Source organism: Mesorhizobium sp. B2-1-3A (assembly GCF_006442655.1).
Taxonomy (GTDB): domain Bacteria; phylum Pseudomonadota; class Alphaproteobacteria; order Rhizobiales; family Rhizobiaceae; genus Mesorhizobium.
In genome coordinates this window covers 620,952-676,416 of sequence record NZ_VFWK01000004.1, presented here as the reverse complement: position 1 = coordinate 676,416, position 55,465 = coordinate 620,952, and the positions used below count along the sequence as shown (strand labels likewise).

The window sequence follows — 55,465 nt, the reverse complement described above, 5'->3', positions numbered from 1 at the left end:
GTCGCCAACGCAGCCCCACTCCGCGGTGTCTTTCCGGCCTAGGCCTTTAACCGGAGCGGACATGTGGGGCGCTACCCTCATAGATCAGCTCTACTGCCGCATCCGCTTTCGTCAGCTCAGGTATGACGGGGTATTTACGCCGCCATCCACGCAGGGCAGCATCGTATATCCAGGAAATTTCGGCGTCTTCAATTGGGGCGCGATCGCGGTTGATCCGCAACGAGATCTTGCCTTTGCCATGCCGGTCTATCTGGCGTTCACATCCCAGCTTCTAACCAGGCCGGACAACACAGCGCGTGTGGTGAGCAAGAAGGATGCGCCAGTGTTCAATGAAAATTTCGGCGCCCCCTATGCGGCCAAGATGGGCCCGTTCTACTCGTTCCTGAATCTGCCATGCCAGCAGCCACCTTGGGGATATGTCGCGGGCGTGGATCTGCGGACAGGCAGAACGGTATACCGCCATGTCAACGGCACCGTTCGTGACCTTTCGCCGATCCCGCTTCCCTTTAGGATGGGGGTGCCAGGAATTGGTGGACCGATCATCACAGGGGGCGGCCTCGCTTTCCTGAGCGGAACAATGGATAACTATGTTCGCGGTTACGATCTTCGTACTGGACGCGAGATCTGGCGTGAACGGCTGCCGGCGGGCGGGCAAGCAACACCCTCCACCTACCAGGGTGCTGACGGCCGGCAGTATCTCGTCGTCGTTGCCGGCGGCCATGGATCAACCGGCACCAAGGCCGGCGATTCAATAATCGCTTTCGCGCTACCTCGTTAGAGGTTCATTCGCATTGCGCAAGCGGAACGACAGGTTCTCCAAAAGCTCTGCCGACGCTGTGGCTAGGCGTCGGCGGAACGAATTCGGGAGGCGCCTGTTAGGGCGTTCGTTCGGCCGTGGACGGCACCTAGCGAACTGCCTCGGATTTCGGCGAAGGGAGACTGTCATATGGAAAACGCGAAGGACCCGCGACCCTGCGATAGGCTCTCTCCAATTCGCATGGCGGAGTTGGCATTTCCGCAGCCGAGCACCAGCTTGACCCGCCCGCTGCTGTGCATACCGGCCACCGCATTCATGCCCGGTTGCGCAGGTGGCGTGCTCGACCCGCAAGGTCCAATAGGCGCCGGCAATCGCACGATCCTTCTGAACTCACTGGCGGTGATGCTGGTGATCGTTGTTCCAACGCTTGTTGCGCTCCTGGCCTTCGCATGGAAATTCCGCGCGTCGAACAGCAACGCCCGGTATGACCCGGAATTCACCTATTCGGGGCGCATCGAGTTGATCGTCTGGTCGATCCCGACGCTCACCATCCTCTTCCTTGGCGGACTGATCTATTACGGATCGTACCAGCTCGACCCGCGCAAACCGATCCCTTCCGCTCAGCCGCCACTCGACATCCAGGTGGTGGCGCTCGACTGGAAATGGCTATTCCTCTACCCCGAGCAGGGCGTGGGTGCGGTCAATCAACTGGTCATCCCCGCCGGCGTTCCAGTGCATTTCAGGCTGACCTCCGCCAGCGTGATGAACACGTTCTTCGTGCCCCAGCTTGGCAGCATGGTCTACGTCATGAACGGCATGCAGACCGAGTTGCATCTGCAGGCCGACCGTGAGGGCAGCTTTTTCGGTCAATCGGCGCACTTCAGCGGCGACGGCTTCTCGGATATGAACTTCAGCGTGAACGCGGTTTCAGCCGACGCCTTCGCCCGCTGGGCATCGTCGCTGCGGGGCGGCGGCGGCGTGCTCAACGCCACTGCCTATCGCGAGCTCGCCCGGCAAAGCACAAAGGTGCCGCCGTCCACGTTCGGCCATGTACAGCCTGGGCTGTTCGATGCCGTTGTTCAGCAGACATTGCCGCCGGGTCCGGGGCCCGCTGAAAGTGCCGCCGGCGGCGAGCCACAGGTGAGCCCAAAGGCATTGCCCGCGGCGGCATCGCCGACGGGGCATCATCCACAGGCACAAGGGGCGCAATGACGATGCTGGGCAAGCTCGACTGGTCGGCCATTCCCTTCGATCAACCCATCCCGCTCGTCGCGGCTCTCGGCGTCTTTCTGGCAGCCGCCGCCGTGCTTGGATGGATAACGGTGAAAGGCTACTGGCCCTACCTGTGGAACGAGTGGATAAGCTCGGTCGATCACAAGCGCATCGGCGTGATGTACATTGTGCTGGCGATGCTCATGCTTCTGCGTGGCTTCATCGATGCCATCATGATGCGCACGCAACAGGTGCTGGCGATCCACGGACCGGGCTACCTGCCGCCGGAGCATTACGATCAGATCTTTTCCGCGCACGGCACGATCATGATCTTCTTCGCGGCGATGCCTTTCATGATCGGCCTGATGAATTTCGTCGTGCCGCTGCAGCTTGGCATACGCGATGTCGCTTTCCCGACGCTGAATTCCGTCAGCTTCTGGCTTACGGCTTCCGGAGCCCTGCTGGTCAACATCTCGCTCGTGATCGGTGAGTTCGCCCGCACCGGCTGGCTGCCCTATGCCCCTTTGTCCGAAACCACCTACTCCCCGGGTGTGGGGGTCGATTATTATCTTTGGTCGATCCAGATCTCCGGCGTCGGCACGCTGCTCACCGGCGTCAACCTGGTGACGACCATCCTCAAGATGCGGGCACCGGGAATGGGCTATCTGCGGATGCCTATGTTCTGCTGGACCGCTCTCGCGGCCAACCTGCTTATTGTCGCGGCATTCCCAATCCTGACCGCCACGCTCGCGATGCTGACACTGGACCGCTATCTGGGCTTTCATTTCTTCACCAACGAAGCCGGCGGAAATCAGATGATGTTCGTCAACCTGATCTGGGCGTGGGGCCATCCCGAGGTCTACATTCTGGTGCTTCCCGCCTTCGGTATCTTTTCCGAAATCTTCTCGACTTTCTCGTCAAAGCCGCTGTTCGGATACCGTTCGATGGTCGCGGCCACGATGTTCATCTGCATCGTATCCTTCATGGTCTGGCTGCACCATTTCTTCACCATGGGCGCCGGAGCGGACGTCAATGCAGCCTTCGGCATCGCCACGTCGGTCATCGCCGTCGGCACCGGCGTAAAGATCTACAATTGGCTGTTCACCATGTATGGCGGGCGGGTTCGCTTCAACACGCCGATGCTTTGGGCGTTGGCTTTCGTGACCACCTTCACAATTGGCGGCATGACCGGCGTTCTGCTTGCCGTCCCACCGGCCGACTTCGTGCTGCACAACTCGCTTTTCCTCGTGGCGCATTTCCACAACGTCATCATCTCGGGCGTGCTGTTTGGTGCCTTCGCCGGCTTCACTTACTGGTTTCCCAAGGCGTTCGGCTTCCGCTTGCACGAAGGCTGGGGAAAAGCGGCATTTTGGGTCACCTTGGCCGGCTACATTCTGGTCTTCGTCCCGCTCTACATCGCCGGTCTGCTAGGGATGACACGGCGCCTGCAACATATCGACATGGATCTTTGGACGCCGTGGCTAACGATGGCCGCGTTAGGCGTTCTGGTGATGATCGCCGGCGCCGCACTGCAGATCACACAGCTTCTCGTTTCGATTCGGCATCGCGACCAGCTTCGCGATGAGACAGGCGACCCGTGGGATGGGCGTTCGCTGGAATGGTCAACGTCATCCCCTCCCCCCGCCTTCAACTATGCGCGGCTGCCTCACGTCGAGGACGAAGAGCCCTACTGGCGGATCAAGCAACGGGGCAGGGAGGAGAAGAGGCCCGATACTGAAGGATACGATCCTATCGAGATGCCGCGCAATACTCCGACAGGCTTCGTCACCGCCTTCTTCGGCACGCTGATCGGCTTCGCGCTGATTTGGCACATATGGTGGCTGGCGATCGTCGGCTTCATCGGCGCCTACATCACCTTCGTCGTCTTCGCCTGGCGCGATCATGGCGACTACGAGATTCCAGCCGATGAGGTCGCCCGAATAGACCGAAACGGCAGAGCCGCGCAGCTTGCCTTCCTGCGCAGCTGGGAGCGTCCGGTATGAGCGATCACGCCTTCACCAGCGACATCAGCGCCGGCACGCAGACACGAGACCCCTATCAGCTCCGTCAAGGCGGTCGGGATGCCATGCACTCTGCGACCGGCCACGGAGAAGGCGGCCCGGCCTCAAAGTTCGTCACCGTGGCCTACGGGTTCTGGATCTTTCTCCTGTCGGACATCATCATCTTCTCAGCCTTTTTCGCCGCCTTTGCCGTGCTTGCCAAGGCGACCGCCGGCGGACCCACCGGCAAGGAATTGTTCGAGCCGACCCGCGTTGCGGTGCAGACGGGCCTCCTGCTTACATCGAGCTTCACCGGTGGCCTGGCAACGCTGGCGACCCACCGCAGGTCGATGGCTGCCACGCAGGCCTGGCTTCTCGTCACGGGCTTGCTCGGTGCAGCCTTCCTGTTTCTGGAGGTGCAGGAATTCGCGGCGATGATCGGCGAGCAGGCAGGGCCCTCGCGCAGCGCATTTCTATCAGCCTTCTTTGCGCTCGTTGGCTGCCACGGCGCCCACGTCGGGCTCGGCCTGGTCTGGCTGGGCACCATGATGGCGCAGCTGTGGGTCAAGGGTTTTCGGTCCGATATTCTGCGGCGGCTCCACTGCTTCGGGCTCTTTTGGCACGCACTCGACATCATCTGGGTCGCCATCTTCACCCTGGTCTATCTGTTGGGAGCATCACCATGACCGACATCGAGAGCAAGCCTGGCGAGATGCAGGACCTCCGCGATTCAGCGCCGGGCGAGGAACGCATAACCGAGCACGAAATGGCTGGGGGGCTGTCGGGATATCTGATCGGCTATGGCCTGGCCATCCTGCTTACGATCGCGTCATTCCTGGCGGCTCAAACCGATCTGATTTACCGACCCGCGGTGATCTCGGCCCTGGTGGTGCTCGCTATTGCGCAGATGGGTGTTCATCTCGTTTTTTTTCTGCACCTGACTACCGGACCGGATAACACCAATAACATACTGGCTCTGGCCTTCGGTGTGCTGATCGTGGCGCTGGTGGTTCTGGGCTCGGTCTGGATCATGAACCACCTCAATGAAAACATGGCTGCCATGACCGCCCATCAAGCCGGAACGATGCCCTGATCGTGCGCCATCCCACTGTAATCAAGTTTGCCCAAAGTGCATCGTAAGCCTGCAGCCCCTCAATTCCTGAAGCATTCGGTTGACGTGGACCCTGGACTGGCTCAGGGCACCGCCTAAGGCTGCCTGTGTAATGGGAATATCTGGCACGTGGTCCTGGATGCGTGATACCGAGCGCAGGCGGTTAAACGTGGTGACCCAACTTCGCGCCAAACGTTCGAGCTCATGCGTAACTTCTGGCAGAGAGGCCGGGAATTCCTAGAGCGCCATTTCGATTTGGTGATCGTGGCTGGATTGGTGGTCGGTGGCCACGTTGGCGATGGCAGGATACACGCCGTAGCGCATTTAGGGGTGATCACCTCAGCACCGCCCTGGGGCGCCATTGTGTCTAGATGTTTGGTCCCGGCATTTGCTGGAGCGGATTGAGTTTGAACCTTTCCGGTTGTGAGGCCCACGCCTTGCAGATGAACTCGTAGGGTGTGAGACCCTTGAGGGTCTTGAGCCTACGGGCAAAATTGTAGGCTGCGACGAAGTCGGCGAGATGGGTGCGGAGTTGGTCATGGCTCTCGTAATAGAACCGCTTGACGGTGGCGTCCTTGATAGTTCGGTTCATTCTCTCGACCTGGCCATTGGTCCACGGATGCCTAGCCTTGGTCGTGCGGTGCTCGATGTCATTCCTGGCGCAGGCGTATTCGAAGGCGTGAGCGCGGAAGATCTCGCCATTGGCGATTGCCTCCTTGATCAGCGGCACGGCCGAGCCACCGGCACCGGGGGTGGTGAACTGGATGCCATTGTCGGTAAGCACAGTGTGGATCTTGTAGGGAACGGCCGCGATCAACCGGAGCAGGAACTCTTTAGAGATGGCTGTGGGGGCCTTCTCGTGCAACTCGACGAAGGCGAACTTCGAGGTGCGGTCGATAGCGACGAACATGTGCAGCTTGCCCTGCTCGGTCCTGACCTCGGCAATGTCGATGTGGAAGTAGCCGATCGGGTAGCTCTTGAATTTCCTCTTCGCCGGTTTGCCGCCCTCGACATCCGCAAGCCGACTGATGCCATGGCGTTGCAGGCAACGATGCAATGAAGACCGCGTCAGGTGCGGGATAGTCGCCTGAAGCGCATAGAGGCAGTCGTCGAGCGGCAGCAGCGTATAGCGGCGAAAAGCGACAATGACCGCCTCCTCCTCGATCGAGAGCACCGTCGATCGCGGTTCCTTCGGACCAGTCGGTAGATCGGCGACCGAAGCTCGCCCCTTCCACTTCGCAACCGTCTTCTGGTTGATCCCGTAGCGCTTGGCCAGCGTCCTCAGGCTCTCTTGACTATGCTGTATCGCTCGACGGACCGCCTCTGTCGTTGTGGCGCTCCCATGCAGAACTTGGCCCATAGCGCTTCCTTTGATTCGGAAGATAAGGATGCACCATCAAAACCTGGGATCAAACATCTAGTGCGCCGCGGAAATGTCTGTTTCCTACTGGCAATGATCAGACCGGCATCCTATTTTGAACCACTATTTCTATAGTAATATCAACCACTTAGTTTATATCCATTATGTAAAATGCAAAGTTGGCTTAATGTCGTCCGGACGGAGCTAACCCCACGCAGCGATGACACTTAATATCCCGCGCAGCTCGCTGGCGATTATTTAATTTCGCCCTCCAAGCCGGATGATGCTGACTGGAAATTCGTCAGATCGGGTGAACCGTCGGCCTCGGCCGATCGTATCCAACAATGAGGGGTTAGACACCCAATCGTTGGGAGGGCGGATTTGAGCGACCGATTAAACGACTTTGACGATGTGCGCGCGCGGTTGTTTCATGCGCTAGCGGAAGCGTCGATGCTTCGCGAAACGCTTCGCCTGCAGGGCGCCACGCGCAGAGACTTGGTGGCTTCACTGATGGAACAACGCATGATATCGGCCGAAAGGAGGATGCAAATACGGAACGCACTGCAGGCTTCGAAGACGAACAGGGAATCGTTTTGTGCTCCCGGCGTTCTCTTACCGGGTAGGTTGAGCGTGGGGGCGGGGAGCGTGACCGCAGAAACAGGTCCGTTGGCCGAGTCTGGGCTCGGTGTCGGATCCGTCATCATTCTCTTGGTGGAGGATGAGGTTTGGATCAGAATAGATTTGGCCGACCAGCTCCGCGAGGCGGGATATACCGTTTACGAAGCCGCGACCGGCGATGCAGCAATAGAGCTTCTGCAGTCTCCCTTTAAGATCGATCTGGTCGTGACAGATGTGAGAATGCCCGGCAGAACCGACGGCATTGCGTTGGCGGCTTACATTCGTGAAAAGCGGCCCGGTATTAAGGTTGTCGTGATGTCCGGCGACTACCGACCTCCTCCAGAGGAGAAGCAGCTTTTTGACGCTTTCCAGCCCAAGCCGTTTCTTCCTGAGGTGATGGCAAAAACAATACAGAACCTGATGATGGAACCGGGCATTGCCCAGACCGATCCTTTCGATGGAGAATCAAGCGAAACAGAATGAGACGATCCTTGTCGTAGACGGAGACATTATAACTCGTACGGTTATAGCGGACTACCTACGACACTGCGGTTACCGCGTGCTTGAGGCGAACGATGCTCATGAGGCGCAGCTGGCACTGCAGCACCAAGCCTTCCACGTCGATCTAATTTTGTCCGACGTCAACCTGCCGGGTGATATGACGGGTTTTCAATTGTCGAATTGGATACGTGAACACCAACCCGAAATTAAAGTTCTGTTGTCGGCTGCCGAGGAGCGGACCGTCAAAGCCGCTGGCGACCTATGCGAGGACGGTCCTCATTTGGCCAAGCCATATGACCCGGCCATCGTACTGGACCATATCAGGCGGCTGCGCGGAGGCTCGGCCCAAAGGTGAGGGCCCGAGCCAACGAGCCATTCCGGCGATGCCGGGAAGAGCTGACTGATCTGTAGCTTTGGCCCCTTGGCTCGTTGCCGCCGCCGTTCGCTTTCGAGTAGGCCCTGGTCGTCGAGGGAATCCCATCGATAGCTTTCGTCTCGGGTCAAGGGATTGCCGGATTCGACACCCGTCCACAGGAAGCTCTTCAGGGATGGCTGGCCATAGATTGCGCATACAAGTCGCCGGTAGCCGAGTTGCGCGCGCTCTTGGGCCGATGGCGTGCTCGGATTGAGCGACGGAACCATAAGAGGTGGGCACCTGCTTGAAGGCAATCGTTCGGCCCAAACGTTGGAAGTCACGCCGGTGGAAGCCCCAAGCCATTTGCGCCGCGTCCGGAACTCGGTGTTGCGCTGCTCGATCCGGACCGCTTGAGCTTCAAGGACCGATCGGCAGGGCGGTTTACGTCCAGTTCGAGAGAACTGTCTCCATCTCGACTGTCTCGACCTGCTGTGCAAACCGCTGATGATAGACGGTCAGCAGCGCGTCGTGGGTTGCGTCGGAAGAGCTGCACAGCGCGTCCGTGACCAGAACCACGCGATAGCCGAAATCGATGGCCCCGAGCACCGTGGCCAAAACGCATACATCTGTTTCGCCACCCGTGATGACCAGTGTATCGATATCGCGCGCCATCAGAAGAGCTCGAAGGCTCCCTTCGAACCAGGGCGAGTAAATGTGCTTGTCGATGATTGCCGCTGGCGGGCAATAACGGGCCAATGACGGCAACAGTTCGGCCATCTCGGGCCCGGTCGTCTCGGTCGTCATCGAAGCCCAGCGCTCGTAGTAGCGCTTCCACGTGCCGACGCCCTGCCCGGCCTTTTTGGCGGGCAGGAATCGCGTGAAGACCGTCTGCGGCGCGCGTCTTTCGACCAGTCTCTCGATTTGTGGCAGAACGCGGGTGATCCAGGGTGTTGCCCATTGAGACGGCTCGGCAAACAGCCTCTGCATATCCACGCAGACATGCATGCATCCATCGCCAAGGGGACCGTAAGCCAAGCCTGGCATCGACATCAGCGCCTCTCCGACCGGCAGTATGTGTCCACGACCGCTCCCTAACAAAGATACGCAACGCCAGGTGCCGGGACAGGTTCCTGAGACGACACAGGAACCGACGCAAATGAGTGGCGTTTCCGCTGGACGAACGGAGCTACTCGCATGGAACCGCGGGAGTCGCAGGGTCGTAAATGAGCCGGAACACCAACATGGAACTGAGCGGAGGATGTCTCTGCGGCACGGTCCGCTTTCGCGTCGGAGGCGAACCGAGAGTGCATTACTGCCATTGCGACATGTGCCGGCGAGCGACCGGCAGCGCATTCGCGGTTCTGGCCTGGGTGTCTTCTGAAAGCGTCCTCTGGATCAATGTGACGCCAACCTATCGCAGGTCTTCGCCGATCGCCCAGAGGGGGTTCTGCTCCGCCTGCGGATCGCCCCTCAGCCTTTTCTATGACGCTTCGCCCGGCGAGATCGCGCTGCATGTTGGGACGTTCGACGATCCGTCTCGCCTGGAGCCACGCTACAACTATGGGTCGAGACAGCGACTTGGCTGGGTTTGCTGTGGAATAGACCTGCCGCACCACGATACCGATGAGCGATGGTGAGACCATGCCTGAAAGAGAAGCCAGATGAGCATCTTTTACCGGGCGGCCAAGATCGCGGAAGAGGTCCATGCTTCGCAACGCGACAAGACCGGGCAGCCTTACATCGAGCATTGCCGGCGTGTCGTTGATGCTGTCGAAACCATGGATCAGAAGGTGGTCGCCTATCTTCATGACGTGCTGGAAAAGGGTGAAGGCTGGAACCGGAACAGGTTGGAAGAGGCTGGTTTTGGCCCGGCGATTGCATCCGCCGTCGATGCCATGTCGCGCAGGGATGGCGAGGATTACTTTGCCTTCGTGCGACGCGCTGCATCGAACCCATTGGCGCTGCCGGTGAAGCGTGCGGATCTGGAAGACAACGTCTGGCAGTCGCGGCAGATCGGGGCATCGGCGGCCAAATACGAGGAGGGACTGCGTATCCTCGACGAGGAATTCCCGCGGCGCTAACCCTGGTCAGGGCGTCCCTATTCCATCACATGGGGCGTGTGCCGCTTGTCCTCCGACGGCTCGACATCAATGCGCGCCTTTTCAGGATCGAACGCACCGTGACCCGCAATTGCCCTCGCCACGGTGTTAGGAGTTTCATATGCCCACATGAAATCGTCGGCCGAGCTTCCCACAGCATGGACGCGCCAGTAGCTGGCGACGCCCTTCAGCGGGCTTTCGCTCGTGGTGTTGGTCTTTTCGAAAAGGTCGAAATAGATATCTTCGAAAGGGATGTAGAAGACAGGCTCGTGTCCTTCTTCGCGCAGCACCTTGGCTCTTTCCGTGGCAGCGACTATGGCGTCGGAAAATCGCACCGTCACCGTGCCGGCAAACGGCTCTATGATCAGTTGGCCCTGGTGGCCTATGGCTGTTGCGACTGAAGCTTGCATATCGGTTCTCCTTGCCAACAGGCGTTATGAGATCGAAGGTCATTTGCTCGGCGGCACGGTAGCTGGCTGGTCACCGCCAGTCGTGGATTTAGGCCTGACATCCTGGTCAACCGTCGGATTCTTGTTGACCGTGTCGGTGTTGGCTTTCGTCGGATTGGTGCTGTTGTCGCAGGCAGCAAGCGCCAGACCAGCGACCAAGATCAGCAATGACAAGGTTCTCATTGTCGAGGCCTCCTCTGGTTGATATCGACCAACGAAGCTCCGCCGTATTGGTTGCCTGGCCGGGTCTTCAACCGCTGGTGCTTTTCGAGCCAACTCCAACCACTGGATCGACCGCTTCGCGCCCGGCCTCCGGGCCTTCCGCCTCTATTTCCTGCACGGCCTGGTCCCAGTGTTCCTGCTCTCGGCCGGCAGGACGCCCCTCCCGCTCCCAGATTTCATAGGCTCGCCGTTTGATGCGCTCTTCCCTGCTGTCCATGACTCGATCCTCCGATCATCAGTCTCAATTCCGGATGATATTTTTTGTTCCTTCGGCAGCGGCTCTGCCGAAGCCGCGATCTTGGCAAGGCGCCTGTGGATTGCGTGAAGGACCCGCTTGGTAATTTCCGTACTGACATTTTTTGGTGACACACCGACGCCGGCAGATTTATGAATCCGGTCATCGATCCGTGCATCCGCCTCTCCCGTCCCACGCCTGACGCGCGAGCCTGAACGCCCGTCGGATTGAAGACGTGACGGCCGGTGCTTCGGGAACAAGGTGACGCCCATGCGGGAATTGCCGAAAGACATTGACGCCGATGTGGTCATCGAAATCAGCAAGCTGCTGGACGACAGCACGCTTTTAGTCCCGGTGCGGGTTCATCAGCTTGCGACCAGGGTGAGGGAGCGGGTGAAGACCGGTTTGCCAAATCGTTCGATCGAAGAACTGATCGTCAAGATGGCCTCTGTACGCCAACTGGCCATGGCCTTTGATCTGCCTGCATCGGAGAACGTCGTGCGCATCCCATTGCGCCGCCCGCGCCGCTAGTACTGCGGATTTCAATTTGATACCGCCGTTGCGACAGCACCCCGACACGGCGCGGGAACCTAACGCACGCCCGAGAATTGGATTGCACGACAATCGACCTTCCAATTCGGGTCCTTCCAATGCCTCTAAATCCAGACTGGCAAGATATCGCGGCGCGACTGGTTTTGACTGTGCTTGCCGGTGCGTTGATAGGATTGAACCGTGAAGCGCGCGGTCATTCGGCGGGCTTCAGGACGACTATCCTGGTCGGACTGGCCGCCGCCCTCACGATGGTCCAGGCAAATATCTTACTAGGAGTTGGCGGCAAGAATCCCGATTCCTTTGCCTCGATGGATGTGTTGCGCTTTCCGCTCGGCGTGCTGACAGGCGTCGGCTTCATCGGTGGCGGCGCCATCCTTCGCCGCGGCAATCTTGTCAGTGGGGTCACCACGGCCGCCACCTTATGGGTGATGACGGCGATCGGCTTGGCATTCGGCGGTGGTCAATATGGCCTGGGAGCCGCCGGGACATTGCTGACCTTGTTGACGCTTCTCGTTCTGAAATGGATCGACGTGCGTATCCCACGCGACCACCGTGCTGAACTGGATGTCGCATGCAAGGATGCAAAGGCGCACGATCTGCCCGAAATCGTCAAGCCACTCGGCTACCGGGCGCGGTTGGTCGGCCTTGAGCGTCGCCAGGATCGCCACGATCCTGTATTTTCCTTCGAAATTCGCTGGACTCGGCCGGATCGCAGCGGCCCCCCAACGGATTTGCTTTCGCTGATCGATCAGCACGCCGAAATCACAAAATTCCAATTGGTCCGCGAGCCGATGCACTGATTTGACTGCGTCACACGCTCGATCCGGAGATCAGGATAAGCGACGCCTCCAACGGATCGCGATCTGCCCGCTCGATTACCGCGCTGGTGAATACCGGGTCGTTCAACGCCCCGCTGCGCGAAGCGCTGATATGAAAAGCACCAGCAATGCCAAGGCATTGAGGCCGGCGGCGATGGCGTGCGAATATTCCCACTGGCGCCGCAGCAGCTCCCAGTTTTCGGGCAGATCGGTCCAGTTCCGGGTTGCCTGATTGATCGGATAGGTCAGCGTCCAGAAGGCAAGTTGGGTGGCACCGATGCTGATGAAGGCAAGGACTACAAGGCCGAAAGGCCCACCTGACCGGTAGAGCAGGACTGCCAGAGCGGCTGTGGAGAGCAATGCCCCAAGCACCACGATGCCGAACAGGCTCCAGCCGTCGTAGGCGCGTTGCGCGGCCAGGTAACTCGTCCCGTCAAGCTTCATCTTGTTGAACATAGAGAAGAAGTGCGCGCCGGCCGGGTCGAAGGCCAATGCGACGAAGATGAAGCTGATCACCCTCAGACCGTAAATTGCCATATCCAGTCTCCTCTCAACCAGAGAGCTAGGGCAATCGAAGAGGTTGGAAAGGTTGTTTTGAATTGCGCATCGGGGTCGATCTGCCGGCCATCATGCGATCTCATTGGCTGTTCTTTGACACTCACGCATCCGATCTCGGAACAAAGCTTTTTGGTCGCAGTTCTACCTGTTGAAGGGACGATTTTTTCAGGGAGATTTCCTATGAAACATGTTCTCATCACCAGCATGTTGGCGATCGGGCTCGGCTGCGGAACGGCAATGGCGCAGACACAGCAGCCCGCCGAAAGCCAATCCGGAGCGGACACCAATTGCGCCTCCGGCAAGGCCACCTGTCAGACCGGTTCAAAGATGGGCGAGCAAGGACAGCTCAAGACCAAAGTCCAGACAGACCAAAAGGCACAGGGCGGGGCTGGCGGCAATACCGACCAGCAGGCGCAGGGCAAGGCCAAGGTTCAGACCGATCAGCAGGCTCAAGGCAAGGCTGGCGCCACGACCGATCAGCAGGCACAGGGAAAGGCCAAGGTCCAGACCGATCAGGCGCAGGGCAAGACCTCTACGAAGGATAAGACGTCCACGAGCTCCATCAACAACGTGACGGTTGAGCAGAAAACCCAGATCACCCAGGCGATCAAGGAAACCAAGGTAGAGCCGGTAGCCAGCGTGGATTTCGATATCAACGTGGGCGTCGAAGTTCCGCGGCACAAGATCAGGCTGCATCGCTTGCCGGCGCGCATCGTCAAGATCGTCCCGGCCTACGAGGCCTACGAGTATTTCCTGCTCGCCGACGGTCGGATCGTCATCGTCGATCCGGATACGCTCAAGATCGTGTTGATTCTGACCTAGCGTATCCGACCGGTGGTCCGCCCTTCCGGAGTGACGGGTCCATTGCTTAGAGAGGATCACAGTCGGCAGGTGATACACGAGCATCACCCCGCCCGAGCCAGAAAACCCGCTATCCTCGAGGTGAAGATAGCGGGGATTAGCGGTCGCCGATGAAGGGACGCGCGCGGCGACCGTTCCTGACGCATTCTGTTAAATTCCGACTAAATAACCAACAACCGCGGTTTTGATTGCGACGTTCCATGCGATGAAATGAGATTAATGAGATTCTGTCTTGGGTTTTGGCGGCCCCCAGAGCCAATATTGACGGCGCATGGCGAAGAGAAGACCGCCAGAAGTTCCGGGCTAGATGCGCCCGAGCACGACCAGAATGATGATTATAAGCAGCACCAGACCGAGGCCGCCGCGCCATAATAGCCGGTGCCGTAGAACGGCCCGCCGCCGAGCCCGCTGAAGCCACCAAGCAGTGCAATAATCAAGATAATGATGAGAATGGTGCCGAGACTCATAGCCTTCTCTCCCGATGCGGCGCACCGTCCTCATTGCCGACGACGGCAACAGGGCCACCTTTCCTACCGCCGGCATGCGCCCCTTGTCATCGGTTTCTCGAGAAACGCATCCATTCGCTCCAGGATGCGCTTGGCCACGCTTGAGGGCTGGCCGAGCCAAATTGGCAGCCCGAGCACGAAGATGTCGGCCACCAGTATTTTGCTACGGAGTTTCGGCCAACCGTCACCCATGCCCATATCCGAAAGTACACAGGGGCTTTATGTCGTGGTCCAGCGCGCACGATTCGCCCTTCACCTCGTACGACACCCGCGCCGCCAGAAAACCGGCCAATAGCCGGTCGGTGGAAGATCTTTCCTTGTCACCCGAAGCTTTGAGCGAGCAATTGAGTGCGAAAGCCGTAAGCGGCATCTAAATCTCCTGTGGTGTCCTAATCACAACCCCGCCGACCACTTCGGGAGAGCGCGTTCTTGCAACACGTGCGGGGTCGCCCGGCATTGCCAATCAAATCGGCTCAGCGAGGAACGATGCTGCGATCAGATCGTCGCCGGCAATCCGGCCGCGGCCGTCGTCCATGATGGCAGCGACCTTTTGGAAGGTCTTTATTTCGGCGTCGGTTATGCGTGCTGCCCGCACTCTCGCCTGGAGATCGGCCAAGCGCGCCATAAGCGCTTCTGTCGTCTCGACTTCAAGGTTCATCATCTTCATTGTCCAGTTGAGGGGATTGGAATGCACAGCCCGCCGCCATGGGAAGCGGCGGCGGGCAATGGTAACTCGGTGTTCAGTCGTAGACTTTGATGATTTTGCGAGTGCTCGGATCCACCAGGACCGTGCGGTTGTCGACCACCACATAGCGGTATTTCACGTTGGGAACCTCGTGCAGTTCGACCGTGTCCGGCAGAGCCGTACCGACGTTCAGCTCGACGCCGGGTATCTTTACGGAAGCCAGCGGCTGCTTTTTCACGTACTCGCGCACGACGGTGTCCTGCTCCGGCGTGATGACAACGTCTTGTGCCGCAACTGCGCCAACGCCGGCCAAAAGCACCAGCGCCGCAGCGGTGCCGGTAAGGTGCATCTTCATGGTTTTTTCTCCTCTTGCATCGGGCGACAGACCATCGTCTGTGCGCCAGCCACTCGAACTTCACGGCATGCCAAACGTTCCTCGGACGGGCTTCGGTCCCACCCGGGCCAAGACCAAAGTCCGGCCACAAACGCAATGGTCTTACCTCTTGGGGCTAGGCGGAACGGCCTACGTCCAGCCTAGTTGTTCGTCCGATTTGGAGAAAGCACATGGACAAGAGTGTTGGCCAAGCACGCTGGTTGGATCGCACCGGTTTTCGCGGCAGCCGTTACCTTTCTGGTGATCGGCTTAGTCCTCGGCTGACATGTGTCATGGATCAGTATGCAGGCGGCTCCTGCAGGCAAACTACCCCTCGCCCGCGAGCGTGGCGAGGAAAGATCGTCGCCATTCTGCTGCGTCATTGCGGCTGATGCGCTTAAGCAGTGCACCGTGTCTGGCCGTCCGTTCCTCAAGCGGCATCTTGAGCGCCTTAGCGATCGCGTCTGCAACTTCATCGACCGCATAAGGGTTCACGATCAGGGATTCTGCAAGCTCTTCCGCCGCGCCAGCGAACCGGGATAACACAAGAACTCCGGGATCGCCTGGGTCCTGCGCGGCAATGTATTCCTTTGCGACCAGGTTCATTCCATCACGCAGGGGCGCGACCAAGCCGACCTGGCTTGCGCGCAGCAGGCCAGCTAGCCGCGAGCGTGGCACGGCTCGGTGGATGTAGCGGATCGGGGTCCAGGCCAAATCCGCGTATTTTCCGTTTATCGAGCCAGCGGTCGCCTCAAGCTGGGAGCGTATCTCGGCATAGGCGCTGACCTCCTCGCGCGTGGGTGAAGCAATCTGCAAATAGGTTGCAGCCCGCTCGTGTTCTGGGTGCCTTTCCAGAAGCCGTGCGAATGCTTGCATGCGGCCGGGCAATCCTTTGGAGTAGTCCAGCCTGTCGACGCCGATGATTTGCTTGAGGCCAAGAATCTGGCGGCGCATTGAATCGATCTGCACATCCTCCGCCGCATCGTTGGCCATGCGTGCGAACGAATCGACGTCGATGCCGATCGGAAAGCTTCTCGACAATACTGCCCGCCCCTTGGCCTCCGTTGCGCCCTTGATATCAAAGGAGATAGAATTGGTTGTCTCTACAGATCGCCGGAAGTTGGCCAGGTCCGTTTCGGTCTGCAAGCCAACAACGTCATACTGAAGCAGGTCATCGATGAGTTCTTCGTGGTCAGGCGTAGCGACAAAGAGGTCAGGCGGAGGGAATGATATGTGGAGGAAAAAACCGATCCGGTTCCCGACACCCAGCCGTCGCAATTCGGCGGCCAGAGGAATCAGATGATAATCATGAATCCAAATCAGATCGTTGTTGCCTGATAGCAGTCCTGCAAGCGCCTTAGCGAAGCGCGCATTGATTTGCCTGTAGGCTTGTAGAAATTCCCTCTGGTGTTTCACCAGATCGAGCCGGTAATGGAACAGCGGCCAAAGCGTACTGTTGGCATATCCATTATAGTACAAAGAGTACTCCTCGCGCGGCAGGGCCAGCGCCGCCATCTCGATCTTCCCCAGGCGTTCGACACGGATCAGCGGTTCGTCGCCCGCGGCAGAGTCGTAATATTCGTCGCTAGCTCCGAGCCATAGACCGCCACGTTGGGCCAATGCATCAGCGACGCCGACTGCCAGCCCGCCGGCTTGCGACATGTCGCGAATATTCCCCAACCGGTTCGAGACGACAACCAGTCGACGCGCATCACTGGCATTTTGCTTGGCCTCGCTCAATCCGCCTTCGCGCTCGATGCTAAAGCCAGTCGTTTGCGAGGCTTTACTGAGACTGTCGTTTGGTCGCTGAAACAAGAGCAAAATCCTAGGAGTGGAACCGGTTGGGAACGGTCCGCGCCTGCGATTGTTCCACTAAATTCTCCTTAGATTGCCCTCAGCGATCCCAGCAGACAATCAACTCAAATCTGCCTTGTAGCCGCCGGCGCTAAGGGTTCACCATTACCGCATTCAGGATGACACCAGTCGGTTGCGTAGGTGAGATAATCGGCCTGCCAAAGGGTAGCCTTCTCTTCCCCTGGAAGCCACATGGCGGTGTCGAGAACGTTGGCAAGTGCGTCCGGTCCAGTTATGTGCGGGCTGCGACTGGCATCCAGTTCCGGCAAAGGAGGCGGCGATTGAGCGCCCAAACGACTACGGCCATGCGGTTCGAGCGGTGCATGCCAAGGCGCACGGCGTCCTCAACCGCATCATGACCATCGATCAGTAGTTGCCGCGGAACTTGTTTTCGAGCCCGGCAAGACCAAGTCAATGCGTATTGGCTCGAAGCGTTCAAAGGCGTTGAGTGCCTTTACCAAAGTTTCCTGAACGAGGTCGTCCGCATCGTTCGGGGCCTGGTGGAATGTGTGCGCAAACGCCCGCAATGCTGGAGTGAGTTCCACAATGGAACATCGCCTCTTGAAATGAATGGCCAGCCGTTCCTGAGGGCAGAACTTTGCTCGTGATGTCGATGGACGATAACCAAGTGCCCAACCGAGATTCCAGACCGTTCACTGCTGCCCTGGCATCTCGGTATTGTCTAGCGGATTCTTTTTCACGCCGGCTGCCGGGGATGTGTCGGCTGGGGCATTGCCGCCTTGGTTCTGTTCCGGCGCTCGCTTCAGTGGCGATGTTTGCCACGATCCACCCGAAAGAGGTGTGAAGACAAAAAAGGCAAGCAAAGCGGCAAACACCACAGCCGCAATGACAACGCCCCAACCGAGCATCTTGCCGGTACCCCGCCGTTCTTGCTCCTGTGAGAGATGCTCGGTCATCATACGATCTCCTTCTGTCGCTTGATTATCAGCAACGTGTGTTGGTGAGCGCGGTTCCAACAGGAGGAGCTTAAATCGTCGCGCTCCAAAGCGCGACACGGCGACGTAAGAACTTGCTCGTGCCGGGCCGCCTGCGAACGGGTCAAATAGCGAGCGCTTCACAGATGGCGTCGAAGATGTGCGGCCTTTTTTCTGAGCAGAGCCTTGAGTTTCGAGAACGCCATTTCGATGGGATTTGAGACGGGGTGAGTAGGTGGCAACGGCAAGAGCCATGCGCCGCGCTTACGCACCAGGTCGGCCCCCCGCTCACTGTTATGGAAGGCGACGTTGTCGCGGATGGCTACATCGCCTGGCGTGAGTTCGGGAGCGAGTTGGGTCTCAACATAGATTTCGAAGCTGGCCCGTTCATTGGCTGATCGATGATCCACGGCGCGATCATGCCATGGCATCTGCGGCCGGCGATGAAGTTGTGTCTTCCAGGACGCCTCATGGGGCGCTGATCGTGCACCCGGAACTCGACACATCCATCCTCGCCACCAACGGCGAGACCCCCACCGACTCCGAAGGATCGGCTCCGCTCTTGGCCGGGTACTAGCCCCGGTTTCGCGACGTTTCCATTGCCAGATCGGTCGAGGTCGACTGGACCTCCGTGGTCGATTAGGACCAAAATCGCACCCGGCTAAGATTCCTCCTGCCCGGAATTGGAAAACCGTTCGCGCACCGAATTCTCGGCCGTGTCAGCTGTGGACCTGACGATATCGCCGAGTTGGTCGGCCATCGTGCTTCCGTGCATATCTTGCCGGCCAGCTTCCTGCTTAATTGTCTCATAGGCCGCGGCGGCAACCTCCTTCGCCTCATCAAGACCCTTGTTGAACGTGGCTTCGGCCTTGTCACGAACCTTATCTCCATAGCTGCCCAGTTGCTCATCCTCCAGTGCCGTGTGGGGCAGCATGGCACCTATCGCGGCACCTATGGCGAGACCGACCGCCGCGACCACCAACGGCTGGTCATTCAGTAGCTCCTGCCCCGAGAGGCCGGCCTTGGCAGCGATATCGCCAGTCGCCGATCTTGCACCGGCGGTGCTGCTCTTCAGTCTCTCGGCGCCGCCCGTTGCTGTGCTCGATAGGGTATCGCCGACACTGCTTGCAGCCGATGAAAGCGATTCAACAGCATCCGAGAACGTACTGCCAAAGCCGCCGCCCCTCGCTTCATCATGTTGCCCAGGCGCCGATGGACCACGGGAATTCGAGGTGCCGTTGCCGAACATCAACCAAGCCAGGCCCGCGCCCACCATGGTGATCGGCAAGGGATTATCCCTGACCTGCGTTCTAAGATTGGTGAGCATGGCTGAGCTTTCTCCTCCCGAGAAGATGCCGGCGAATTCATCCAGCAATTGTCCCGGGGTCATTTTGCCTCGAATGGATTCGGCTGTTTCCACCACCCTGGCACGCGCGGCCTCCGCCTCGCGTTCAAGTTCGGCTGCGGATTTCCCGTTCATTTTACCTGCTCCTTGATCACACTCGCGTCGCGCCTGAGCTGTTCCTGGGTTCTATCGGGAGCAAGTTCGGAAGGCGCCATGCTTGCCATCCCGGTGCGCAGCAGGACGGCGCCAAGAATTGCCACGACGACGCCTACCAACAGGGAGGACCACCCGGCGCCTAGCCCTGCCCGCGTCAAGGCAATAATGAGTGCTTGCAGCAGCACGAGCAGCGCCGCGAGCAGGCAGATCGCACCGCCCAAAACCTCAGCGGCGCCAGATCCAGCTTTGGAAAGCTTCTCGGACAGCTCTGCGCGCAAGAGCCTGGTTTCGGTTTGCACCAGCGTGGTGGCGTGCTGGGCCAAATCGGTCACCAGGGCCGCGAGGCTGGGATTGTCTTGTGTGTTCATCTGCCTTGCTCCGCTTGCTGCTCGGCGACATCATCGCCGATACGGTCATATCCCCCAGACCCGTCAGCCGAGTCAGCAGCAGTCTGCGAGACGGTCTCTCCCGAAGTATTCTGAGGTGTTTGACGGTTTGCCGGCGCAGAAGCCTTGATGAACCGCCCGAGCGCCAGTCCGGCCAACACTGACCCAGCAAGAAAGACACCCGGATTTTGGCGACCGAAGGACTGTACATCCTCAAGGACCTGTCCAAACGGCTTGTGTTTCAACGAGGACGAAAGCCGCTCCAGGCCACCGGCTGCGTCGAGAGAAAATTTCGAAGCGGTCCTTTCATCGTTGTTGGCCAGGTGATCGCTGGCCGCGCGCAGCGCACCGCTCAACGCCGCAAGGCTCGATGCAATGTCGCGCTGCGCCTCCTCCGCCTTGTCGGAAATGACATGCGTGGCTTCTGTTGCGTAGTCGCCGGCCTTGCTGGTCAATTCATCGCGAGCATCGTGGAGCAATTCGCTCGCACGTTGTTTCTCTCGAAGAAGCGTGTCTGAAACTTCGCTTTTCGCCTTATCGAAATCAGCGGGCTGCAAGCCCTGGGCATCATCATTCTGCATGGGTCACCTAATGAAAACCGAGGAAGGAGAGGACCGCGAGTACGACAACGATGAGACCGATGAGATAAATGACACTGTTCATGAACTCGTTCCTCCTTACTCCCCAAACTTCGAATCGCCAGCGATGTTCCATGAGCAAAGAGCTTTGCGATCGAGCGCTCATACGGCGCCTGTCGTCAGCAACACTGCAGATCAGGAATGGTGGCTCGCCGCCAGGTGCAGCGGCCGACTACAGTTCGCAATTCGCTGGGGACCATTCGGCACCACACGAAGCAGCGCTAACTCTGCCGCGATCCCTGCCTCAACGGCCTAGCGACGCCGGCGTAGATCTGTGGCTTTTTGTCGAACAGGAAAGTGGGTCACATTGGCCTGCGTTCCCTCGACATCTCCGACGGGATTTGGTCCGGCCTGCTCAATGCCTTTGCCGTTGTACAGCTGAAGGTCTGCAATCCCGACTGCATCGAGGCAGGCGCGCGCCTGCAGCAAACGTGCTAGTTCCGGGCGCAGCCCGTCTCCTCTGTGGGCGGCGAGCGCATGCAAGGACATGAAAATGCCCATCCATCTGACCTTTCATCGGCAAGCCGGGATCATCTCCCTCAGGCGACCGCGGACTTGCTAGTCTTGCCTTCACAAAATGCCCGATAGCACTTTTGTTGACCGAGCAACGCGGCATCACGGGCGAGTTGCGGGTCGGGCAAGATCATTTTTACGGCGATTTTTCACTGCCCTCGCCAAGAAACTCGACCACGACGTGCTCCGGCTCGGCATGTACCGCTGTATCGAGCACCTGCATCTTCGTCTGGCTGTGTTCATGTGCTCAAAGTAAAAGCTGCTGCCGGTCTGAAAGTTCCGAGCCGGAATGGTTCCCCAGTCGATTTTCTAAATACGGCGATCCGTGCTTGAGCCATGTCGCTTGGCCAAGTGCGACTTGCCTTGCCGCCCGCTGCCAGGACGACGACGATGACCCCAGGCATCCCGAGACGCGTCTGTATTTTGCGGAGAAACTGTGTCCCAGGAACGGCATCCGACACCGAGGGCCGAGGCGGCGGCGTCATTAGGTCCCTAGGCGATACCGAGCTCGCGGCGGCGAACGCATATTCTCTCGTTCGTCAGCGGAGTTTAAGGCATAACGAGAACAGCCGTTCGGCTCGTTAACGCAGGATGCTGATGCCGCTTGGGATCAGGCAACTTTTGAAAACAGAGCGACGTCACATTTGGCCAAGCCGTAGCGCCACCGATGGTCGGTCGTGGCGACCCGGCTCTGGTAAAACAATGAAAGCTGGCTGCCTTCGATCACCACTGTCGAATGGCCGTTCTCTCCAGGTTGGCCAGGTTCCAGCACCGGACCGATCGAGACGTAAGGCCCGCCAACCTCGTCGGCGATGGCAAAAAACACCCGTTGCCGGCTTCCCCTCAAGCCATTCGGAAGAAAGCAAGTGGCATTGAGAAGCACTCGGCCGTCCGGCAACTCGATCAGTTGCGCGCCCTCTATGCCCCATTCGTAGTCGGGATCATCTTTGGTATTGTGGTGAGGGACCTCATTGTGGTCGAGGATCTTGCCGATCCGCTTCCAGGGACCGAACCACGAGTCGGACTGGCTGCGCGCCAGATAGATGTCGGGCTGCGGCACCCTGGTGAATTTCGGCATGGCCGAATAGACCAGGTAGCGCCCACTGCCAATGACTGCTGGATGCGGATCGTAAATGCCGTCCTCCTCCGTGTCGGGAATGGCGAGAATAGCCGGGCTGAGCACCACCCAATGGAACCCGTCGTTGGAAACCGCGTGCTCGCAACGGCCGCCAGACTTCATGAACTCGGTCTGGATGAACATGTGGAAGACGCCGCTCTCATGGATCACACCGGGAGCCGCAACGCCAGTGCCGCTGATCGGAAGCTCGATCGGCTCATGCTCGGCCCACGGTCCATAGAGGTCGGGCGCCGAGGCATGCAGGATTCTCCACGTTTCGGTGGTGACCGTGCCGCTTGACCCGAAGACGTGCCACACGCTGCCGTCGAAGACAGGACACGGGTCCTTGAGATCATCCACGCTTTGCGGATGAAACAGCGGAAAAATGTTGCTTTCAAAGTCGATCTTCATATTGGCCCCGGAAACCGCCCAGGACTCGCTGTCGCGCAGCGAGGCGGGCGAATCAATTAGTGGACTGCACAATAAAACAAATGAGTTCAACATAAATGCGGCAAGGCGGTTCTCCACCGGCATTCCCTATGTTCGCCAGGCTTTCACTCGCGCCGGAGATCCACAGCCGTTCTTACCCGCAACGATCTTCGCCCCGCCGACCAACGCAAGCGCTGCGCCCTCTCCGCTCACGCTGGAACAACTCACCTCGTCGAAAGTTAGGAGCGGGAAACGAAGTTTATTTCCCCTCCACCTGCCATTAACAAATGTTAATCGCAGCATAAAATAACCGTCTATAAAAAGGAATATGTCTATGGAAGCAGCATTTGGCAGGTTAACCGCTAGTAAAAATACCCGCCGCCAAGATCTACTGGTTTGCTTCTCCCATTTGCGATGGAATTTCGTTCACCAGCGTCCGCAGCATCTACTCACTCTCGCCTCCACGCAGCAGACGGTGATATACTTTGAAGAACCTGTCTTCGAAGACCTGGCTCATCCGCTGCTGCGAACAAGCGAGGTATCGCCCGACATTCTGGTTGCGACACCGGTGCTGCCGCTTGGCATGTCGGCCGCCAAAGCAGACGCCGTTCAACGGAGATTCGTTCAGCAGACCATAGCTTCCAGGACGTACAGCCGGCTGACCGCCTGGTACTACACGCCGATGGCCCTCCGCTTCACGGAGTACCTCAATCCGGACATATGCGTCTATGACTGCATGGACGAACTCTCCGCGTTCAAGAATGCGCCTCCCGAACTGGGTCAGATGGAAAAGGCTCTTCTGCGCCGGGCCGATCTCGTTTTCACCGGCGGACTAAGCCTATTCGAGACCAAGCGTCACCTGCATCATGCGATCTTTCCCTTTCCGAGCAGTATCGATGTGAGGCATTTTCACACCGCAAGACAGCCAGGAACGGAGCCAGCCGATCAGGCCGGCATTCCTTTTCCCAGGGTCGGGTATTTCGGCGTCATCGACGAACGGCTGGACGTAGGCCTCGTGGCGTTGGCGGCAAAGACCATGCCGGACGTGCATTTCGTCATGCTTGGCCCGGTCGTCAAAATCGACCCTGAAAGCCTTCCACAAGCCGAAAACCTGCATTGGTTAGGCCCGAAAGCCTACCGCGATCTGCCCGACTATTTGCGCCATTGGGACGCCGGATGGATGCCGTTTGCACTCAACGAGGCGACCCGTTTCATCAGCCCGACCAAGACGCCGGAATTCCTCGCGGCGGGTCTGCCTGTGGTCTCGACGGCGATCGTCGACGTGGTGCGCAGTTATGGCGCTGCCGGGCTGGTTGAAATCGCCGACTCTGACGATCTGGAAATCAAGCTGCGCTCCGTTCTTTCGCGACCGCGCCAGATGCTCCTGCAGCAAGTCGACGCCTATCTCCAAGACATGTCTTGGGAGAAAACGTGGGCTGCCATGGGCGGTCACATCGAGCGCGCCTATCAGCGCAAGAAGGTTGTCCCGCTTCGCAGGAGTGCATAGCCATGTTCGACTGGCTGATTGTCGGCGCGGGGTTTGCCGGTAGCGTGCTTGCCGAAAGGATAGCGTCGCAGCGTCACGAAAGCGTTCTCCTGATCGACCGCCGCAGTCATGTCGGCGGCAACGCCTATGATTGCTACGATGAAGCCGGCATCCTTGTTCATCGTTACGGGCCGCACATCTTCCACACCAACAGCCAGGCAATCGTCGATTACCTGTCTCAATTCACTGCGTGGCGGCCATACGAGCACAGGGTGCTGGCGGCGGTGGACGGGAAGCTCGTTCCCATCCCCATCAATCTCGACACGATCAACCGCCTTTACGGGCTGGACCTGACCTCGACGCAGCTGGAGGATTTCTTCGCTTCGCGGCGCGAGACGGTAGAGGACGTCCGCACGGCCGAGGACGTCGTCGTCAGCACCGTGGGACGCGAGCTCTATGAAAAGTTCTTCCGCGGTTACACGAGGAAGCAATGGGGCGTCGATCCCAGCCAACTGAGCAAATCGGTGACGGCACGCGTGCCGACCAGGACCAATCGTGACGACCGCTATTTCGGCGATAGCTTCCAGAAGATGCCGGCCGGCGGGTACACGCGGATGTTCGAACGCATGCTCGACCAACCGAACATCAAGATCATGCTGCAGACCGATTTCCGGGAAATTCGTGACGAGATACCGTTCAGGCGCGCAATTTATACCGGCCCGATCGATGAATACTTCGACTGGCAGCTCGGGCATCTTCCCTACCGCTCGCTTCGTTTCGAGCACGTTACCCTGGACCGCGAGCAGTTTCAGCCGGTTGCCGTCGTCAATTATCCCCAGACCGAGGATTATACGCGCATTACCGAGTACAAACATCTGACCGGCCAGCAGAGCTCGCGGACCAGCCTGACCTACGAATATCCCACGGACATCGGCGACCCGTACTATCCGGTCCCGAGGGCCGAAAACGAAATGCTCTACAAGCGCTATGAAGCACTCGCGGCAAGCTGCCCCGACGTGTGGTTTGTCGGTCGGCTTGCAACTTACCGCTACTACAACATGGACCAGGTAGTCGGACAGGCCTTGGCCACATTCGCGCGCATCCAAAAAAGCGTCCCGGCATGGGCGCGCACGGAGGAGCCGTTGGTGGCTGAGCCAGGAAGATAGGTTTCGAAGCGGCAGATCGGGCGGGAACCAGAAGGAGGAATGCAATGGACACGCACTTCAACTCGGAAAGCCGAGAAATATTCATCGTTGGGTTGCGCAACGCGCACGCTATGGAAAATCAAGCACTGTCGATCATGAAGCCTCAGGTCGAGCGTATAGAGAACTATCCGGAGGTAGCCGATCGCTTGCGCCGGCACATCCAGGAAACCGAAGGCCAGATGACGAGACTCGAGTCGGTCCTGGAGGGCCTCGATGAGGAACACTCCACTCTGAAGGACACTGCCTTGTCGATGGTTGGCAGCGTTGCAGCCATGGGACATTCGATGGCCGGCGACGAAATCATCAAGAACAGCCTGGCGAATTTCGCATTCGAGAACTACGAGATTGCTGCCTACAATTCGCTACTCGTACTCGCCGAGGCCGGGGGCTTCCATGATGCTGAAAAGGCGCTTAAGCAGAATCTGAGCGAAGAGGAAGCCATGGCCGATTGGCTCAGGGCGAATCTGGGTGACGTCACCATGCGGTATGCTAAGCTGCGCGAGGCCGGGGCAACCGCAAAAAGCTAGATGTTTGGTCCCGGCATTTGCTGGAGCGGATTGAGTTTGAACCTTTCCGGTTGTGAGGCCCACGCCTTGCAGATGAACTCGTAGGGTGTGAGACCCTTGAGGGTCTTGAGCCTACGGGCAAAATTGTAGGCTGCGACGAAGTCGGCGAGATGGGTGCGGAGTTGGTCATGGCTCTCGTAATAGAACCGCTTGACGGTGGCGTCCTTGATAGTTCGGTTCATTCTCTCGACCTGGCCATTGGTCCACGGATGCCTAGCCTTGGTCGTGCGGTGCTCGATGTCATTCCTGGCGCAGGCGTATTCGAAGGCGTGAGCGCGGAAGATCTCGCCATTGGCGATTGCCTCCTTGATCAGCGGCACGGCCGAGCCACCGGCACCGGGGGTGGTGAACTGGATGCCATTGTCGGTAAGCACAGTGTGGATCTTGTAGGGAACGGCCGCGATCAACCGGAGCAGGAACTCTTTAGAGATGGCTGTGGGGGCCTTCTCGTGCAACTCGACGAAGGCGAACTTCGAGGTGCGGTCGATAGCGACGAACATGTGCAGCTTGCCCTGCTCGGTCCTGACCTCGGCAATGTCGATGTGGAAGTAGCCGATCGGGTAGCTCTTGAATTTCCTCTTCGCCGGTTTGCCGCCCTCGACATCCGCAAGCCGACTGATGCCATGGCGTTGCAGGCAACGATGCAATGAAGACCGCGTCAGGTGCGGGATAGTCGCCTGAAGCGCATAGAGGCAGTCGTCGAGCGGCAGCAGCGTATAGCGGCGAAAAGCGACAATGACCGCCTCCTCCTCGATCGAGAGCACCGTCGATCGCGGTTCCTTCGGACCAGTCGGTAGATCGGCGACCGAAGCTCGCCCCTTCCACTTCGCAACCGTCTTCTGGTTGATCCCGTAGCGCTTGGCCAGCGTCCTCAGGCTCTCTTGACTATGCTGTATCGCTCGACGGACCGCCTCTGTCGTTGTGGCGCTCCCATGCAGAACTTGGCCCATAGCGCTTCCTTTGATTCGGAAGATAAGGATGCACCATCAAAACCTGGGATCAAACATCTAATCCACGGGGCGGGCAGCGTCCGAACAGACGCTCGCTCGCCCTTCCCTCGTTATCGGCCGCCTCTTCGAGGCGTAGTGTCTAGGGCGTCGTGTTCGCCACAAAGAGGGCTTGCTGACGGGCCAGTTCATCTGCTGTGGGTTTGCGTAGGTGTCGCCTGCCATCAGCCTGAATGACGGAAAACAAACCCACCTCCGCATGTCGCGAATTGTCCCAGCCGGGGTACGCCGTTATCGGGTACAGGCAAATACCCTCGATCGGCGCTCCGAGACTGATGGCGGAACGCACCTCGTCGCAGACATAGTGGAGCCAAGCCGGCCCGCCAGACCCCTCCGAGCCGGTCTCGGCAATGAACATCGGCTTATCGTACCGATCAGCAACCTCGAGCAACATTTCCGACAAAGCGCGGTACTCATGGTGGCCCATGGGAATCGTCGGCCCGTTTATGTACCATTGATTGTGTGGATAAAAATTCAGGCCCACGACATCGACAACATCTTCGCTCCCGCCCAGCTCAGGTTCGACGCGGCCCAGCAACATGTCGTAAGCTTCAAACTGCCCCTGACGGGCGTTTTCGGCGCGACGCCGTTCGCTGCGGGTCCGGTCGCGAGGAGCGATATGGATGAGCGGCTCGGCCCAGACAAATCTGCAGGCGGGGTCGATCTCCCGCATTGCATGAACACCCGCTATGGCGGCCTTCACCAGATGGCGCTTGAACCATCCGCGTTTGTTCGGCCCGACGCGCGGGAAATACCCGACCTCGACAGCCCAGGAGAAAAAGGAGATTTCGTTGATGGGGCACAACAGAGGGGGTGTTCCGGCGATCGAACGGTGTACCCTAACGGCTTCTGCCGCGAACGAGGCATAGGCATCGATGAAATCCAGCGATCCCTGATCGACATGGTCTGGGGATCCGTAATGGAAGATGTCCCAGATAACCTGGACACCTGCCGATCGGGCCGCCTCGACCAACGGCGCCCAACTTGACCAGTCATATGTTCCGGGAGCGGTTTCGATCAGATGCCATCGCAGTCCGTCGCGGACGGTGCGAAGGCCGAGTTCGGCGCAGCCGCGATAGTCGCCCAGCGCATGCAGATTATGCGAGGTCGCCCGTACAAGATCGAGGCGAACGCCGTCCTTGCGCCGGTGCGACGAGCACTCAAAGCCTGCCATGAAAAAGCTGGCGAAGCGCGAAGCTTCCGGAACCGAAGCTTCCATCCGGTGCTTATCCTTGCATCCCACTTCCCTCATTGGAAGCCTCCTTTGGACAGTCGGCTTCGAACTGGGCCGCCTTGTTCGGACCGTAAACCGTGTTGGCGAAATGCCGCATCCAAATCGGGCGCGCGCTATTTTCGTTGCTCGGTCCAGCGTCCCTGCATGTTCTGCCAAAACCGATTGGCCGAGCCTTTGTTCCGATGGTGGATAGTCGACGATCCGGGTGGAGAATGAGGAACAAGGAGGGCCGTGCCAAGTTCGAGGCGATGTACCACCGCCGCCGATAACTTAAGCGGCTGCGCAGCAACAACAGAGGCACGGGATTATGACCGTTCAGATTCGACTTTCCGAGATCGACCACGCCAGGCGCGAGGATCATGGCGACGGCGCCTGGAGCATTGCACCGGACCTGGGCTATTTGCGGCTGCCAATCGTCAATGTGGTGTTCTTCGGCGCACCGCACAGCGGAGATCGAAACTGGGTGCTGATAGATACGGGGTTGCCAACGTCGCGAAGCAGCATTCTTGCGGTCGCGGAAAAGCGGTTTGGCATCAACGCACGGCCTGCCGCGATTATCCTGACTCATGGTCATTTCGACCATGTGGGAACGGTTCTTGACCTCGCGAAAAGATGGGATGTGCCCGTCTTCGCGCATCCACTCGAACGCCCCTATTTGAATGGAACCGAATCTTATCCGCCACCGGATCCCTGGGTCGGGGGCGGTCTGATGGCGCTGCTTTCGCCGCTCTTTCCACGTGGGCCAATCGATCTTGGCAACCGGCTGCAACTCTTGCCTACCGACGGATCGGTTCCCGGTATGCCCGGATGGCAATGGCTGCACACACCCGGGCACGCCCCTGGGCACATTTCGCTCTGGCGCGAGGAAGACCGTTCGCTGATCGTAGGGGACGCTTTCATCACCACTGGTCAGGAGTCAGTCTATGAGGTCGCCGTTCAGGATCTCGAGATGCACGGTCCACCGCGCTACTTCACGCCGGACTGGGACGCGGCGGAAAGATCTGTGAAGCACCTGGCTGCCCTGAACCCGCAGATGGTCATAACTGGACACGGTGCGGCTGCTGCAGGAGTGGGCATGCGCAAAGCGCTTGAAAGCCTGGCTGAACGCTTCACGGTCTTCGCCGTCCCGCCGAAATTGAAATTCGTGCGCGAGCCAGCGACGGCTGCGAATAGCTGAGGCAACCGAGCCGCCGCCGTTCTGAATATGGTCACGTTGAACAGACCCCATCTCCCGAGCAGGTAGATACGGTTGCGCGCCCATCGCCCACAACTCTAACAAGCGGAACAATCGCGGGAGGCGCCAGTTAAGGCGTTGCTCGGCGCAGGCGACTGCGGCCAGTGGCCCGAAATCCTTCGTCAGGAGCCTACGTCAGATCGAAAACGAGCACCCCTTAGGGCGTGCTCTTCGCTGGCGCGGCGAACGGCAAGAAGTTGCTCGAGCCCACACGCGTCGGCATTCGCCGTGACCAGCGTCGATTCGCTCATGGGGCCAAACCGTGGAGGAGACCAAATCGCAAATCATGGAAGATTGGCGATCGCGATGCGTGGCGTCATGGCTTACCAAATCGTGACAAGCTCGACGAATTGATTCCGGGAGCGGGATATCTTAACCAAACGACCCGCAACGCGGGATTCTGGATCAGATAACAATCGGCGTGTCCAGGGCTGACCTTGGTGAGATCCTCGACCAGTTCAAGGAGGTGGGGGCGGGATCGAAGGTCGATTCGTGGGTCGGCAGTGGGCCAAACCAGCCTCGATTCGAGGGACGTCGATGCGGCAAGGGACGAAGGTACACTCACGTCCATTTCGCTGCAGACGGGCCTTTCGCGCGAGGAGCTAATCAGAAGGATTGCGCGGGAACTACCTGAGACAATCGACGAGATGACGCCGAACGGTGAATGGCCGCCCGAGCCGACACAGGGCTTGGCCGGATCGACACTGCTCGACAATGTATCGTAAGGATATAGCCAGGAGCCGGCAGCAGGCCAAGGTCCAGAGTGGCAACTTTACATCGGGTCGGATTCAGCAAGTCGCAGAGCCTGTCAGCCGCACATCTACCGGGCGTTGAGAAACTCACCCCGCTCATGGCTTCCCCAGGCTTGCATGGAGTGGTCGACTTAGCTCTGCCCTATCGCCGTGCCGCTGAATTGAATTTGCGCACGAGCTAGCGACGGTCGGAATACCTGGGCGTAACCGAGCCGCCACTGTTCCAATTCAGGCCAGGTCGAAATCCCGGAGGGTCATGCCAGATGACGGCGACCTGCTCGTTCCGGAAAACTGCATGATCGCCGATGACCATGTAAAGGCGGGACAAACCCGGGAGGTGACAGTTAGGTCGCGCCTTGAAGTTGGTTCAAAGAACTTCAGATGGAAAGTGCGCAGAGCGCGTGCCCTACGGACGCGTCCTCTCCGGGATTGTTGGTGAAGTTAGTGCTGCTGGATCCTACACAACTCCCTTTTCCTCGTGGCGCACTTCTGCGTGCTGATCGTGGCGCTGGTCGTTCTAGGCTCCATCTGGATTATGGGTCACCTGAATGAGAACATGGCTGCCATGCCACCCCACCAGGCCGGAACTATGCCTTAACCCGCCCTGACGCCTGAGATGATCTGAAGCTGGTCGCATTGTGCCGCCGCGGGTGAGGATAAAAGCGTCAGACCTCGTGCTTTGGCTGGACTGTACGCATGGCGTCAAGCGCCAAGCGAACGGCATCGATGCTCGACACGCGGGGCTCGACCAACCTGAAAATCAGGCGACCGTTTCGGTACTCCAGGCCCAACGCCTTTCGGTCCAGCCATTGGGAAGCCAACGGCTTCTTGCGCAAGGTGATCGCGGCGGCTTCGGGCCCAACGTCGATTTTGCCGACACCCAGCTCCGACGCTGCTATCCGCAACCTGGCAAGTTCCAGCAAAACCACCACTTCGCCGGGCATGTCTCCGAAGCGGTCCTCGAGTTCTTCGCTGAACGCGTCGAGGTCCGGCTCCGAACGCATGCGAGAGAGCCGCGCGTAGAGACCAACACGCACCGCAGGCTCGTTGACATAGCTTTCGGGAAAGGCCCCTTCTGCAGGGACGTTGATGTCGGCAAGTTGCTTGTCAGGCTCGGCCACTCCTCCAGCCGCCGAAACCGCCCGCTCCAGCAAGTGCACGTAGAGCCCCACTCCGATCAGTTTCATATGCCCAGCCTGATCTTCGCCGAAGAGATCTCCGGCTCCGCGTAGGTCAAGATCCCTTTGACTGATTGCCAGGCCGGAGCCAAGCCGATCGAGCGCAAGCATCGTCGAAAGCCGGGCCCTGGTGCTCTCGGCCAGTTCGACGCCAGGCTCCGTCAGAAGAAAAGCCGCGGCCTGTACCGCTCCTCTACCGACCCGACCCCGTAGCTGGTGCAACTGCGCCAGACCGAACCGGTCCGGGCGCCAAACAATGATGGTATTGGCTCGCGGCACATCGAGCCCGCTCTCGATAATGTCGGTGCTCAACAAAATGTCGCCATCACCGTCAGCGAACCCGACCATGACTTCGTCCAGCTGCCTCCCTTTCATTTCACCATGCGCCGTCTTGACGCCGAGTTCCGGCACCAGCCTGTTCAACTGGTCAGAGACGGGGCCAATGTCCTCGATGCGAGGAACCACGAAGAAGCTCTGTCCATCCCTATGAAATTCACGCAAGAGGGCCGCGCGAACAGATGCTGGATCGAACGCCGCCAGGATCGTACGGACCGGACGCCTTTTGGCGGGCGGAGAGTTTAGAACGCTGACATCCTGGATGCCCGACAGGACCGATTGCAGCGTCCGCGGTATCGGGGTCGCGCTCATGCTCAGAGTATGTAGACGGGGCGCCATGTTCCGCAGGGCCAGCTTCAACTTGACGCCGAACCGGTGCTCCTCGTCAATAATCAGCAGTCCGAGATTGGCGAAGGTGACGCTCCTGGACGCCAAGGCCTGAGTACCCACAACGATCGCAATCTGGCCGCTCCGCAGGCCCTCTTTTGCCGCTTTTGCCTCCGCTGCCCCGACCATCCTTGACAGGTGGGCGACCTGCAGGCCGGTTCCTGCGAAACGGCGGCTGAACGTCTCATAGTGCTGCCGTGCCAACACTGTTGTCGGCGCTACGACCGCAACCTGTTTCCCGCAGAGGGCGGCGGCGGCGCAAGCACGCAAAGCCACCTCTGTCTTGCCGAAGCCAACTTCACCGCAGATGAGCCGGTTCATTGTTCTCCGCGACGAAAGGTCGTCGAGCACGGCGCGGATGGCGGCGGCCTGGTCAGGAGTCTCGGTATAGGGAAATTTCGCCGCAAAACGGGCCAAATCCGCGCGGGAGGGCTTCATGATCTCGGCAGGCTGTGTGGACCTGACCTTGGCAAGGCCCACCAAGCGCTTGGCCAGCCTGTCGATCTCGCGCAACGCCGCTTCGCGTCGCTTGGGCCAGCCCTCGCCGTTGAGGCGATCGAGCGAAACTGCCTCCGGTTCCGAGCCGTAGCGCCATATTTTCCCAAACTCATCGACCGGAACCAGCAAGGAAGCCCCGCCATGATATTCCAGCCTGGCAACATCCTGGTGCTGACCAGCCAAGTCGATCTGTTCGACGGCCGCGAGCACGCCCAGGCCATGGTCTTCATGGGCGACGACGTCGCCAATACGCAACTCGGGTTCGAGTATATTCGTGGCCATGCCGGCATCCGCCTTCAACGCGGGGCCAAACAGGTCGGCTGCGGCGACCATCGCGATACCGGATTGCGCGTCGACAAACCCTTCATCGAGGACGAAGCCAGCCTTGAGAAGAGAGCCCCTAGCGGCCGAAAGTATTTGCGGTAAGGCGGCCGCTTCCTCTGCCCGCCGGCCGAGCTTTCTATTGAGCAGGCGATCTGCTCGCTGCAGTTCAGAGGCATCGCCGGTTAACACCACCCTGGCCCCGGCGCTTGTCTGCCTTGTCACGAATTCCACGAATTCATGCCCCGGTCGAGCTAAGCGAAAGAATTTGGCAACTCGGATGGCAGAAACGGCAAGTCTCGTGCAGCGGTTATGCACGGCAGCATCCCACTCTTCACGCGACAGGTAAAATTGTTCCGGCAAAGGTTTGTCCCGTCCAGCAGCCTCCTGCCTGGCACGGCGTGCATCCTCGACCAGGTCCAGAATTTTGCCGAGCGGCTGCCCGTCGGTCCCTTCAAGGAGGGAGATCGAGGCGCTCGGCGCCGTATCGAAGACAGATGGCATAGCGCCATATAATGCGACCAGGCGCTCCTCCATCGACGTCGCGCGCCTTGCTGACAGCTCAGGATGCTCACCAGCTTTAAACATCAGCTCGGATGCCGGCCCGACAGCAACTGAGTCTCGAAGCTGTTCGCTGAGCTGACTGATCGGATCGTAGGTCTTAAGCTCTCGAATGCAGCTGTCTGGACCAACGACGACGCGAACGGGGCCATCCGCGCCAGCGGGGAAAATGTCCATGAGGTCGCACCGAAAAGCTATTTCACCCGCTTCGTCGACCCTCTCGTCGACGACATAGCCAATTGCTTCGGACCTGGTTCTGAAATCATCCCGGTCGAATTTTCGTCCCACCTCCAGTATTGCGAACCCGCCGGCAATGACCTGAGCAGGCGGCACCCGCTGCAGACTGGCTTCGATCGACATCACAGCGATGCGCGCACGATCGGGCTTCGTTGCCATCTTACGCAACGCACGAAGCCTCCGCCCCATATTGGCGCGTGTGGGCCACACCCTGTCGTAAGGCAGGCAATCCCAGGACGGCAGGAAGATGACATCCACGTGCGGCAGGAACTGACGCAAAGCCCCGGCGATCTCCTCGGCGCTGCGTTCCGAGGCAGCTATATGAATGATGTGCTTCTCCGGACTGGCCTCCAGCCCGCCGGCCAGCGCTGCCGCGATTGCTGAAGATGGCGGGACACCCTGCTCTATCGCAGACCCACTGTCATCCGTGTGATCGATTTGGTCGACATCCGTCCGCGAAATATGCCTGTTCACTGAAAATCTTACCTTTGGCTGGGAGAACGTCAGCGCAGCGACCCCGTTCCCGGCGGCGCGCACTAAAGTATTCCAGGACGGGCAGCCGGTGCGGCCTTGATGCATTGCCGTGCCGTGCGGTGGCGCCGTCCGCCGCCGTTACTATCTGCACATGCCGAATTGCCGAAATGAAGATAACCACGCGACGATCTCGTCGCGAAACCCCGCTGCCGGCGGAACTTTTGGGGCGAATAGTAGTTCGGTCACCAACATCAGCCAGGTAGTCAATTTGTCTCCCACCTCATCCTCGGATGTACTCATTCGCAAGCTTCAGACCATCTCGGATGTTCGAGAGGCTGACATCGGCGTACTGAAAGGCATTCCGATCCAGGAGAGGGACTATTTGGCCAACCACGATCTGGTGCGTGAGGGCGACCGTCCTGTTTATTCGTTTATTGTTCTGGATGGGCTGGTCGGGTCCACCAAACATACAGGCGAAGGCAAGCGACAAATCACCTCATTTTTCGTGGCCGGCGACATTCCTGATCTGCATGGGCTGCATCTGCCGGTGATGGATTGTAACTTCACGACCCTTACGCCGGCCCGAATAGGCTTCATGCGGCACGACACACTACGCAGCATTTGCGATCAGCACCCTCGCATCGCCACCGCTTTTTGGAAGTCGACATTGATCGATGCCGCGATTTACAGGGAGTGGGTCACCAATGTGGGAAGACGTGAAGCCTATACCCGCATGGCTCACATTCTCTGCGAACTGATTTTTCGCTTGCGCTCGATCGGGCGCATTGAGGATCACGTAGCGGACCTTCCCATCACTCAGGCAGCCCTTGGCGATGCGTTGGGACTGTCTACGGTCCACGTCAACCGCATGCTCCAGGAACTAAGACGAAGGGGCCTGATCGCTACCTCGGGATCGAAAGTGCATGCACTGGACTGGAACGGCCTCACTCACGCAGGAGATTTCGACGCGACCTACCTGCATCAACGGAACCCTGCGGACAGGTGACGGAAGCCCTCCGATGGCACGATTTTACTTTGACAGCGGCGATCGCGATCTGACCTTCGAAGACGAGATAGGCGTCGAATGCGCTGGCCTTGAAGAGGTCCGCCGCGCGGGATTCGAAGGCCTTATCGACCTCACGAGGGAGTCACTGAAGAGTGTCGACGGCCAGCAATTGTTTGTCGAAGTCCGTGATGAAAATAGCGACAAGATTTTGCGGCTGAGCCTCTCACTTCGGGTCGAATTGTTGAAGTAGGTTTGGACTATAACCTCCCGTCTGGCCGAGCGGATTTTGGACTGCATACATCCGCTGCGGATTGTCACACGAAGACGCCGCTAATATTTCCGATTGCGACATACGATCGAGGGTCGATGCAGCGCGCAAGGACAAGACTGGCAGCCCTGCTGGGATGAGCACAACATTGGACAAACCCAAATTGATGGTCGGCCAAGCCGAGTGGTGAGCCGCGCCCTCGCCTGCAAGCTGCGTCTCGACACCGTCATGCGGCCTGTAACCGTCCAACCTGCAGATTGTTCTTCGACCGTCTCGGGTTTGCTATGCACGACCGGGAACCATCAAAGAGCCGCCGAGTTCGACCAGTGGACAAGCGCGGGATCTCAACACGGAAGAAGTCGGCAAAGCACAACAAAAGGTCCTAGCCCACCTCATACGGCAGTGGATTTCATCGAATCGGCGCCAGCTTCGCTATTTGCTGGACTTGCCGACAGACGCGGAAATGCCCAGAGAGCATCGGTCGTTGCTTGACGAACTCGACCGAAAGCTCAACCAGTAACGGCGCTCGAAATCAAGCGACAGACAAATGAATCGAGCCGGGTAGCCAAGGGACAGGAATCGAACATCTGGTCGAGGTCACGCACATTGACCCCAAGCAGGCGGGGACGCTCCTTCGCCGGCACGGTGCCGATTGGCCGAAGCTCAAAGACGGAGCGGAGGTCCTCAACAAGAAAACCTAGTCATCACCTTCCCAAGGATTGTCGAGAAAGCTGTTCGAGTTCGTCCTCGTCCGTTATCCCAGCTTGGTAGTAAGCCAAAATGCGCGATGCTCGCCGTTCTCTCTCGGTTTCGGTCTCGTTTTTGGGATTGCTGCGCGCCAGGACGCGGCTCAGTACGGCAAGCTCTGATGGGGTGAAGGCGTCTCTATGCATTGCGTCGACTCCGCACCGCGCGCCTCGGAGGGGAGCCGAGGCGGGCTCACACTGGCGGGGCCAGCCTCCGATCCCGGGGCAACAGGCGATTGTGCAAAAAGGATTGCCCGGCGCGGCCTAACGCCGGATAGGACAGAATGTTCCGTGAGTTTTGGTTAGGCCGAAAACAATTAGCCAAGAGCCCCAGAAGCATGCGCACGGTACCGCAAGTAAGACTTACCGGCGTGCGACCCAGTCAACAGCCCGGGCCAAGGTCCGATTCCTAGATGTGAGCTTCTGGACCTTGCTGAGCGTTTAACGTTGAGAAACCGCCGATCTGCGGCAGAAAGAAGGGCTTGGTGATCATTAAGCTGTTGGGCACACCTTCGGCACCCCAGTGTATCGCACTATCGCCGCTGATGTAGACGACCGCGATGGACGAGTTGGACCTTCGCAGATGCCGAGCAACCTCCCCGACTGTCCCGGCCCCAAACGGATGTCCGTGAGCACGGCCTTGAACTTCGTTGGGTCAGAATCGAAAGCCGCCAGCGCCTCGGCGGCATTCCGAGTGCCGACGACCTGAAAGCCGGCTTCCTCCAAAGCTGGCTCGAGGTCGAGCAGGATCATTGTCTCATCTTCTACGATCAGAACAGAACCGTCGCTCATCCGGGAAATTCCCAAGCCACGGCCGATATTACGGTTTTTGCCCAATTTGGTTCCATCGGACACACACACTGGCCTGTTGCTTGAATTCGGACCTCTACGCTGCCGCGATTGACCGACGCCCTGAGGCCGGCCGCCTTGGAGAACGCCAAGACGGGCTTGGTTGCTTCAACAGCCAAGGGCCCGACGATGAGGGCGATTGAAGGCCCACAGCAGCCGTAGCGAATGGTCCTCGGCTGTAAGCTCGTGTTGGGTCGGTACGCTGCGGCGGCTTTCCGGCGTGGTCGCTTTGATCAAGCTTCCTACTGATCTTCAGAAGCCTGCTGGATTTGCGTCATCACCTTTCGGGGATCGACATTCTCGGCCAGTTGCGGCAGCTCTTTGTCAGCCGGGGTGGAGACATTCAGACGCGCCGCCAAGGCAGCCACCATCTCGATCAGCCGCGTGGTTTCATGTTCGTTGAGAAGGCTGATCTGCAAATCCAGTTCCGCTCGGCGCTCGCTGTGTTCGGCCATTCTGTTCTGATTGATCAGCACGAAAGTAGACAGAAAGATTGCCTCGACGGAAGCGGCCATGGCCAGGATCACGAAAGTTGGGTCCCAAGCTGGGATAGCTGGTATCGCGCTTAGGTTCGCAAGGATCCAGGCGACGAGAATTGCGAGATGCAGATAAACGAAAGTCATGCTCCCCGCGAAGCGCGAAATAGCGCCGGCAATCCGCACCTGAACGCCTTGGTGCTCCTCCTGTTGTCGCCTGTGCTCGACCAGTGCCTCTATGTTCTGGTGAACCACCGACTGCATGTTGGCTGGACGTTGGTCGCTCATTTGGAAAAGCTCGTTCGAACGGCGATTTCGTGCAAGCGGCGTTACTTGTCGCCCGCCTGGAACATTTGCGGAGCCGGACCTGGCTTGAACGCGTTGGCACGCGGCTTACGTCGCTGCCGACGGCCCGATTGGGAAAAGGCGTGCCGTGCTGCAATCTTGTGTACCATTCCGACCACTGCCTGCGGGGCGCTCTGATGAAGCATATGGCCAGCGCCCGGGACCACCTCGAGGAAAGAACCGCCAACTTCGGCATGCAGGCGCCGTGCATCCCGTTCCGCATCAAACAGCCGGTCTCCAGATCCCGCCAGGATGCCGGTCGGTACGGAAATGTCCTTATAGCTGGCCTTCCTAGAAAGGGCCGCGGCCAGCATCGATGCAGACTCCGAACAAACCGCTCGCAGTTGGGAAGGGCGGCTGGCGGCATCCTTGGCGGATGCGGCGAAGTCGCTTGCGATCACGGCGGGTCGAAATATCTTTTCCATTGCCCAAGGCCAGGCAAGCCTCACAAGCAGCGGCAACCAGGTGTGGCGAAACGCCGTGCCGATCACCGGCAATGCTGGGAGTGCGGCCAGTGCAAGATCCGGCCGCGGTAGCGGATAGTAATAGCCTGAGACCAGCACAGTGCCGGCGACCGATGAAGAATGCCTGCGCGCCAACTCGAGGGCGATCCAAGCTCCCCAGGAGTGTCCAAGCACGAGATATTTCTCTATACCCAGTCTACCGGCGGCGGCATGTATGAGGTCGGCTTGGTCGCAAGCGGACCAGCGTCGGCCGCGCGGTCGTGAGCTTCGCCCAAAGCCGGGACGGTCAAATGCGATCACCCGGTAGGTCTGTGCCGCCTCATCGAAGACGCCGCTCGACTTAAAGTCCTCCGCCATGGATCCATTGCCATGCAGGAGAAGCAGCGGCGTGCCGGTTCCTGCTTCGATAAAATGCAGACGCAGCCCATCAATTGCCATCATACGTCCGCATGTCATGCTGGCAATCGCACGTTTGGCCCTGATGGCATTGTATCCCGCCAGTGCCGCCAATGCGGCGACGAGCAACCCGGTTGCGAATTTCATTCCGTCTCTGTCCAACGCCATGCGCGTGCCTGTTAGAAGCTGCCTGCGTGACCCCAACCTTCGGGGTCGCAGCTTGTTCCGCCAGACAAGGACAACGCTACACAGCCGGCGAAACCTTCCTGGCCATTGGGGGTTAATGCTGATTGGCAAGATGAACTCACCAAGTGGAGAGCACCATTGAATGGGTCGCCTCAAAACGTCAGATGATCCGGGTCGCGTCCTTCAATGTGAACGGCGTCAATGGGCGATTGCCGGTTCTGCTCAAATGGCTGGGCGAGACGCGTTACGACATCGTCTGTCTCCAGGAACTAAAGACATCGGACGAGAAGTTTCCGGCCGACGCCATCAGCAACGCCGGCTACGGTGCGATATGGCATGGACAGAAGTCCTACAACGGCGTGGCCATTCTCGCTCGAGGCAAGCAGCCGCATGAACGTCGCCGCGGGTTGCCGGGTGACGCCGATGACACGCACAGCCGTTACATCGAGGCGGAGATCGACGGCCTTGTCGTCGGTTGCCTCTACTTGCCCAATGGCAATCCAGCGCCTGGTCCGAAGTTCGACTACAAGCTCCGCTGGTTCGAGCGATTGATCGACTACGGACGGCTCCTGATCAGCGACGCGCCTGCCAGCGTGCTCTGCGGCGACTACAACGTTGTACCCAAGCCAATCGACGCCGCGATCCCGGCACGATGGCTAGGTGACGCGGTCTACTTTCCCGAGAGCCGGCACGCTTACGCCGACATGCTGGCTGAGGGCTGGATCGACGCAGTCAGGCTGATCCATCCCGAAAGAGGCGTCTACACCTATTGGAACTTCGCCTATCGGGGCGGTTTCGACCGAAGCTCCGGCCTTCGGATGGACCACCTTCTCGTAAGCCCCTCCCTCATGAACAGGCTTAGCGGAGCGGGCGTGGAGGTTGCGGTGCGGGGATGGGAAAAACCAAGCGATCACGCGCCAGCCTGGATCGAATTGGACTGGCCCTGATGAATCGCAATCCGAGCTTCAGCCCGAGCGCATGACGCCAGGTTCGTCCGTTTCTTTGGCTGTTGCGATTTCTCGGACACGGCTACCATATCCTGAAATCCAAGGGTAGCGACGAGATAACCCGCTTCGTCGCAAATTTTCGCGACCCAACCGGTTGGGTTTGTGCCATCGGCAATTCCGTCGAGCATGGCCTCCTTGGCAGCGCACTTCGCCTCCCTGACAGCCTCATGTCGATCAGCCATGTCGGCGAAGATTGCATCCTTCGGCACGCCTTCGAGGAACTCGAAGCGAAATTTCGGCATCGATCGCTCCCAACGGTGGCGTCAGCGGATGGCCATTGCTGACAGGATCAACGCTAGCGTCTCGGAAAGGATGCCCGCCCGACCGTCAAGCGTCAGGCAGCGCTGCTGCCTTCCAATTTCCAATCGCCTTGCCAGCGTGCGCGGACGGCAATCATCAGCATGGCCGCTTCCGTCATCCCGGTCTGGAAGAGCCTGACCAGCTCTCTCGCGATGGAATTGGCTGCGGCGCTGTCCGGCAGGACAGCAAATTCCTGGCACATCGCATCGAAAACCGCCCGAAGCGTGTTTAGATCATCTGGGTAGAGAGCTTCCGTATTCATGGGAATGGGTCGGTCAAACATCAAGGGTCTCCGAACGAGTGAGAGTGCGATTGGCACTCAAGCAGCGGAGCTCGCTGAAAATGCCCTGCTGATTTCTCGTTTGTGGGCCCCGCCGCAGCAAACTGTCATTAACCTATGACGGCCCGGCAAAGCCGGTCCGCCAAGAAACCTGCCGCCCGCCGGGAACTCTTGGCCGCAGACTGCATTTAAGTCCGGGCAAAACGGGGGCGATATGGGGGCCACTTCACGCAATCGTCGATCTGAACTGCAGCGCTTCGAGCTTTTGGCGGCGTTGGGCGATCGGATTCGCGAGATTACGGATCCTACGGAGCTGGCCTACGCAGCCGCGGAATTGCTGGGAAACCATTTTGGCGTCAGCCGAGCCGGTTACGGCACGATCGACTTGGAGAATGAAACGATCACCGTCGAAAGGGGCTGGAACGCGCCAGGCATAAAAAGCCTGGCTGGGACGCTGAATTTCAGGAACTACGGCTCATATATCGAGGACTTGAAGCGGGGCGACACCGTTGTTTTCGAAAATGCAGAGACAGACCCGCGAACCATCGGCCATGCGGAGGCCCTGAAAGCCATCAGCGCTCAATCCGTCATAAACATGCCCGTTACCGAGCATGGCGGGCTGGTGGCGCTGCTATATCTGAATCACTCCACGCCCCGACGCTGGGCGAAGGAGGAAGTGATCCTCATTTCGGAAGTGGCGGACCGGACGCGTACGGCGATAGAACGCCTTCGCGCCGAATTGGCGCTGCGTGAAAACGCCGAACGCCTCGCCTTTCTGGACCGCCTCGGCAAGGAGATTGCCCTCGCAGCCGATGCCGATGCTGTCATGGAGGCCACGACACGGCTGCTGGGCGAACATCTTGGCGTCTCGATTTGCGCCTACGCCGACATGGAGCAGGACCAGGACCATTTCACCATCCGCGGCGATTGGAGCGCCCCCGGCTCGCCCAGCATCAGAGGATATTACAGTCTTGCCAATTTCGGTCGCCTAGCAGTCAGCAACCTCAGCGCCAATCGGCCGCTTGTCATCAACAACAACCTCAAGGAAATTGCCCCCGAGGAAGCAAAGACGTTTCAGGACATCGGCATAACCGCAACCATATGCATGCCTTTGGTCAAGCAGGGCCGGCTGACCGCCCTGATGGCCATCCACGACAAGCAGCGCCGCGTATGGTCGCAGCGCGAACTGTCCTTGCTGACCGAGGTGACGGAGCGTTCCTGGGCTCACATCGAGCGCGTCCGCTCGGAACAGGCCGCCCGGGCCAGCGAGGAGCGGCTGAGGCTTGCCACCGTCTCGGCCGCCATCGGGACCTGGGACTACGATCCCGTTACAGGGGTGCTGCGGTGGGACGACCGGTGCAAAGCCCTTTTTGGTTTGCCGCCGGAGGCGGAGGTGACATATGAAAGCGCCTTCCTGGCCGGACTCCATCCAGAAGATCGGGCACGGGCCGACGAGGCCGTACGCCAGTCGCTCGCGCCGGGCACCTCTTCCCGTTACGACATCGAATACCGCACGATCGGCCTGCGGGATGGCAAGGAGCGCTGGCTTGCCGCAACGGGCGAATCGCTGTTCCGAGCCGGCCGCGCGGTTCGCTTCATCGGCACCGTCATAGACATCACCGAGCGAAAGCGGGTGGAGCATCAGCTTCAGTTGATGAATGCCACTGCGGCGACCGTGGCGGCCGAGCTCGATGTGGAGCGAATAGTCCAGACGGTCACCGATGCCGGCGTGGTGCTGTCGGGCGCGCAATTCGGCGCTTTCTTCTACAATGTGATCGATGAAAAGGGCGACAGCTATATGCTCTACGCCCTGTCGGGGGCGCCTCGTTCAGCTTTCGAAAACTTCCCCATGCCGCGCAACACCGCGGTGTTCGAGCCCACTTTCCGCGGAACTAGCGTGGTGCGCTCCGACGATATCCTCGCCGATCCGCGTTACGGAAAGAACTGGCCCCGCAAGGGAATGCCGGAGGGCCATCTGCCGGTCCGTTCCTATCTCGCCGTGCCGGTCGTCTCACGTTCGGGCGAGGTGCTGGGCGGCCTCTTCTTTGGCCATTCAGAGACCGGCGTCTTCGCCGAACAGCAAGAGGCGGCCTTGCTGGGGCTTGCGGGCCATGCAGCTACGGCAATCGACAACTCCCGCCTGTTCAAGGCACTGCAGGCACTCAACGGCACGCTCGAACAACGTGTCAGAGACGAAGTTGCCGAACGTACCAGAGCAGAAGAGCATTTGCGCCAGGCCCAGAAAATGGAAGCTGTCGGACAGCTCACCGGTGGCATCGCGCACGATTTCAACAATATGCTGGCCGTCATCATCGGCGGCCTGAATCTTGTGCAGCGCAAGCTCAGAAACGGCGATACCAACGTCCATCAATTCGTAACGGGCGCTATCGATGGAGCGCAACGTGCGGCAGAACTTACCAAGCGCCTGCTGGCCTTTTCCCGCCAGCAACCGCTGGCGCCGAAACGGCTGAATCCAAATCGCCTAGTCTCCGGCATGAGCGAACTGCTGAACCGCACGCTTGGCGAGACCATCCAGATCGAGACCGTGCTCGCTGCGGGCCTATGGCATGTGGAGGCCGACGCAGGGCAATTGGAAAGCGCACTGCTCAACCTTTGCGTCAACGCAAGGGATGCCATGCCTGCAGGCGGCAAGCTGACGATCGAGACATCCAACGCCCATGTGGACGATCGCTATGCCCGGGAGAATGCGATCCCCTCCGGTCAGTATGTGATGATAGCCGTCACGGATACGGGGATCGGCATGACTGCTGACATTCTGGCCAGAGCCTTCGATCCGTTTTTCACCACCAAAGGCGTCGGCAAAGGCACTGGGCTGGGGCTCAGCCAAGTCTATGGGTTTGTTCGTCAGTCCGGCGGCAGCGTGAAGATCTATTCTGAGCAGGGCATCGGAACCACTTTGAAAATCTATTTGCCGCGCTCGCATCGCGGCGTGCTCGACAGCCGGATCGAGGCAGTAGCGGGCGAGCACCCCGGCCGTGCAGACGAGATCATCATGGTTGTCGAGGATGAAGAACGCGTCCGGCTGATGGCGGCGGAAGCGCTGCGGGAACTCGGCTATTCCGTGTTGGAAATGCAAGGGCCACGCGACGCGCTGGCGGCCATCGAAAGCGGGCAATTGCCCTCGCTTCTGTTCACCGACGTGGTCATGCCGGAGATGTCCGGCCGGGAACTGGTGGACCGCGTGAAGGCTACGCACCCGTCGCTAAAGGTGCTCTACACCACCGGCTACACGCGAAACGCGATTGTTCACAACGGCACGCTCGATTTTGGAACGGAGCTTTTGACCAAGCCTTACACGATCGACGAATTGGCTGAGAAGATCCGCAAGGTGCTGGACCGAAAGTGAATGGGCAACGCGCAGAGGTGCTCACTCTCAAGATCAGCCGCGTGAGCGGATGCCGCGCTTGCCGAGCAAAGTTTGCAACGAAACGGGTCGGAAGTCCCAGCTGTCGACACCGACATCAAATTGGCGCGTCAGCGGCTTCAATTTGCCGTGCGAATGTCCGTGCAGGTTTATCGACCTCTTGCCCATCCGGTTCCACGTCCGGAACGGATAGTGGCACAACACGGTGAGTTGGTCCTCCTGCATCAGCTCCCTATAGTGCTGGACGCTGTTCCACCCGTGTGCAGCCGTTGTTTCGGAAGCATCATTGTTGCCGACGATGAGGTTCTTGCGACCCTTCAGGTGTGCCAGCAGCGCTTCGACGCTCGACTTGCCAAGGCGCGCGAAATCGCCCAGGTGCCAGATTTCATCCTCGGGGCCGACAGTTTCGTTCCACCGCGCAATCAGAGCTTCATCGTGCTCGGTCAGCGATCCGAACGGCCGGCGATCGATCCTGAGAACACGCGGATCGTTGAAATGCGTATCGCTCGTAAAGAAGACCATTGCCGTCGCACACTCTCGGCTCGAGAGGGACCGTTTTGGGTGACCGCTCCGACTGTACCTTGGTTGCCTCGACCCGCCAACTATGCCGCCGCCGGTGGAGTGCATCGATATACGACTATCGGGAGGTCGATACCCGTTGGCTGAGATCGATCACCACCAAAAAAAGGTGCCGAGGCTTGGCCGGATGGAACAATCATAATGCGGGGAGGTTCGGGCGGTCTAACCGGAGAAACGTCCATGTTCATGCACAACAAGCGCCTGCAATACACCGTCCGCGTCTCGGAGCCGAATCCTCGCTTGGCCTGTATGATCATGGAACAGTTCGGCGGCGCCGATGGTGAGCTTGCCGCCGCGATGCGCTATTTCACGCAAGGCCTTGGGGAAGATGATCTCGGCCGTCGCGATATGTTGCTCGACATCGCGACTGAAGAACTCAGCCACCTCGAAGTGGTGGGATCGATCGTCACAATGCTGAACAAGGGGCTCAAGGCACAACTTGCCGAAGGCCAGATGAAAGAAGCGGACCTTTACCTGATGATCGGCGCCAGCGGCACGACAGCCAAGGAATCAATTCTGTTCGGCGGCGCTCCCGCGCTTTGCGATTCGGCCGGCGTTCCCTGGACCGCCGCCTATGTCGATTCGCGCGGCGAACCGACGGTGGATCTGCGATCGAATATCGCCGCCGAAGCGCGCGCCAAGATCGTTTACGAACGTCTCATCAACATTACCGACGACCCGGGCATCAAGGACGCGCTCGGCTTCCTGATGACGCGCGAGATCGCTCACCAGAAATCATTTGAGAAAGCCCTTTACGCGATCGAAAACAATTTCCCGTCAGGCAAGCTGCCAGGCGTAGAGAAGTACGCCAGCATGTACGTCAACACCTCTCAAGGTGACGGCGATGTCACTGGCCCATGGAATTCCGGCGAAGAGTGGGATCGGATCGATGACCTTGAGCAGGTGATGCCTGTCGACGGCGGAGACGGCCTGGCAACTGTGAAGCTGGGCGCCAGAGACATGAAGGTGGTAGCCAAGATGGCCGATCGCACCCTTTCCGATCCCGCTTCCGATCCTACCACAGGCGCTGATCTGGGTGCTGGCCCAGGAGCTGGCCGTACCAAGAACGCGGATTTCGGCGGCGCGGCAAGCATACAGGAGGCCCCGGCCGTGGCAGAGGCTGCTGTCAAACGCGCAGGTAAGCGTTAGTTCGGAGTCGAACGTCGTTGCCGGACACCTAGGTTCGGCGACGGGTCAGGAAGCTGATGACGAAAGCAGGGCATCCGACAGGCAGCGGCGGACTGGCGGGAGTGCTCGCAAAGAAATCTTTGCTGAACGTGGGTGAAGCACATGGCCACCGCCGCACCGCTACCGCTGTCGGAACATGCGGGACAGCCGGAGAAGGTCCGTGCTCACGGTTGCGAGAACCGGTGCATTGTCGCAATCGGGGCCTCGGCGGGGGGCGTCGACGCGCTGAAGAGACTTGTCCGGGATATTTCGCCGGACATTCCGGCGGCCCTGCTCATCGTACAGCACGTCGGCCTCACGAGTTACCTCGGCGACATTCTCGGTCGTGCTGCCAACATGCCCGTAGCGAATGCCGCCAGCGGCATGAAGATTGAGAACGGGCACATCTTCGTTGCACCGCCAGGAGCTCACCTGCTTTTACACAACGACCACATGCTGCTGCGACGCGGGCCGCGGGAGAACCTGGCGCGCCCCGCCATCGACCCCCTCTTCCGATCAGCGGCCTGCAGCTTTGGTGGCAGCGTGATCGGGGTCGTGCTCACAGGCAGCCTCTCCGACGGCACCGCCGGCCTCCGCGCCATCAAGATTTGCGGCGGCGTCAGCGTGGTCCAGGATCCCGACGACGCTGCAGTACCCGATATGCCGCTGAGCGCCTTGCAGAATGTCGACGTCGACCATTGCTTGGTCCTGTCCGAAATGGCTGGCCTGTTACACAGGCTTGCTTCCGAAATGGCGGGACCGACGCCAGAAATCCCGTCTGTTATCCGCATCGAGGCTGCGATTGCTGCTCAGGAGCACGGCACAATGGAACAGATAGAAGGCGAGCTTGGCATTCCATCGACATTCGTCTGCCCCGAATGTCACGGGCCACTTTGGGAGATCGAAGACGGGCCGATCACCCGCTACCGTTGTCACACCGGACATTCGTTCGGAGCAGACGTTTTGATGCAGGCTCAGGCGGACGATGCGGAGCAGGCTCTTTGGAGCCTACTAAGAGCGCACCAGCAGCGCGCCGAGTTGGCGAAACGGATGGCAAAACGAGAGGCTGCTCGACAAAGACACAGTTTGGCCAGCCAAATGGCTGCCCGAGCCGCAGAATACGAAGCCGACGCGAAACTTATTGAAGAGATCGTCCATCGTCGAACGCCGTGACACGGCAACGGGGTTGTCAGGGAGGCGAGTGCGTCCGTGCAACCCGGTCACGTCGCTTCAGTGGGCCTGTTGCACGGATGGCTAGCTCCCATCCAAGGGACATCAGCCTTTAAATCCAACTGCACGAATTTATCCCAAAGCAGGAACATAGAAGGATTTTGCGAGTTAGGCACCAACCGCATTTGGACTCATCTCGCACGCTCCGGTGCCTGGATGCTCTTTGGTGTTAGAACGAATGCCTAGGACAATGTACCGCTCTCAGCTTTCCGTACCTGTCTTTGCTCTGCTGTTGCTGATCGGTGGCCTCTTCCACGAGGTTAAGGCCATGGCGCAGCAGCCCTGTCCTGCCAATCACGATAAGCTGCTTGCAGTCCTTAGGGCCAATGTGAAGGCAAGCGGCGGCCCAGCCAATGGCGGCTTTGAAACTAACGAATGGGCAGCCATCGTTGCCCGTGACGGCACCGTCTGCGCGGTTGCCTTCAGTGGCCCCACCGCCGACTCGCAATGGCCTGGGAGCCGCCTGATCGCAGCGGAGAAAGCCAACACGGCCAACGGTCTCAGCCTGACCCAGATGGCCCTGTCGACAGCCAATCTCTATGCGGGGGTGCAGCCGGGCGGGCCACTATTCGGCTTGCAGGCGACCAATCCGGTCAACCAGGCCGCGGCTTACGCGGGCGATCCCAAAACGTTCGGAAGCGGGAGCGATCCGCTGGTCGGCAAGCCGATCGGAGGGGTCGTGGTGTTTGGGGGCGGGCTCGCCCTCTACGACGGCAAGAGCATCGTCGGTGGCCTCGGCGTTTCAGGCGATTCCTCATGCGCCGATCACAATGTCGCCTGGCGTATCCGCGCGGCACTCGGCTTCGACAAGGTCCCGGCAGGCGTCAATCCAGATCGCAAAGACGCCATTGTCTATGATCTGGACCCCGGCGGCAAAAGCGCTTCGGGCTGGGGTCACCCGCTTTGTGCCGGAACAGAAGCCGACATCGCGGCCGAACTCGGTGCCGGCGTGGGAGGCTCGATCAATAAATGAAAGCTATGCCGCAATTAGCATTAATGTGCGTTGACGCAGAACGACATACCCGCAAATCGGCAGCCGGGAATTCCTTTGGCGCTATGCTGTTGGTGACGCTGCTCGCCTGCCTGCCGCTTCTGGGCGCTGCCTCGGAGCCTCCTGAAACAGGAGCGATCGTACCGCCCGCTGCGGCCTCGCCACCCGATGACGGCCAATGGACGATGCCGGCCAAGAATTACGCTTCCACGCGCTTCAGCGAACTCTCAGAGATCAACGAAGGCAACGTGAAGAACCTGCAGGTTGCGTTCACGTTCTCGACCGGCGTGAACAAGGGTCAGGAAGCAGCGCCCCTTGTCATCGGCAACACCATGTACATCGTCACGCCGTTCCCCAACTTCGTTTATGCGCTCGATCTCTCCAAGCCCGGCGCCCCGATGAAGTGGAAGTACGAACCCAATCCCGAGCCGGCGGCACAGGGGGTGGCCTGCTGCGACGTCGTCAACCGAGGGGCGGCCTTCGCCGACGGACGCATTTTCTTCAACACGCTGGACGGCCACACGATTGCCGTCGACGCGAACACGGGCAAGCCGATCTGGAACACGCATATCGGCAACATCAATATCGGCGAGACGATCACCATGGCGCCGCTTGTGGTGAAGGGCAAGGTGCTGGTCGGCAATTCCGGCGGCGAGTTGGGCGTGCGGGGCTGGGTCAAGGCGCTCGACGCGGGAGACGGCCATGTCGTCTGGACGGCATACGGCACCGGCCCCGACAAGGATGTGTTGATCGGACCGGACTTCAAGCCGCACTACGACGTGGACAAGGGCAAGGACCTTGGTGTGACCACCTGGCCACCGGAAGCCTGGAAGATCGGCGGGGGCAATATGTGGGGCTGGATTTCCTATGACCCCGATCTGAACCTGATTTTCCACGGCACAGGCAATCCAGGCCCATGGAATCCGGATTTGCGGCCTGGCGACAACAAATGGACGTCTGGCATTTTCGCGCGCGATCCCGACACCGGTGCAGCGAAATGGTTTTATCAGTGGAGTCCCCATGATCTCCACGACTATGACGGCATCAACGAGCAGATTCTCCTCGACATGACCTGGCAGGGCAAGCCGCGCAAGGTGCTGGTCCGGCCGGAGCGCAATGGCTATCTCTACATCCTCGACCGGACCACAGGCGAAGTCCTGTCGGCAAAACCCTTCGGCCCCGTCAACTCCAGCAAAGGTGTTGATCTCAAGACGGGCCGACTGATCGAAAACCCTGACAAGAAGACCGGAACCGGCAAGGTGGTTCGCGATATCTGTCCGACGGCATCAGGCCTCAAGGACTGGCAGCCATCCGCGTTCTCACCGAAGACCGGCCTGCTCTACATCCCGCACAACAATCTTTGCATGGATGAAGAAGGCGTCGAGGTGAACTACATAGCCGGCACGCCCTATGTGGGGATGAACGTCCGCATGATCCCGGGGCCCGGCGGCAATCGCGGCGCCTTCACCGCCTGGGATGTCGCGGCGGAGAAACCCGCCTGGAGCCTCAAGGAGAATTTCCCGGTGTGGAGCGGCGCGGTGGTGACCGCCGGCGACGTCGTCTTCTATGGCACGATGGAAGGCTGGTTCAAGGCGGTGAGCGCCAGGACCGGCGATCTGCTGTGGCAGTTCAAGACCTCGTCGGGGATCATCGGCCAGCCCATCACCTATCGCGGACCCGACGGGCACCAATATGTCGCCATCCTCTCGGGCGTGGGCGGCTGGGCCGGCGCGATCGTCTCGGGCGACCTAGACCCACGCGATGCAACGGCGGCACTGGGCTTCGTCAACGCGATGAAGGACCTGAAGAACGCGACAACGGCCGGAGGCACGCTCTATGTGTTTCGGCTGCCTTGATAGATCTGCGACGGTCGTGCGGCTGGGACGCAGGGCCCTCGTGCTGCTTGCGATCGGCATCGGCATGCTGGGTTCCCTGCATGCGGCGAGAGCAGCCGATGGACGCGAGCTCAGGGTATGCGCTGATCCCAACAACATGCCGTTCTCCAACGCGGCCGGTCAGGGGTTCGAGAACAAAATTGCGCAAATCGTGGCGGGCGAGCTCGGCGCAAAGTTGTCCTACACTTGGTGGGCCCAGCGTCGCGGCTTCGTGCGCAACACCCTCAAGGCGGGATTGTGCGATCTTGTTCCCGGCACCCCAGCCAATCTCGAAATGCTACGCACCACCACGCCCTACTATAGGTCGTCTTACGTTTTCGTCACGCGACAGGACGGTCCGGACATCAGTTCTTTCAACGATCCGCGCCTGCGCGGCATGCGGATAGGCGTGCAGCTTATCGGCGATGACGGCGCCAATTCCCCGCCTGTCCAGGCGCTTGGCCGCCGCGGCGTCGTCGGCCGTCTCGTCGGCTATCCGGTCTATGGCGACTATTCCGTACCCAATCCTCCGGCGCGCATCGTCGAAGCGGTGGCCGCAGGTCAGATCGACCTCGCGGTCGTTTGGGGACCGCTTGCCGGCTATTTTGCCGCCAGGCAGAAGGTGCCGCTCCGCATTACGCCCGTCAGGCCAGCCATAGATGGGCCGTTGCTGCCAATGGTCTACGATATCTCGATGGGCGTACGGCGCGAGGACGACGCCTTGCGCGGCGAGGTGAACGCAGCGCTGGCCAGGCACAGGGCCGACATCGACGCCGTGTTGGCGCAATATAGCGTTCCCCGCCTCGACGCTTCCGGGAGCAAGGCACGATGATGCGCCGGGTTGCCGTGCTGGTTTCGGCGACGCTGGTCCTGGCTGCCTGCCAGCGCGAGGAGCGAGACACGCGGCCGCAATCGGCGCTTGGATCCGGCGAGCAGCCGACGCCTGTGACCACGCTCGAGCCCGGCGGCGAAAGACCCTCTCCCACCGACAATAAGGCGGCGAGTTTCGAGGCCAACGCCTTCCATATGAGCGAGGGCAAGCGCCTGTTCAGCTGGTTCAACTGCTCGGGCTGCCATGCCAACGGTGGGGGCGGCATGGGGCCGGCGCTGATGGACGAGAAGTGGATCTATGGCAGCTCGATGGAAAGCATCCATGCTACGATCCGCGACGGTCGGCCGAATGGGATGCCGAGTTTCCGCGACAAGATCCCCGACGACCAGATCTGGGAGCTTGCGGCTTACGTTCGCTCGCTGAGCGGCAACGCGCCGTCTTCCGCCGCGCCGCAACGCGATGACGACATGATGGTGCATCCGTCGGAAAACCGCATGCCGGATGCCGCCACGCTGGGGAAGTCGCCGTGAAGCGCCTCGTGTCGATGGCGTTCGCCACCGCTGGTGCTCTGTTGCTCCAGGGGTGCGCGGGCTGGCAATCGGCCCTCGACCCGAAAGGTCCCGCGGCGAGCGAGCAGGCATGGCTGATTTGGTTCTTCACCGGCCTCTGCGCGGTGGTCTGGGTGCTGGTGATGATCGCCCTCGCCGCGCCGCTGATGATGCGGTCGCGCGCGCAGGCGGAACCGCTCGCGATCGACGCCGGCGCCGAAGGACGGAAGCTGCGCGTGGTTCTGACCGCCGTCGCGGTGACCGCCGCCATTCTGATCGGATTGACCTTGCTGAGCTTCTTCGCCAACAGGACGCTCGCCGCGATCGGCTCGGATGCCTCGCTGACCATTCGGGTTACGGGCCATCAATGGTGGTGGGAGGTGCGCTACGAGGATGCAACGCCAAGCCGCATCTTGACCACGGCAAACGAGATCCATATCCCTGCCGGCGAGCCGGTCCGGCTTCTTTTGACCTCGACCGACGTCATCCATTCGTTCTGGATCCCGAGCCTTTCCGGCAAGCTCGACCTCATCCCCGGCCACATTAACGTGCTCGACATCAAGGCCGACAAGCCCGGCGTCTACCGGGGCCAATGCGCCGAGTTCTGCGGCGCGCAACATGCGAACATGGGCACCTTCATCATCGCCGAGCCGCGTGCAAAGTTCGATGCCTGGTGGAACGACCAGTTGCAGCCGGCCGTGGCCCCGGCAGGTGACGAGGCCAAAGCCGGCGAAGATCTGTTTCTGAGGCGCCCCTGCGTGATGTGCCACAGAATAGGTGGCACGCCCGCGGGAGGAACCGTCGCCCCCGATCTCACCCATATAGCCAGCAGGAAGACGCTGGCGGCCGGAACACTGACGATGAGTCGCGGCAATCTCGCCGCCTGGATAGCCGACCCGCAAGGCGTCAAGCCCGGATCCCATATGCCGGTGGTCGATCTTGACGGCGACGAGCTCAACGCCATCGTCGCCTATCTCGAGGGCCTGAAATGAGCAGCGCCGATATCACAGGCGACCGCGATATCTCGGAACCGGATACAGCGTCCAAGGGCGACATTGCTCCAGAACGCGACGGGCCGCGCGATACGGGGATGGACGATGCCCGCCTGCATCGCTGGCTGGAACGTACCTGGCGCACGCCCCCCGGCATCGTCGGAGCGCTGTCCAGCGTCGATCACAAGGTGATCGCACGGCGCTATCTGATCACGGCCTTCGTATTCCTGTGCCTGGGCGGGCTCAACGCCATCGCCATGCGTATCCAGCTCTCAGGTCCACAGCGCGGCCTGATCGGGCCGGACCTCTACAACCAGCTGTTCACGATGCACGGCGTTACTATGATGTTTCTGTTCGCGGTGCCCATCGTCCAAGCAACAGGAATCTATCTCGTACCGCTGATGGTCGGCACCCGCAATATCGCGTTCCCTCGCCTGAACGCGTTCGGGTACTGGATCTACGTTTCAGGTGGCGTTTTCGCCTGGGTATCTTTCGCGCTCAACATGGCGCCCGATGTCGGCTGGTTTGCTTACGTGCCGCTGTCCGGCCCCGAATTCGCGCCGGGCAAGCGGGCCGACGTCTGGGCGCAGATGATCACTTATACTGAAGTATCCTCGCTGGCCGTCGCGGTGGCGACGATCGTCACGGTGTTCAAGCAGCGAGCCCCTGGCATGTCGCTGGACAAGATCCCGCTCTATGTCTGGGCAATGCTGGTTACCTCCTTCGTCGTCGTCTTCGCAATGCCGGCGGTGATGATCACTTCCACCTTCCTGATCCTCGACCGGCTGGTCGGCACGCACATCTTCAACCCGGCGGAGGGTGGGGATGTTCTGCTGTTCCAACATCTCTTCTGGTTCTTCGGCCACCCGGAAGTCTACATCATCTTCCTGCCCGCTACGGGCATGGTGTCTTCGATCATTCCCGTTTTTGCCAGGCGACCGACATTCGGTCATCTCGGGCTTGTCCTGTCGCTGGTCGCGGTCGGCTTCCTGTCGTTCGGGCTGTGGGTCCATCACATGTTCGCCACGGGATTGCCGAAGCTTGGCGCCAGCTTCTTCACAGCGTCCAGCATGATGATCGCCATTCCCAACGGCGTGCAGATTTTCTGCTGGCTGGCGACCCTGTGGGACGGCAGACCAGTGGTCCGAACGCCGCTGCTTTTCGTGTTCGGCTTCTTCTTCATCTTCGTCATCGGCGGCCTCACCGGCGTCATGCTCGCCTCGGTACCCCTCGACCTCCAGGTACACGACACCTATTTCGTCGTCGCCCATTTCCATTACGTGCTGATCGGCGGCTCTGTCTTCCCGCTCCTGGGCGCGGCCTATTTCTGGTTCCCCAAGATCAGCGGCCGGATGATGAGCGAGCGTCTCGGACGCTGGCACTTCTGGCTGGCTTTCATCGGATTCAACGCGACGTTTTTCCCGATGCATCTCGTCGGGTTGTGGGGCATGCCGCGAAGGGTATACACCTATCCGGCCGAGCTTGGCTGGGGAAATATCAACCTTTTCATCTCGGCCGGGGCTGTGCTCTTCTTCCTGAGCTTCGTCCTTTTCATTTTCAATCTTGCGCATGGCGGGCTGAAAGGCGCACCGGCCGGGAACAATCCCTGGAATGCCGGAACCTTGGAATGGGCGACGTCTTCGCCGCCGCCGAGCTATAATTTCGCGCGCATTCCGATCGTCACGCATGTCGAGCCGCTCTGGGCTGAGCGCGAGGCGCTGCTCGTGGCGACCGGGCTGCGGGTCGATGTGCGCGAGCTCCTCATCTCGACCGTGGCGGAAGCCCATCCAGACATTCGCGAGAAATCGGCGGCACCCTCCATCTGGCCGCTGCTGGCGGCGATCTCCGTCGGCGCGACATTTGTCTATTCGATCTTCACGCCATGGGCGGTTGTCTGGGGCGCCGCTCCGATCGCCATCACGCTGATCGGATGGTTTTGGCCCAAGGGCGATCCGGAGGACGAAGAATGAAGCAGCGCCCCGCCGCCGATATTTCCGGCCTGCCGACCTTTGGACATGGCGCACGCAGCCCGACCTGGTGGGGCACGCTCGGCTTCATGGCGCTGGAAGGCACGGGCTTCGCGCTGGCGGCCGGCGCTTATCTCTATCTCGCGACCCTTTGGCCCAACTGGCGTCTAAGCGCACCGGAGCCCAACCATTGGCCGGGAACGATCGTCACCATATTGCTCATCGTCAGCCTTGTGCCGAACCACATCCTCCATCGCTATGCCGAGCGGTGTGCCATGCTGCCGGTGCGGATCGGCATGATCGTCATGTCGCTGTTCGGCATCGCTCCGCTCATGGTGCGCTGGTTCGAATTCCCGGCTCTCAACATCTATTGGGACACCAATGCCTATGGATCAATGCTCTGGGTGCTGCTCGGGCTGCACACCACGCATCTCATAACCGATGTCGGCGACACCATCGTGCTGACGGTGCTGATGTTCACGCGTCACGGCTATAGCGGCCGGCGCTTCGGCGATGTCGGCGACAACGTCTTCTACTGGGACTTCGTGGTCCTGACCTGGATTCCGATCTATCTGCTCATCTACTGGATGCCGAGGCTAGGCTGAGATGCGTGCGTTGCGTTTTGGAACGTCTTGGGGTGGCCTACTGTCAGGCCCGCTGGCCTGGGCACTCTCGACGCAGCTGAACTATGCGCTGGTTCCCTGGCAATGCAACCGCCAGGTGCCGGTGGTGCTCCCCTTAGCGCTGCTGCTCGTCTTGTTTTCGCTGCTCGGCGGGGCGCTGTCATGGCGGGCGAAGCGTGAAAGAGGCGCGGCCTTCAAACCGGAGCGTACGCCCGACACCGAGCGGTTCGTCGCCAATCTCGGCATGCTGTCGGCGCTGCTGTTCGCACTTGTCATCGTCATGCAAGGCAGCGCCGCGCTCATCCTGGACAAGTGCTTGCGATGAACCTCGACGCGCTGTTCTCAACCTCGATCTGCTATGGTGCCGGCGCGCCAGAAGCCGGGTGGACGCTCGCGCTGCCCATCACGCTGCCGCTTGCCGTCCTCGGTATCATCTATGTCGTGGGAGCGAGCCGGCTTTGGCGGCGCAGCGGCCGCGGCAGGACATTGCGGCTGCGTCAGGCGCTGCTGTTCACCGCCGGATGGGGCGTGTTGACGGCCGCATTGGTCAGTCCCATTCATGCGCTCGGCGAGCAGGTGTTCGCGGCTCATATGATCGAGCATGAACTGCTGATGGCCGTGGCTGCGCCGCTACTGGTCGCTGCCTGCCCGGCCGCGGCCTTGATGTGGGGTCTCCCCGCCCGGTTCCGCCGCGTTCTGGGAATTGCCGGGCACGCCGGATGGTCGAACGCGGCCTGGGCTTTCGCTACCCGGCCGCTAAGCGCGACCATCATGCATGGCATCGCCATATGGATGTGGCACATTCCGGCGCTGTTCGTGGCAGCGCTGGAGCG

The 55,465-nt window shown here is 59.8% G+C and carries 57 protein-coding genes and 4 pseudogenes (2 of these 61 only partly in view); 33 read left to right on the top strand and 28 right to left on the bottom strand.

Annotated elements, in window-relative coordinates; translation table 11 throughout:
* The 5 genes from FJ977_RS19085 to cyoD form a co-directional block, all read left to right on the top strand.
* A protein-coding gene (locus tag FJ977_RS19085; protein WP_140773767.1) for a membrane-bound PQQ-dependent dehydrogenase, glucose/quinate/shikimate family crosses the window boundary here: on the top strand, positions 1-778 show its 3' end. 1,778 nt of this gene lie to the left of the window's left edge; the window shows 778 of its 2,556 coding nt (coding positions 1,779-2,556); its start codon lies beyond the left edge, outside the window; the stop codon is at positions 776-778.
* 168 nt (positions 779-946) lie between these two features.
* Entirely contained in the window at positions 947-1,969 is a 1,023-nt protein-coding gene (gene cyoA, locus FJ977_RS19080; RefSeq protein ID WP_140773766.1) for a ubiquinol oxidase subunit II, read from the top strand.
* Between the two features lie 2 nt (positions 1,970-1,971).
* Positions 1,972-3,972 (top strand): cytochrome o ubiquinol oxidase subunit I, encoded by a 2,001-nt coding sequence (gene cyoB, locus FJ977_RS19075; RefSeq protein ID WP_181179982.1) that lies wholly within the window; start codon positions 1,972-1,974, stop codon positions 3,970-3,972.
* Positions 3,969-4,655, top strand: a complete 687-nt coding sequence (locus FJ977_RS19070; protein WP_140773764.1) for a cytochrome c oxidase subunit 3 — start codon at positions 3,969-3,971, stop codon at positions 4,653-4,655. Before cyoB ends, FJ977_RS19070 begins: the two co-directional genes overlap by 4 nt.
* Positions 4,652-5,062 (top strand): cytochrome o ubiquinol oxidase subunit IV, encoded by a 411-nt coding sequence (cyoD, locus tag FJ977_RS19065; RefSeq protein ID WP_140773763.1) that lies wholly within the window; start codon positions 4,652-4,654, stop codon positions 5,060-5,062. Before FJ977_RS19070 ends, cyoD begins: the two co-directional genes overlap by 4 nt.
* 385 nt (positions 5,063-5,447) lie before the next feature.
* Here the strand turns inward: cyoD and FJ977_RS19055 are convergent, their stop codons facing one another.
* Entirely contained in the window at positions 5,448-6,440 is a 993-nt protein-coding gene (locus FJ977_RS19055; protein ID WP_140773738.1) for an IS481 family transposase, read from the bottom strand.
* A 381-nt stretch (positions 6,441-6,821) separates the two neighbouring features.
* On the opposite strand from FJ977_RS19055, the gene FJ977_RS19050 reads away from it, so the two are divergent.
* The 3 genes and pseudogenes from FJ977_RS19050 to FJ977_RS36295 all read left to right on the top strand — a co-directional run.
* Entirely contained in the window at positions 6,822-7,541 is a 720-nt protein-coding gene (locus tag FJ977_RS19050) for a response regulator (RefSeq protein WP_140773762.1), read from the top strand.
* Positions 7,516-7,914: a response regulator gene (locus tag FJ977_RS19045; RefSeq protein WP_140773761.1), complete on the top strand. Its 399-nt coding sequence runs from the start codon at positions 7,516-7,518 to the stop codon at positions 7,912-7,914. The genes FJ977_RS19050 and FJ977_RS19045 overlap by 26 nt, the downstream gene beginning before the upstream one ends.
* Positions 7,915-8,175: 261 nt before the next feature.
* Positions 8,176-8,321, top strand: a pseudogene (locus tag FJ977_RS36295) (DNA-binding protein); the annotation flags it as partial.
* Positions 8,322-8,355: 34 nt separating this feature from the next.
* Here the strand turns inward: FJ977_RS36295 and FJ977_RS19035 are convergent.
* Positions 8,356-8,964: an isochorismatase family cysteine hydrolase gene (locus tag FJ977_RS19035; RefSeq protein ID WP_140773760.1), complete on the bottom strand. Its 609-nt coding sequence runs from the start codon at positions 8,962-8,964 to the stop codon at positions 8,356-8,358.
* A gap of 173 nt (positions 8,965-9,137) precedes the next feature.
* Here FJ977_RS19035 and FJ977_RS19030 point away from each other — a divergent pair, with 173 nt between their 5' ends.
* Complete coding sequence (locus FJ977_RS19030; protein WP_348643216.1) at positions 9,138-9,551, top strand: GFA family protein; 414 nt, start codon at positions 9,138-9,140, stop codon at positions 9,549-9,551.
* A 24-nt stretch (positions 9,552-9,575) separates the two neighbouring features.
* Positions 9,576-9,995 carry an HD domain-containing protein gene (locus tag FJ977_RS19025; RefSeq protein ID WP_140773759.1) on the top strand — a complete coding sequence of 140 codons (420 nt, stop codon included), beginning with the start codon at positions 9,576-9,578 and terminating at the stop codon, positions 9,993-9,995.
* A gap of 17 nt (positions 9,996-10,012) precedes the next feature.
* On the opposite strand, the gene FJ977_RS19020 is transcribed toward FJ977_RS19025, so the two are convergent.
* The 3 genes from FJ977_RS19020 to FJ977_RS19010 all read right to left on the bottom strand — a co-directional run bounded on the left by FJ977_RS19020 (position 10,013) and on the right by FJ977_RS19010 (position 10,901).
* Positions 10,013-10,423 (bottom strand): DUF427 domain-containing protein, encoded by a 411-nt coding sequence (locus FJ977_RS19020; protein WP_140773758.1) that lies wholly within the window; start codon positions 10,421-10,423, stop codon positions 10,013-10,015.
* A 39-nt stretch (positions 10,424-10,462) separates the two neighbouring features.
* Positions 10,463-10,645: a hypothetical protein gene (locus FJ977_RS19015; protein ID WP_140773757.1), complete on the bottom strand. Its 183-nt coding sequence runs from the start codon at positions 10,643-10,645 to the stop codon at positions 10,463-10,465.
* Between the two features lie 67 nt (positions 10,646-10,712).
* On the bottom strand, positions 10,713-10,901 hold the full coding sequence (locus FJ977_RS19010) for a DUF2934 domain-containing protein (protein ID WP_140773756.1): 189 nt from the start codon (positions 10,899-10,901) through the stop codon (positions 10,713-10,715).
* A gap of 288 nt (positions 10,902-11,189) precedes the next feature.
* Here FJ977_RS19010 and FJ977_RS19005 point away from each other — a divergent pair, with 288 nt between their 5' ends.
* Both FJ977_RS19005 and FJ977_RS19000 read left to right on the top strand, forming a co-directional pair.
* Positions 11,190-11,450: a hypothetical protein gene (locus tag FJ977_RS19005; RefSeq protein WP_140773755.1), complete on the top strand. Its 261-nt coding sequence runs from the start codon at positions 11,190-11,192 to the stop codon at positions 11,448-11,450.
* Positions 11,451-11,569: 119 nt separating this feature from the next.
* On the top strand, positions 11,570-12,271 hold the full coding sequence (locus FJ977_RS19000) for an MgtC/SapB family protein (RefSeq protein WP_140773754.1): 702 nt from the start codon (positions 11,570-11,572) through the stop codon (positions 12,269-12,271).
* A 102-nt stretch (positions 12,272-12,373) separates the two neighbouring features.
* Here the strand turns inward: FJ977_RS19000 and FJ977_RS18995 are convergent, their stop codons facing one another.
* Positions 12,374-12,826, bottom strand: coding sequence for a hypothetical protein (locus tag FJ977_RS18995; protein ID WP_140773753.1), 453 nt, complete (start codon positions 12,824-12,826; stop codon positions 12,374-12,376).
* A gap of 201 nt (positions 12,827-13,027) precedes the next feature.
* Between FJ977_RS18995 and FJ977_RS18990 the strand changes: the two genes are divergently transcribed.
* Entirely contained in the window at positions 13,028-13,669 is a 642-nt protein-coding gene (locus tag FJ977_RS18990) for a DUF1236 domain-containing protein (protein ID WP_140773752.1), read from the top strand.
* Positions 13,670-14,011: 342 nt separating this feature from the next.
* On the opposite strand, the pseudogene FJ977_RS18985 reads toward FJ977_RS18990, so the two are convergent.
* From FJ977_RS18985 to FJ977_RS18925, 13 genes and pseudogenes are all read right to left on the bottom strand, one after another.
* A pseudogene (locus tag FJ977_RS18985) lies at positions 14,012-14,175 on the bottom strand (DUF3309 family protein).
* Positions 14,176-14,189: 14 nt separating this feature from the next.
* Positions 14,190-14,584: pseudogene (locus tag FJ977_RS18980) on the bottom strand (NAD(P)H-dependent oxidoreductase); the annotation flags it as partial.
* 93 nt (positions 14,585-14,677) lie between these two features.
* Positions 14,678-14,875, bottom strand: a complete 198-nt coding sequence (locus tag FJ977_RS18975) for a hypothetical protein (RefSeq protein WP_140773751.1) — start codon at positions 14,873-14,875, stop codon at positions 14,678-14,680.
* 79 nt (positions 14,876-14,954) lie between these two features.
* The gene (locus FJ977_RS18970; protein ID WP_140773750.1) at positions 14,955-15,254 is read right to left on the bottom strand and encodes a DUF1236 domain-containing protein; all 300 of its coding nucleotides are present in this window, start codon (positions 15,252-15,254) and stop codon (positions 14,955-14,957) included.
* Positions 15,255-15,599: 345 nt separating this feature from the next.
* Entirely contained in the window at positions 15,600-17,012 is a 1,413-nt protein-coding gene (locus FJ977_RS18965) for a trehalose-6-phosphate synthase (RefSeq protein ID WP_246683182.1), read from the bottom strand.
* A 539-nt stretch (positions 17,013-17,551) separates the two neighbouring features.
* Positions 17,552-17,704, bottom strand: a pseudogene (locus FJ977_RS18960) (sigma factor); the annotation flags it as partial.
* 75 nt (positions 17,705-17,779) lie between these two features.
* Positions 17,780-18,043: a hypothetical protein gene (locus FJ977_RS18955; RefSeq protein WP_140773748.1), complete on the bottom strand. Its 264-nt coding sequence runs from the start codon at positions 18,041-18,043 to the stop codon at positions 17,780-17,782.
* Between the two features lie 158 nt (positions 18,044-18,201).
* Positions 18,202-18,471: a transposase gene (locus FJ977_RS18950; RefSeq protein ID WP_181179951.1), complete on the bottom strand. Its 270-nt coding sequence runs from the start codon at positions 18,469-18,471 to the stop codon at positions 18,202-18,204.
* A 251-nt stretch (positions 18,472-18,722) separates the two neighbouring features.
* Positions 18,723-19,541, bottom strand: a complete 819-nt coding sequence (locus tag FJ977_RS18945; protein WP_140773746.1) for a DUF3618 domain-containing protein — start codon at positions 19,539-19,541, stop codon at positions 18,723-18,725.
* Entirely contained in the window at positions 19,538-19,930 is a 393-nt protein-coding gene (locus tag FJ977_RS18940) for a phage holin family protein (RefSeq protein WP_140773745.1), read from the bottom strand. Before FJ977_RS18940 ends, FJ977_RS18945 begins: the two co-directional genes overlap by 4 nt.
* Complete coding sequence (locus FJ977_RS18935) at positions 19,927-20,529, bottom strand: hypothetical protein (RefSeq protein ID WP_140773744.1); 603 nt, start codon at positions 20,527-20,529, stop codon at positions 19,927-19,929. The genes FJ977_RS18940 and FJ977_RS18935 overlap by 4 nt, the downstream gene beginning before the upstream one ends.
* Positions 20,530-20,838: 309 nt before the next feature.
* Entirely contained in the window at positions 20,839-21,087 is a 249-nt protein-coding gene (locus FJ977_RS18930) for a hypothetical protein (protein ID WP_140773743.1), read from the bottom strand.
* A gap of 622 nt (positions 21,088-21,709) precedes the next feature.
* Positions 21,710-22,750, bottom strand: a complete 1,041-nt coding sequence (locus FJ977_RS18925) for a hypothetical protein (protein WP_140773742.1) — start codon at positions 22,748-22,750, stop codon at positions 21,710-21,712.
* A gap of 229 nt (positions 22,751-22,979) precedes the next feature.
* Here FJ977_RS18925 and FJ977_RS18920 point away from each other — a divergent pair, with 229 nt between their 5' ends.
* From FJ977_RS18920 to FJ977_RS18910, 3 genes are read left to right on the top strand one after another with little or no spacing between them, the layout of a single operon-like run.
* A complete protein-coding gene (locus FJ977_RS18920) occupies positions 22,980-24,152 on the top strand; it encodes a glycosyltransferase (RefSeq protein ID WP_140773741.1) in 1,173 nt (390 codons plus the stop codon).
* Positions 24,153-24,154: 2 nt separating this feature from the next.
* Positions 24,155-25,297, top strand: coding sequence for a UDP-galactopyranose mutase (gene glf, locus FJ977_RS18915; protein WP_140773740.1), 1,143 nt, complete (start codon positions 24,155-24,157; stop codon positions 25,295-25,297).
* A gap of 44 nt (positions 25,298-25,341) precedes the next feature.
* A complete protein-coding gene (locus FJ977_RS18910; protein WP_140773739.1) occupies positions 25,342-25,863 on the top strand; it encodes a ferritin-like domain-containing protein in 522 nt (173 codons plus the stop codon).
* Here the strand turns inward: FJ977_RS18910 and FJ977_RS18905 are convergent.
* Positions 25,860-26,852, bottom strand: coding sequence for an IS481 family transposase (locus FJ977_RS18905; protein WP_140773738.1), 993 nt, complete (start codon positions 26,850-26,852; stop codon positions 25,860-25,862). The two genes, FJ977_RS18910 and FJ977_RS18905, sit on opposite strands and share 4 nt — an antisense overlap.
* Before the next feature lie 139 nt (positions 26,853-26,991).
* Positions 26,992-28,128, bottom strand: a complete 1,137-nt coding sequence (locus tag FJ977_RS18900) for a beta-glucosidase (RefSeq protein WP_140773737.1) — start codon at positions 28,126-28,128, stop codon at positions 26,992-26,994.
* A 322-nt stretch (positions 28,129-28,450) separates the two neighbouring features.
* On the opposite strand from FJ977_RS18900, the gene FJ977_RS18895 reads away from it, so the two are divergent.
* Together FJ977_RS18895 and FJ977_RS36290 are read left to right on the top strand one after the other, a co-directional pair.
* A complete protein-coding gene (locus FJ977_RS18895; protein WP_140773736.1) occupies positions 28,451-29,320 on the top strand; it encodes an MBL fold metallo-hydrolase in 870 nt (289 codons plus the stop codon).
* A gap of 497 nt (positions 29,321-29,817) precedes the next feature.
* Positions 29,818-30,102 (top strand): YidB family protein, encoded by a 285-nt coding sequence (locus FJ977_RS36290; RefSeq protein WP_348643215.1) that lies wholly within the window; start codon positions 29,818-29,820, stop codon positions 30,100-30,102.
* Positions 30,103-30,794: 692 nt separating this feature from the next.
* Here FJ977_RS36290 and FJ977_RS18875 read toward each other — a convergent pair.
* Positions 30,795-34,121 carry a DEAD/DEAH box helicase gene (locus tag FJ977_RS18875; protein WP_246683178.1) on the bottom strand — a complete coding sequence of 1,109 codons (3,327 nt, stop codon included), beginning with the start codon at positions 34,119-34,121 and terminating at the stop codon, positions 30,795-30,797.
* Between the two features lie 109 nt (positions 34,122-34,230).
* Between FJ977_RS18875 and FJ977_RS18870 the strand changes: the two genes are divergently transcribed.
* Together FJ977_RS18870 and FJ977_RS18865 are read left to right on the top strand one after the other, a co-directional pair.
* Positions 34,231-35,127, top strand: coding sequence for a Crp/Fnr family transcriptional regulator (locus tag FJ977_RS18870; protein ID WP_246683174.1), 897 nt, complete (start codon positions 34,231-34,233; stop codon positions 35,125-35,127).
* A 13-nt stretch (positions 35,128-35,140) separates the two neighbouring features.
* Positions 35,141-35,377: a hypothetical protein gene (locus FJ977_RS18865; RefSeq protein ID WP_140773735.1), complete on the top strand. Its 237-nt coding sequence runs from the start codon at positions 35,141-35,143 to the stop codon at positions 35,375-35,377.
* A gap of 1,256 nt (positions 35,378-36,633) precedes the next feature.
* On the opposite strand, the gene FJ977_RS18850 is transcribed toward FJ977_RS18865, so the two are convergent.
* From FJ977_RS18850 to FJ977_RS18840, 3 genes are all read right to left on the bottom strand, one after another.
* Positions 36,634-36,933: a hypothetical protein gene (locus FJ977_RS18850; protein WP_246683173.1), complete on the bottom strand. Its 300-nt coding sequence runs from the start codon at positions 36,931-36,933 to the stop codon at positions 36,634-36,636.
* Between the two features lie 299 nt (positions 36,934-37,232).
* Positions 37,233-37,754 carry a DUF1003 domain-containing protein gene (locus tag FJ977_RS18845; protein ID WP_140773733.1) on the bottom strand — a complete coding sequence of 174 codons (522 nt, stop codon included), beginning with the start codon at positions 37,752-37,754 and terminating at the stop codon, positions 37,233-37,235.
* A gap of 41 nt (positions 37,755-37,795) precedes the next feature.
* Complete coding sequence (locus FJ977_RS18840; protein ID WP_246683172.1) at positions 37,796-38,818, bottom strand: alpha/beta hydrolase; 1,023 nt, start codon at positions 38,816-38,818, stop codon at positions 37,796-37,798.
* 203 nt (positions 38,819-39,021) lie between these two features.
* Here FJ977_RS18840 and xth point away from each other — a divergent pair, with 203 nt between their 5' ends.
* Positions 39,022-39,804, top strand: coding sequence for an exodeoxyribonuclease III (gene xth, locus FJ977_RS18835; protein ID WP_140773961.1), 783 nt, complete (start codon positions 39,022-39,024; stop codon positions 39,802-39,804).
* Here xth and FJ977_RS18830 read toward each other — a convergent pair.
* Complete coding sequence (locus FJ977_RS18830; RefSeq protein WP_246683171.1) at positions 39,768-40,106, bottom strand: hypothetical protein; 339 nt, start codon at positions 40,104-40,106, stop codon at positions 39,768-39,770. The genes xth and FJ977_RS18830 overlap by 37 nt on opposite strands.
* A 92-nt stretch (positions 40,107-40,198) precedes the next feature.
* On the bottom strand, positions 40,199-40,447 hold the full coding sequence (locus FJ977_RS18825) for a hypothetical protein (protein WP_140773731.1): 249 nt from the start codon (positions 40,445-40,447) through the stop codon (positions 40,199-40,201).
* 211 nt (positions 40,448-40,658) lie between these two features.
* Here FJ977_RS18825 and FJ977_RS18820 point away from each other — a divergent pair, with 211 nt between their 5' ends.
* The gene (locus tag FJ977_RS18820) at positions 40,659-43,811 is read left to right on the top strand and encodes a GAF domain-containing protein (RefSeq protein WP_140773730.1); all 3,153 of its coding nucleotides are present in this window, start codon (positions 40,659-40,661) and stop codon (positions 43,809-43,811) included.
* A gap of 33 nt (positions 43,812-43,844) precedes the next feature.
* Here FJ977_RS18820 and FJ977_RS18815 read toward each other — a convergent pair whose 3' ends face one another.
* Complete coding sequence (locus FJ977_RS18815) at positions 43,845-44,351, bottom strand: metallophosphoesterase (RefSeq protein ID WP_140773729.1); 507 nt, start codon at positions 44,349-44,351, stop codon at positions 43,845-43,847.
* A gap of 237 nt (positions 44,352-44,588) precedes the next feature.
* On the opposite strand from FJ977_RS18815, the gene FJ977_RS18810 reads away from it, so the two are divergent.
* The 11 genes from FJ977_RS18810 to FJ977_RS18760 form a co-directional block, all read left to right on the top strand.
* The gene (locus FJ977_RS18810) at positions 44,589-45,557 is read left to right on the top strand and encodes a manganese catalase family protein (RefSeq protein ID WP_140773728.1); all 969 of its coding nucleotides are present in this window, start codon (positions 44,589-44,591) and stop codon (positions 45,555-45,557) included.
* 141 nt (positions 45,558-45,698) lie between these two features.
* Complete coding sequence (locus FJ977_RS18805; RefSeq protein ID WP_140773727.1) at positions 45,699-46,748, top strand: chemotaxis protein CheB; 1,050 nt, start codon at positions 45,699-45,701, stop codon at positions 46,746-46,748.
* Positions 46,749-47,073: 325 nt separating this feature from the next.
* On the top strand, positions 47,074-47,778 hold the full coding sequence (locus FJ977_RS18800; protein WP_140773726.1) for a heme-binding protein: 705 nt from the start codon (positions 47,074-47,076) through the stop codon (positions 47,776-47,778).
* An 83-nt stretch (positions 47,779-47,861) separates the two neighbouring features.
* The gene (locus FJ977_RS18795; RefSeq protein WP_281406825.1) at positions 47,862-49,652 is read left to right on the top strand and encodes a methanol/ethanol family PQQ-dependent dehydrogenase; all 1,791 of its coding nucleotides are present in this window, start codon (positions 47,862-47,864) and stop codon (positions 49,650-49,652) included.
* The gene (locus FJ977_RS18790) at positions 49,633-50,502 is read left to right on the top strand and encodes a substrate-binding domain-containing protein (protein WP_140773724.1); all 870 of its coding nucleotides are present in this window, start codon (positions 49,633-49,635) and stop codon (positions 50,500-50,502) included. The genes FJ977_RS18795 and FJ977_RS18790 overlap by 20 nt, the downstream gene beginning before the upstream one ends.
* On the top strand, positions 50,499-51,032 hold the full coding sequence (locus tag FJ977_RS18785) for a c-type cytochrome (RefSeq protein WP_140773723.1): 534 nt from the start codon (positions 50,499-50,501) through the stop codon (positions 51,030-51,032). The genes FJ977_RS18790 and FJ977_RS18785 overlap by 4 nt, the downstream gene beginning before the upstream one ends.
* Positions 51,029-52,042: a cytochrome c oxidase subunit II gene (gene coxB, locus FJ977_RS18780; RefSeq protein ID WP_246683170.1), complete on the top strand. Its 1,014-nt coding sequence runs from the start codon at positions 51,029-51,031 to the stop codon at positions 52,040-52,042. Before FJ977_RS18785 ends, coxB begins: the two co-directional genes overlap by 4 nt.
* Entirely contained in the window at positions 52,039-54,012 is a 1,974-nt protein-coding gene (ctaD, locus tag FJ977_RS18775; protein WP_140773722.1) for a cytochrome c oxidase subunit I, read from the top strand. The genes coxB and ctaD overlap by 4 nt, the downstream gene beginning before the upstream one ends.
* Positions 54,009-54,614, top strand: coding sequence for a cytochrome c oxidase subunit 3 (locus FJ977_RS18770; protein WP_140773721.1), 606 nt, complete (start codon positions 54,009-54,011; stop codon positions 54,612-54,614). The genes ctaD and FJ977_RS18770 overlap by 4 nt, the downstream gene beginning before the upstream one ends.
* 1 nt (position 54,615) lies before the next feature.
* Positions 54,616-54,957, top strand: coding sequence for a hypothetical protein (locus FJ977_RS18765; RefSeq protein ID WP_140773720.1), 342 nt, complete (start codon positions 54,616-54,618; stop codon positions 54,955-54,957).
* Positions 54,954-55,465, top strand: the 5' portion of a protein-coding gene (locus FJ977_RS18760) for a cytochrome c oxidase assembly protein (RefSeq protein ID WP_140773719.1). 367 nt of this gene lie beyond the right edge of the window; 512 of the gene's 879 nt are visible here — the first part of the coding sequence; its start codon is at positions 54,954-54,956; its stop codon lies beyond the right edge, outside the window. Before FJ977_RS18765 ends, FJ977_RS18760 begins: the two co-directional genes overlap by 4 nt.

What these genes read in the sequence shown, in the direction of transcription:
- cyoA (WP_140773766.1), top strand. Translation starts at nt 947, where the DNA reads ATGGAAAACGCGAAGGACCCGCGACCCTGCGATAGGCTCTCTCCAATT.
- cyoB (WP_181179982.1), top strand. Translation starts at nt 1,972, where the DNA reads ATGCTGGGCAAGCTCGACTGGTCGGCCATTCCCTTCGATCAACCCATC.
- FJ977_RS19070 (WP_140773764.1), top strand. Translation starts at nt 3,969, where the DNA reads ATGAGCGATCACGCCTTCACCAGCGACATCAGCGCCGGCACGCAGACA.
- cyoD (WP_140773763.1), top strand. Translation starts at nt 4,652, where the DNA reads ATGACCGACATCGAGAGCAAGCCTGGCGAGATGCAGGACCTCCGCGAT.
- FJ977_RS19055 (WP_140773738.1), bottom strand. Translation starts at nt 6,440, where the DNA reads ATGGGCCAAGTTCTGCATGGGAGCGCCACAACGACAGAGGCGGTCCGT.
- FJ977_RS19045 (WP_140773761.1), top strand. Translation starts at nt 7,516, where the DNA reads ATGGAGAATCAAGCGAAACAGAATGAGACGATCCTTGTCGTAGACGGA.
- FJ977_RS19035 (WP_140773760.1), bottom strand. Translation starts at nt 8,964, where the DNA reads ATGTCGATGCCAGGCTTGGCTTACGGTCCCCTTGGCGATGGATGCATG.
- FJ977_RS19030 (WP_348643216.1), top strand. Translation starts at nt 9,138, where the DNA reads ATGAGCCGGAACACCAACATGGAACTGAGCGGAGGATGTCTCTGCGGC.
- FJ977_RS19025 (WP_140773759.1), top strand. Translation starts at nt 9,576, where the DNA reads ATGAGCATCTTTTACCGGGCGGCCAAGATCGCGGAAGAGGTCCATGCT.
- FJ977_RS19020 (WP_140773758.1), bottom strand. Translation starts at nt 10,423, where the DNA reads ATGCAAGCTTCAGTCGCAACAGCCATAGGCCACCAGGGCCAACTGATC.
- FJ977_RS19015 (WP_140773757.1), bottom strand. Translation starts at nt 10,645, where the DNA reads ATGAGAACCTTGTCATTGCTGATCTTGGTCGCTGGTCTGGCGCTTGCT.
- FJ977_RS19010 (WP_140773756.1), bottom strand. Translation starts at nt 10,901, where the DNA reads ATGGACAGCAGGGAAGAGCGCATCAAACGGCGAGCCTATGAAATCTGG.
- FJ977_RS19005 (WP_140773755.1), top strand. Translation starts at nt 11,190, where the DNA reads ATGCGGGAATTGCCGAAAGACATTGACGCCGATGTGGTCATCGAAATC.
- FJ977_RS19000 (WP_140773754.1), top strand. Translation starts at nt 11,570, where the DNA reads ATGCCTCTAAATCCAGACTGGCAAGATATCGCGGCGCGACTGGTTTTG.
- FJ977_RS18995 (WP_140773753.1), bottom strand. Translation starts at nt 12,826, where the DNA reads ATGGCAATTTACGGTCTGAGGGTGATCAGCTTCATCTTCGTCGCATTG.
- FJ977_RS18990 (WP_140773752.1), top strand. Translation starts at nt 13,028, where the DNA reads ATGAAACATGTTCTCATCACCAGCATGTTGGCGATCGGGCTCGGCTGC.
- FJ977_RS18975 (WP_140773751.1), bottom strand. Translation starts at nt 14,875, where the DNA reads ATGATGAACCTTGAAGTCGAGACGACAGAAGCGCTTATGGCGCGCTTG.
- FJ977_RS18970 (WP_140773750.1), bottom strand. Translation starts at nt 15,254, where the DNA reads ATGAAGATGCACCTTACCGGCACCGCTGCGGCGCTGGTGCTTTTGGCC.
- FJ977_RS18955 (WP_140773748.1), bottom strand. Translation starts at nt 18,043, where the DNA reads ATGACCGAGCATCTCTCACAGGAGCAAGAACGGCGGGGTACCGGCAAG.
- FJ977_RS18945 (WP_140773746.1), bottom strand. Translation starts at nt 19,541, where the DNA reads ATGAACGGGAAATCCGCAGCCGAACTTGAACGCGAGGCGGAGGCCGCG.
- FJ977_RS18940 (WP_140773745.1), bottom strand. Translation starts at nt 19,930, where the DNA reads ATGAACACACAAGACAATCCCAGCCTCGCGGCCCTGGTGACCGATTTG.
- FJ977_RS18935 (WP_140773744.1), bottom strand. Translation starts at nt 20,529, where the DNA reads ATGCAGAATGATGATGCCCAGGGCTTGCAGCCCGCTGATTTCGATAAG.
- FJ977_RS18930 (WP_140773743.1), bottom strand. Translation starts at nt 21,087, where the DNA reads ATGGGCATTTTCATGTCCTTGCATGCGCTCGCCGCCCACAGAGGAGAC.
- FJ977_RS18925 (WP_140773742.1), bottom strand. Translation starts at nt 22,750, where the DNA reads ATGCCGGTGGAGAACCGCCTTGCCGCATTTATGTTGAACTCATTTGTT.
- FJ977_RS18920 (WP_140773741.1), top strand. Translation starts at nt 22,980, where the DNA reads ATGGAAGCAGCATTTGGCAGGTTAACCGCTAGTAAAAATACCCGCCGC.
- glf (WP_140773740.1), top strand. Translation starts at nt 24,155, where the DNA reads ATGTTCGACTGGCTGATTGTCGGCGCGGGGTTTGCCGGTAGCGTGCTT.
- FJ977_RS18910 (WP_140773739.1), top strand. Translation starts at nt 25,342, where the DNA reads ATGGACACGCACTTCAACTCGGAAAGCCGAGAAATATTCATCGTTGGG.
- FJ977_RS18905 (WP_140773738.1), bottom strand. Translation starts at nt 26,852, where the DNA reads ATGGGCCAAGTTCTGCATGGGAGCGCCACAACGACAGAGGCGGTCCGT.
- FJ977_RS18900 (WP_140773737.1), bottom strand. Translation starts at nt 28,128, where the DNA reads ATGGAAGCTTCGGTTCCGGAAGCTTCGCGCTTCGCCAGCTTTTTCATG.
- FJ977_RS18895 (WP_140773736.1), top strand. Translation starts at nt 28,451, where the DNA reads ATGACCGTTCAGATTCGACTTTCCGAGATCGACCACGCCAGGCGCGAG.
- FJ977_RS18865 (WP_140773735.1), top strand. Translation starts at nt 35,141, where the DNA reads ATGGCACGATTTTACTTTGACAGCGGCGATCGCGATCTGACCTTCGAA.
- FJ977_RS18850 (WP_246683173.1), bottom strand. Translation starts at nt 36,933, where the DNA reads ATGAGCGACGGTTCTGTTCTGATCGTAGAAGATGAGACAATGATCCTG.
- FJ977_RS18845 (WP_140773733.1), bottom strand. Translation starts at nt 37,754, where the DNA reads ATGAGCGACCAACGTCCAGCCAACATGCAGTCGGTGGTTCACCAGAAC.
- FJ977_RS18840 (WP_246683172.1), bottom strand. Translation starts at nt 38,818, where the DNA reads ATGAAATTCGCAACCGGGTTGCTCGTCGCCGCATTGGCGGCACTGGCG.
- xth (WP_140773961.1), top strand. Translation starts at nt 39,022, where the DNA reads ATGATCCGGGTCGCGTCCTTCAATGTGAACGGCGTCAATGGGCGATTG.
- FJ977_RS18830 (WP_246683171.1), bottom strand. Translation starts at nt 40,106, where the DNA reads ATGCCGAAATTTCGCTTCGAGTTCCTCGAAGGCGTGCCGAAGGATGCA.
- FJ977_RS18825 (WP_140773731.1), bottom strand. Translation starts at nt 40,447, where the DNA reads ATGTTTGACCGACCCATTCCCATGAATACGGAAGCTCTCTACCCAGAT.
- FJ977_RS18820 (WP_140773730.1), top strand. Translation starts at nt 40,659, where the DNA reads ATGGGGGCCACTTCACGCAATCGTCGATCTGAACTGCAGCGCTTCGAG.
- FJ977_RS18815 (WP_140773729.1), bottom strand. Translation starts at nt 44,351, where the DNA reads ATGGTCTTCTTTACGAGCGATACGCATTTCAACGATCCGCGTGTTCTC.
- FJ977_RS18810 (WP_140773728.1), top strand. Translation starts at nt 44,589, where the DNA reads ATGTTCATGCACAACAAGCGCCTGCAATACACCGTCCGCGTCTCGGAG.
- FJ977_RS18805 (WP_140773727.1), top strand. Translation starts at nt 45,699, where the DNA reads ATGGCCACCGCCGCACCGCTACCGCTGTCGGAACATGCGGGACAGCCG.
- FJ977_RS18800 (WP_140773726.1), top strand. Translation starts at nt 47,074, where the DNA reads ATGGCGCAGCAGCCCTGTCCTGCCAATCACGATAAGCTGCTTGCAGTC.
- FJ977_RS18795 (WP_281406825.1), top strand. Translation starts at nt 47,862, where the DNA reads ATGCTGTTGGTGACGCTGCTCGCCTGCCTGCCGCTTCTGGGCGCTGCC.
- FJ977_RS18790 (WP_140773724.1), top strand. Translation starts at nt 49,633, where the DNA reads ATGTGTTTCGGCTGCCTTGATAGATCTGCGACGGTCGTGCGGCTGGGA.
- FJ977_RS18785 (WP_140773723.1), top strand. Translation starts at nt 50,499, where the DNA reads ATGATGCGCCGGGTTGCCGTGCTGGTTTCGGCGACGCTGGTCCTGGCT.
- ctaD (WP_140773722.1), top strand. Translation starts at nt 52,039, where the DNA reads ATGAGCAGCGCCGATATCACAGGCGACCGCGATATCTCGGAACCGGAT.
- FJ977_RS18770 (WP_140773721.1), top strand. Translation starts at nt 54,009, where the DNA reads ATGAAGCAGCGCCCCGCCGCCGATATTTCCGGCCTGCCGACCTTTGGA.
- FJ977_RS18765 (WP_140773720.1), top strand. Translation starts at nt 54,616, where the DNA reads ATGCGTGCGTTGCGTTTTGGAACGTCTTGGGGTGGCCTACTGTCAGGC.